Here is a 57,671-nt window from a genome sequence, read left to right as displayed (position 1 = left end):
CTACTGGATTTACTTAGTCAGCATCATCTTATCAAAGCCAATATTGTGATGGGTGAAGTTGATTTTGAGCAATTAATGCTTGCTTGGCTCCAGTTATCGGCATCGGGTAATTCAGCCCTATATAGCATTCAAATTGATGATCTGATCGATGAAGTCAAACCGATAAACATTCCCGGTACTTGGAAACAATACCCCAATTGGTGTCGACGCTTAAGTCGCACTTTAGAACAAATTTCAGCAGATTCAACAGTCAATAACAGGCTCGATGCCATCAATAAAACCAGACGTAGCAAATATATAGATGACAGCGGCAAGCCTGAATGGGCTGTTTACGGCTAATGCGAATAACGAACAGCGTAATCATTAATTCAAACATTTATGGAGCAATGCAAAATGACTAATAATGCCCCTTATTTTAATCATGGAACCGATACCGCATTACTGAGTGGTAATTTTACTGATGTATTTTCATTACTGGGTATGCATAAAGCCGACAATGGCAAATCTTTGATCGTTAGATGCTTCGTCAAAGGTGCAATAGAAGTTGAAGTGATCAGTCTAAAAGATGGTAAAAAAGTCGCTTCATTAACCCAAGTTGATGAGCAGGGTTTATTTGCTGGCACTATGGGACGACGGGTTAAGCCATTTTTATATAGCTTAAAAGTGACTTATCCAATGAGTATTGAAACCATAATCGATCCCTACCAGTTTGGCAGCTTGCTGGATGATGATGACATCTACTTATTTGCTGAAGGAAAGCAGCAAAAAAGCTACCAATTTCTAGGTGCGAACTGGAAGACTATCGCAGGTGTAGAAGGTGTTCATTTTTGTGTCTGGGCGCCGAATGCTCAAAAAGTTGCCGTAGTAGGTGATTTTAATCATTGGGATGGCAGAGCCCATATCATGCGCTTTCATCCTAGTAATGGCATTTGGGAAATATTTATTCCCAATGCTGATGCAGGCCAATTTTATAAATTTAGTGTCACTACACAAGATGGCGCTTTAACTGAAAAAGCCGACCCTTATGCGATTCAAATGCAAGCAGCGCCGGGTAATTCATCGGTTGTTCCACACAAAACTGATTATAAATGGCAAGACAAAAAATGGCTTAAGCAGCGCGCAAAACAGCAACTACATCAATTGCCTATGTCTGTTTATGAAGTTCATCTCGCTTCATGGAAGCGTAAAGGTGAGTGGGGCGATAGTTACCTCAGTTATCAAGACTTAGCTGATGAATTGATTCCATATCTTAAAGAAATGGGCTTTACCCACCTGCAACTGATGCCAATCAGTGAATACCCATTTGATGGCTCTTGGGGTTATCAACCTGTTGGTTTATATGCAGCAACTTACCGCTTTGGTGATCCCGTTGGCTTAAAAGCCTTTATAGATGAATGTCATCAACATGATATTGGAGTTTTATTAGATTGGGTGCCGGCTCATTTCCCTAAAGACCCTCATGGACTGGCTAAGTTTGACGGTAGTTGTTTGTATGAACATCAAGATCCACGTCAAGGGGAGCATCCTGACTGGGACACTTTAATATTTAATTACGGCCGCGGCGAAGTACAAAGCTTTTTACTCAGTAATGCCTGTTATTGGCTTGAAGAGTTTCACTTCGATGGGCTAAGGCTAGATGCCGTGTCTTCCATGCTATATCTCGATTACAGCCGAGAATCTGGTCAATGGCTGCCTAATGAGTATGGCGGACGCGAAAACATTCAAGCCATTGAATTTTTGAAATTGCTCAATGAGCGAATCTATGCCGCCTACCCAGGTGTCACTATGGTGGCAGAAGAATCAACCGCTTGGGGCGGAGTGACTGACACCACTGAAAATGGTGGCTTAGGCTTTGGCTTTAAGTGGAATATGGGCTGGATGAATGACTGCTTGAGTTACCTTAGTCGCGATCCCATTTACCGTAAACATCACCACCATGAAATGACCTTTAGCTTAGTGTATGCCTATACCGAGCAATTTATTTTGTCCTTAAGTCACGATGAAGTGGTGCACGGTAAAGGCTCGTTACTGCATAAAATTCCCGGTGATGATTGGCAAAAGTTTGCCACCTTAAGAAGCTTTTTAGGCTTTATGTGGGGCCATCCAGGTAAAAAACTGCTGTTTATGGGCACAGAGTTTGCCCAACGTGATGAGTGGAATCATAACCAAAGCCTAGATTGGCATTTACTGCAATACGCGCCGCACCAAGGCATGCAAGATTGGGTTAGAGATCTCAATAGCTTATACAGTGAAAGCCCAGCCTTATATGAACTGGACCATCAGCCATCAGGTTTTCAATGGCTGGATTGTGATAATGGTGATGCCAGTATCTTTAGTTTTATTCGCTATGCCAAAGACAGTGGGCAGCATTTAATATTTGTGGTCAATATGACCCCGCAAGTGCATTACGACTTTAGGGTCGGTTTACCTTCTGAAAATGATTATATCGAAGTGCTCAATAGTGATAGCCCGTGTTATGGCGGTAGCGCGGTAAGCAATGACACCATTATTAATACCGATGTTGACTGGCAAGGCATGGCACGCAGTGGTCTGGTGACTGTACCGCCATTGGCGACGATTGTGCTCAGTGTTAAGGCCGCCCACACCAGTTTAGAATCTGAAGAGGATTAACTATGGAATCGGTTAACCCTTTGCTTACAGGAAAGCCTTACCCCTTGGGCGCCAGCGTTGATGATAATGGCGTGAACTTTGCGCTATTTTCAGCTAACGCCACCCAAGTGGTGCTATGTCTTTTTGACGAGTTTGGGCTTAACGAACAACAATTTCCGTTAACCCAAAAAACCAGACAAATTTGGCATGGTTACTTGCCACAAGCGAAAGCGGGTACCTTATATGGTTATCGGGTTTATGGACCCTATCAACCCTTACTTGGGCACCGCTTTAATCATCATAAACTATTGCTAGACCCTTACGCCAAGCAGCTGTTTGGTGAACTTGAAGCTAACGATGCAACTTATGGCTATCAAATTGATAGCCCTGATTCTGATTTATCTTTTTGCAGCAAAGATAACGCCAAATACATGCCCAAATGCTGTGTAGTAGATGACAGAGCACTAAGAAACAGACCGGTTAAAAGGCTTAATATTCCTTTAGAGCAAACCATCATTTATGAAACCCATGTGAAAGGTTTTAGTGTGTTAAATCCTGAAGTAAATGATGATATTAAAGGCACTTATGCTGGCCTTGCAGCCCCCAGCAGTATCCAATATTTAACCCAGTTAGGGGTTAACTGTGTTGAACTACTGCCAGTGCAAAGCTTTTTCAATGAGCCATTTTTAATCGAAAAGAACCTCAGTAATTACTGGGGCTACAACAGCATTGGATTTTTTGCACCCAACGCAGCTTATATGAGTGGCGAGAGTATTACTGAGTTTCGTGACATGGTTGATAGCCTGCACGATGCGGGTATCGAAGTGATCTTAGATGTGGTTTATAACCATACCGCAGAAGGCAGTCGTTTGGGGCCCACCTTAAGCTTTCGCGGCATCGACAACGCCAACTATTATCGATTGGTGTCTAACGAACAGCGTTTGTATATCAATGATACCGGTTGTGGTAACACCTTTAATTCCAACCATCCGCAAGTGTTGCAATTGATTATGGACTCATTGCGATATTGGGTTGAAGTCATGGGAGTCGATGGTTTTAGATTTGATTTAGCCAGTTGCTTAGGCCGTGAAACCTATGGTTTTGATCCAGGATGCGGTTTTTTTGATGCCTTAGCGCAAGATCCCGTGCTGTGTCAGGTGAAACTGATTGCAGAGCCTTGGGATATTGGCCCTGGGGGTTATCAGCTGGGTAATTATCCTATTGCCTTTAGTGAATGGAACGATCGCTACCGAGATACTATGCGCCGTTTTTGGCGCGGCGATCATGGCATGCTCCCTGAATTTGCCAGACGCTTTCATGGTTCAGATGATTTTTTTGAACACCATGGTCGCAGTCCATCGGCGAGTATCAATTTCATTACCAGTCATGATGGTTACACCTTAAAAGACTTAGTCAGTTTTAACCAACGGCATAACTTGGCCAATGGTGAAGGAAACCGTGACGGCCATCATGAAAACCTTAGTGCCAATTACGGCGAAGAAGGCGAAACCAGCAAAGTTGTGATTAACCAAACTCGTCAACGTCAGCAACGAAACTTTCTTGCCACGCTATTGCTGTCTCAAGGGGTACCCATGATCTTGTGTGGTGACGAGATGGGTCACAGTCAGCAAGGCAATAACAATGCTTATTGTCAAGACAATAAGATTAGCTGGATAGACTGGCAAACTATTGATTGGTCATTAGTTGAATTTACCTCGCAATTAATTAACTTACGTCAGCGCTTCCCGATTTTATGTCATAAAGACTTTATTCATGTACCTGATAATAAACGTGATAGTGGCTTTGTTTGGTATGGGCGTGATGGCGAACCTATGTCCAAACGCCAATGGAGTGAACAAAGCTGTCGCAGTTTGGCGGTGGTGATAACTTCCGGTGAATTGGCGCAACAACCCCACGCACTATTACTGCTACTCAATGCTGATGTTGAAAATCAATCATTTACCTTACCGAGTTTAAATTGTTACGGCCCTTGGCAATGCTTGCTGTCAACCCAAAACCTTAATAACGACAATTTAGCGCAAAGTGAATTGATTAAAGAAAGTAAGGCAGTACTCCAAAGTCGAAGCCTGATGTTATTTCATGCCAATTTTCAACTAGTTCAAGATAAGGAATTAATCGATGACAGTCACTAAAAGGAAAACCCGCGAGAAAAAACCGGCCACTAAAGCGGCTAAATCGACACTCAAAAGTGAACCAAAAAGTAATGACCATCTAGATTGCGATCCTTGTGACAGTTTAGATGCCACCTTTAAGCGACAGCTTCAAGGGGTGTTAAGCCGTGATGAAAATGCCACCAATGATATGTATGGGGCGTTAGCGTCAGCGGTTAAAGCCAATTTACTGCAGCAATGGCGAGAAACACGCTTAAAGGATAACCAATATCAGCAAAAACAAGTGGCTTATTTATCGCTGGAATTTTTAATGGGCCGCACTTTAGGTAATGCTTTACTCAGTTTAGATTTAACTGACCAAACTCGTGAAGCACTAAATAGCTACGCAGTAGATTTAGAAACCTTACAAGAAGCCGAGCTTGATGCTGGGTTAGGCAACGGCGGTTTAGGCCGCTTAGCCGCGTGCTTTTTAGATAGTTGCGCTAGTTTAGACCTTGCGGTTGTTGGTTATGGTATTCGCTATGAATACGGCATGTTTAAGCAAAAAGTGGTTGATGGATATCAAATAGAGCAACCGGATCGCTGGTTAAGAGAAGGCAATCCATGGGAAGTGAGATTAGCCAATCACACCATTAGTGTGCCATTTTTTGGCCATACTGAATCCTATGTCGATCTACAAGGTCATCGTCATTATGTGTGGATTGATACTCAAGATGTCAACGCAGTGCCACACGATATGCCAGTACCCGGCTATAAAAACGATCGGATTAATACGTTAAGGCTGTGGAAAGCTGAAGCCACTGATGATTTTGATTTAGCAGAATTTAATGATGGTGATTATACCGAGGCCGTGGCCCGTAAAAATATGGCCGAGCAAATTACCATGGTGCTGTACCCCAATGACGCCAGTGAAAATGGTAAAGAGCTGCGTTTAAGGCAGCAGTATTTTTTATCTTCGGCCAGTTTACAGGACATTTTACTGCGCTATGTGGCGGTTCATGGCAGCGATTTTAGTCGCTTTAGTGAGCTTAATGCCATGCAACTTAATGATACTCACCCCAGTATTTCAGTACCTGAATTAATGCGTTTGCTCATGGATACCTATGGCTTGGATTGGGATCAAGCATGGGACATTACCTCAAGCAGCGTGGCATACACTAATCACACCTTGTTACCAGAAGCGCTAGAGCGCTGGCCTGTGCGCATGCTAAAGCACATGTTGCCACGCATTTTGGACATTATTTATGAAATTAATGCCCGTTACCTCGAAGACGTTGCTCACCATTGGCCTGGGGATAATGACAAATTAGCGGCGATGTCGATTATCGAAGAAGGCCACGAACCCCATGTGAGAATGGCATACCTTGCAATTGTGGCTAGCTTTTCGGTTAATGGCGTCGCAGGTCTGCATACCCAACTATTAAAGTCTGGTTTGTTTAATGATTTTTATCAGCTATGGCCACACAAATTCAATAATAAAACCAACGGTGTGACGCCAAGGCGCTGGCTGGCCCATTGTAATCCGCGCTTGGCACAGCTAATTACTCGCCGTTTAGGTGATAGTTGGGTGACCGATTTAACCCAGCTAACAGCCCTTAATGCCTTTACCGATGACCAAGCCTTTTTGAAGCAGTGGCAGAGCGTCAAATTTGATAACAAGGTAGATTTAGCCAAATTAGTGGCAGCTGAGTGTGAGGTTGAGTTTGACCCTAAGATGATGTTTGACGTACAGGTTAAGCGCATTCATGAATACAAACGCCAGTTACTGAATATATTGCATGTTATTCATTTATATCAACGCATTGTGGCGGGTGATACCCAAGGGATGCAGCCCCGTTGTGTGCTGATTGGCGGCAAAGCGGCGCCTGGTTATGCCATGGCCAAGCAAATCATCAAACTCGCCAATAATGTGGCCCATATGGTGAACTCAGATCCTGTGGTAACGCCATATTTACGTTTTGCTTTTTTGCCAAACTATAACGTCAGCGCCATGGAAAAAATTTGCCCGGCCACAGATTTATCTGAGCAAATCTCCACTGCTGGTAAAGAAGCATCGGGCACCGGCAATATGAAATTTATGATGAATGGCGCTCTCACCATAGGCACCCTCGATGGTGCAAACGTTGAAATGCTTGAAGAAGTAGGTGATGACAACTTCTTCTTATTTGGTCTTAATGCTGACGAGGTTAGTCAGCTTAAATCTCACTACAACCCCCATCAATATATTCAACAGTCACCCGCACTCAAACATGTGTTAGAGATGCTTAAAAGTGGCCATTTCAATTTAGTGGAACCGGGTATTTTTGACAGCATTATTGCTGCCATTGAAGACCCATATGATCAATGGATGATCGCCGCCGATTTTGATGCATATCGCGTAGCACAAGAAAACGTCGCTGCTGCCTATGCCAATCAAGAACACTGGACTCAAATGAGTATTAGAAATACTGCATCCAGCGGACGTTTTTCTAGTGACAACACTATTAGTGCGTATCGTGACGACATTTGGTTTGCCAAATAATCACGCCATTATATTTTCAGCAAGTTGCTGAGTTTAAAGTTAGGAGTCTTAATATATGTCAAATGCTCGTTATATTAGTAATCTTACCCGTGATACCTATGCATTAATTCTAGCTGGTGGTCGAGGCTCTCGCTTACATGAGTTAACCGATTGGCGTGCTAAACCGGCGTTATATTTCGGAGGTAAGTTCCGCATTATTGATTTTCCATTATCAAACTGCATTAACTCAGGGATCCGCCGTGTTGGGGTAGTCACCCAATACAAATCTCACTCGTTAATTCGGCATGTTAGCCGTGGTTGGGGCCACTTTAAGAAAGAGCTGGGCGAGTCAGTGGAAATCTTGCCAGCATCACAGCAAACTTCAGGCAACTGGTATGAAGGCACTGCTGATGCGGTATTTCAAAATATCGATATTATTCGTCATGAGTTACCTAAATACGTGATGGTGTTATCTGGGGACCACGTTTATCGAATGGATTATGCCGGTTTACTGGCCGCTCATGCGGAATCTGGCGCTGATATGACAGTGTGCTGTTTAGAAACGCCCATTCCTGAAGCCGCTAATGCGTTTGGGGTAATGGAAGTGGATGAAGATATGCGGGTGGTCGGCTTTGAAGAAAAACCTGCCGTGCCTAAATCTATCCCAGGTAATGAAGAGTTTTGTTTAGCATCGATGGGCAATTATGTGTTTAACACTAAGTTTTTATTCGATCAGTTAAAGAAAGATGCCAATAACGAAAACTCAGACCGAGATTTTGGTAAAGATATTATTCCGTCCATTATCGAGCACGCCAATATATTTGCTTTCCCGTTCACCAGTGCAGTACCTGATGAGCCAGCATACTGGCGTGATGTTGGCACCTTGGATTCATTTTTTCAAGCCAATATGGAGTTATTGTCACCCACACCAGCACTAAATTTATATGATGCTAAATGGCCAATTTGGACTTATCAGGAGCAACTTCCACCCGCTAAATTTGTTTTCGATGATGATGATCGCCGTGGTATGGCGGTAGATTCAATCGTTTCTGGTGGTTGTATTATTTCAGGTGCTAAGGTCAAGCGTAGTGTGCTGTTTGATGAAGTGCGGGTGTGTTCATACTCATTAGTGAAAGACTCGGTGTTGTTACCTGATGTAGTGGTACTTAAAAATTGCCGTATTCAAAATGCCATTATTGATCGCGGTTGTATCATTCCTGAAGGTATGGAAATTGGCTTTAATCGTGCCCAAGATATTGCCCGTGGATTTAGGGTGTCAGAAAAAGGCATAACCCTAGTTACTAGAAAAATGCTCGGTTTACCTACGGGTTATGAGTAATTGATTTAGTCGACTTATTCAATTTAGTCGGCTTTTCAATTTAGTTGAGCTGCAGGTTTACCCTTTAGTTAAACTTGGCGGCTCAGCATTTTACATCATGTAACACCGAATAAAAAACCTAATAGCATTTAAAAGGTATTCACTAGTGAAAAAAGTATTAATGATCGCAGCTGAGAACGACGCGATATCTGGCGCGAAAGTCGGTGGTATGGCTGATGTTATTCGCGACTTGCCTCCAGCATTAGCAAGCGAAGATATTATTGTGGATGTGGCTATGCCTAATTATGGCTATATTGCACAAACTTATAATGCTAATAACATCGGCACTGTAGCGGTAAAATTTGGTGCTAATATTGAAATCGTCAGCGTGGCGCTGATGCCAAGACCCAGAACCAGTGTTGACGGCAATACAAACCTTAACAGCCAAGTATACTTATTTGAGCATCATTTATTTAATAGCGAGGGTAATCAAGTTTATTGTGCAGGCAGTAATGATAGGCCCTTTGCTGATGACGCCACTAAGTTTGCCTTATTTAATTTAGCGGTAGCCCAAGCTTATATTGATGGTTTAATCCCCGAAGTTGATGTGATGCATATGCATGACTGGCACGCCGGAATGCTGGTGATGTTACGGGCATTTGACCCACAATATGCCATGTTAAAGCAATGCCAATGTGTATTCTCAATTCATAATTTAGCCCTGCAGGGCATAAGACCAATACGTGATGATGTCTCATCATTTGCTGCATGGTTTCCTGAGCTAACGCACCTTTTAACAGATGAGCAAAAAGCTCATTTAAGCGATCCACGATATCCTAACTGTGTAAACCCAATGAAAATGGGTATTGAGCTCAGTGACAAGGTGCATTTAGTATCGCCGACCTATGCTCATGAGGTGTTAATGGCATCCGATCATCAAAATGGTTTTTTTGGTGGTGAAGGCTTAGAAGCGTCCATGTTAGATAAACATAATCGTGGTGACATTGTAGGAATACTCAATGGCTGCGTTTATGAGAATGATAACAGTGGTGTTAATGATAGTGATGTTAATAGTGCTGAAAGTGAATTGACCACTGCAAAACCTGATAAGAAAACCGCTAACAAATCGATTAATCAGCTATTAGTGAAATCACAAGATGCAGTCATTAAATGGTTAGGTAAAACAGACTCTGCTCGCAGTGTCGATCAAATAGCTTTAGCGCGTTTACAACAATGGCAAATGCAACAAATCAACCAAGCGAGCTCGATTGACTTCTTAATGACATCAGTAGGGCGGTTAACAGATCAAAAGGTGTTGCTGTTACGTCAACCCTATCCCGTTGTGGCAAACAGTACTGGCCAAAGCCTATTAGACGCTATGCTGATTGAGTTAAAACGATTAAAACCCCAAGGGGTGTTTATGCTACTGGGGAGTGGCGATCATGTCATAGCCAAAGAGTTTCAACAGGTCGCATCAAGGCACAGTAACTTTGTGTTTATTAATGGCTATGATCAGCAATTATCCGATGAACTTTATCAGTTAGGTGATTTGTTTGTCATGCCAAGTAGCTTTGAGCCTTGTGGTATCAGCCAATTATTAGCCATGAAGCAAGGTCAGGTGTGTATTGCCCATGGGGTAGGTGGTTTACGCGATACCATTAAAGATCAGCAAACCGGTTGGTTATTTGAAGGTCATAATTTAGCTCATCAAGCGGAACAATTTATTCAGGTGTTAATTAACGCCTTAAGCTTGAGTAATGAGCAACCTGAGCAATATCGTCAAATGGAGATTGCTGCCAGTCAAGAACGCTTTAGCTGGCAACAGGTGGCTAAGCAATATCGCCAGCAGTTATACAGTTGAATACCTTTTTACTACTAAGTTAAAGGTTAAGTAAAGCGGCAGTGTGATGATTGTGAGATTTAACTCAACCCTTAGCTTAGTTAAGTTTTAGCTGAGTTAACTTTCGTAAGCTTCAGCTTAACCCTTAACAGAGCTATTACTATGGTTGAATTAATATGCTTGTTTTAGAGCTTTTCTAATATAGGCAGAATCTTACTGACCTTATCAAAGCATTCTTGATACTCAGCATCGGCATTAGAATCTGCCACTACACCGCCACCGGCCCAGCAATAAATCTTATCTTCTTCAGTCAGCAAGGTTCTAATGGTAATGCTGCTATCCATAGTGCCATCTTGACTGATATAACCAATACTGCCGCAATAAATACTGCGTCTTGATGGCTCTAATTCTTCGATAATTTGCATGGCTCTAATTTTGGGCGCGCCAGTGATAGAACCACCCGGAAAGGCTGCCTTGATAATATCGATGGCAGACAAATTAGCCGCGAGGGTAGCTTCAATGGTGCTGACTAAATGATGCACCGCAGGGAAGCTCTCAATATCAAATAACTTGGGCACATTAACTGTGCCCGCAGTGGCGACTTTACTGATGTCATTACGCAGCAAATCCACAATCATCACGTTTTCAGCGCGATCTTTTACTGAGTGCTGTAACTGCTGGGCTTTTTGTTTATCAATTTCAGCATCTGCTGAGCGAGGCAAGGTGCCCTTAATAGGCTTAGTAGAAATCTTATCACCAGAAAGTTGAATAAATCGCTCTGGCGAAATTGACATTATGCAGTGATTTTCCAACCTCAAGAAGGCTGAAAAAGGGGCTTTATTGGCTGTAGATAACGCGCAATAAGCTTGCCACTCATTGCCATGATAGTTAGCTGAAAACCGCTGAGTTAAATTTATTTGATAGCAATCGCCAGAATGCAAATATTGTTGCACCCGATTAAATTTTTCTTGGTATTGCTGGCTTGTATTTTGATTTTCCCAAGGGGAGGTTAGTTTGAATTTTGGCTGCGTGGATTTGTTTTTGGTTATTTTTTTAGTTGCGACCTCAATTTTATTCAATGCAGTATCAAGGGCAATTTGGCCTTGATAATGTAAACCAAACCAGCATTGCTGTTGATAGCAATAGATTAAGCAAAAGTCATAAAAACCCACGCTCATTTCAGGCAAGTGAATATCTTGCATAGCGCTGTCTGGCAGTTTTTCTATCACTCTACCCAAGTCATAACTAAAGCTACCTAATGCGCCGCCGCTAAAAGGGAACTTGCATGGCTGTTTTGTCGGGTAAAGTGTTTGCTGCAGCTGAGCTAGATTATCAAAAACAGCTTGCTGACTATCAAAGCTCGCTAGTAACGGGCTTAACGCTTCATCGACAATAGTGAGTTTACTGAGGTTATTTTGATATGTTAAACAAGCAATTGGACTAATAGCAATAATGTCATATTTAGCATCAGTATGGGCTGCGTTGGCCGAATCTAACAGCATAGCCCAAGGCTTGTGGCAGAAATGTTCAAACAAGGTGTGCGTACTAATATTCCAATCCAGTTGCTGAATTGCCAGCGATTGCTTGCCCCGAGAATGCATGTTGTAACCTATTTAAAATGTGATGTAGCCCAAAAACGTTGGAAAGAGTATCATATTGTCCCTGAAAGGATTAATAGCTAATTGAAGGCAATTTTAAAATTGCATTCATATAAAAATAAAACAAGTTATGCCGCAATGGCTGCTGGAGCGCCCCTATATGTCTACAAACTCATCTGCTAATGTCGTGATCAAGCAAGCTGACTTTATTGAAAGCATTGCTGATTCTCTGCAGTATATTTCGTACTACCATCCTAAAGATTTCGTTGATGCAATGGCTAAGGCCTACGATCGTGAAGAAAGCGAGGCTGCAAAAGATGCCATCGCACAGATTTTGATTAACTCACGTATGTCAGCAGAAGGTAAACGTCCTTTATGCCAAGACACAGGTATTGTGACCAGTTTTGTCAAAATTGGTATGGCAGTGCAGTGGGACAAAACCGATATGACGGTTCAGGAAATGGTAGATGAAGGTGTACGCCAAGCTTACCTGAATCCCGATAACCCTTTACGTGCATCAATCGTTGCCGATCCTGCAGGTTCCCGCAAAAACACTCGCGATAACACGCCATCTGTAGTTCATATTGATATGGTGCCAGGTAATCATATTGAAGTCATGATCGCAGCAAAAGGCGGCGGATCAGAAAACAAATCAAAAATGGTGATGTTAAACCCGTCAGATGATATTGCTGCGTGGGTTGAAAAAACCTTACCGACTATGGGCGCAGGTTGGTGTCCGCCAGGTATGTTAGGCATAGGTATTGGTGGCACAGCTGAAAAAGCCGCGGTACTTGCCAAAGAGTCGTTAATGGACCCGGTTGATATCCATGAGCTAATGGAGCGCGGCGCTGAAACCACTGAAGAGAAGCTTCGTTTAGATATCTTTGAACGTGCCAACAATACGGGTATTGGCGCGCAAGGCTTAGGCGGCTTGACCACGGTACTTGATATTAAAATTAAATCAGTGCCGACTCACGCAGCGTCAAAACCTGTGGTAATGATCCCTAACTGCGCAGCAACACGTCACGTGCATTTCCATTTAGATGGCACTGGCCCTGCTGACTTAGTGCCGCCATCATTAGCTGATTGGCCTGAAATTACCCGTGAAGCAGGTGAGAATACTCATCGTGTTAATTTAGACACAGTCACTCAAGCTGAAATCGAAACCTGGAAAAGCGGCGATACCTTATTACTTAACGGTAAAATGCTAACAGGTCGTGATGCGGCTCATAAGCGCATTCAAACCTTGATTGAATCAGGTGAAGGTTTACCTGATGGCGTCGACTTTACTGGTAAATTTATTTACTACGTAGGGCCTGTTGATCCAGTAGGCGATGAAGTTGTGGGCCCTGCAGGCCCAACAACCGCAACCCGTATGGATAAGTTCACTGATCTTATGTTAGATAAAACGGGCTTAATGGGCATGATTGGTAAGTCTGAACGTGGGCCACAAACCGTTGAATCAATCAAAAAACACAAAGCCGTTTATTTAATGGCTGTCGGCGGCGCTGCTTACTTAGTATCTAAAGCGATTAAGAAATCTCGTGTGGTGGCTTTTGAAGACTTAGGTATGGAAGCTATCTATGAATTTGATGTTCAAGATATGCCGGTTACCGTGGCTGTGGATACTCAAGGCGTTAATGCCCATGAAACAGGTCCGGCAATTTGGAAAGTTAATATTGCTAATGCCAAAACCAAATAAGCGTTAATTTTAATTTCACGTTATGGTTTTTGTGGTTAATTTCGTCAAATAGCGCAAATAATCTCGCTCAGGTTTGGATTGTGTCAAAATCCTATTGCCTGAGCGTTTTTGTTTGGGTAGTGTGCTATCAGTACTTATTATTGGTATTTTTGAAACAGTGTACTTTCAGTCTGTAAACTGTTTGATAACAGCATTTCATCGATTAATCATTTTGCTGTGATGTAGCACTAAAAAATAACACAGACATTGGTAACACAACAAAAATTAAAAAGAGAACTTCATCAAATGAAAAAATCGTCAATTTTACTCGCTATTGCAACTGCAGGCTTTGCCTTGTCAGTACAAGCAGCAGAGCCTGCTAAAACCCCCTTTAATGTTCAACAACTTGTAAAGTTGAATAAGCTTCATTCTGCCGCTGTATCAAATGATGGCAGCAAGTTAGTGTATGCCGTTAAGTTAATTGATGAGCAGGGCGACAGCAGCTCTGATTTATACTTACTGGATCTGAGTGATAAAAATGCTAAGCCAGTTCAAATTACCTCACATAAAGGCACTGAACATGACGTAACTTTTAGTGTTGATGGTAAATCAATTTACTTCTTAGCAGCGCGTAACGGTTCTAGTCAGTTATTTAACTTAGCCTTAACTGGTGGCGAAGCGATGCAAGTGACTGACTTACCATTGGATATCAATGGCTATAAGTTATCAAATGACGGCAAACAAGTTGTCATGAACATGCGCGTATTTCCTGACTGTAAAGACTTAGCTTGTACGGTTGATCGTATTGAGGCTGAAGAAAACAAAAAGACCACGGGTCGTGAATACAAACAACTCATGGTTCGCCATTGGGATACATGGGAAGATCACGCCCGTAACCATTTGTTTGTCGGTCAGCTAAATGGCAAGCCAGTAACAGATGTTGTTGATGTTACCCAAGGTTTAGATACTGAAACCCCGCCAAAGCCTTTTTCAGGCATGGAAGAGGTGACCTTTACCGCAGATGGTAAACACATTGTTTATAGCGCCAAAGCCCCAAGCAAAGATCAAGCATGGACGACCAACTATGATCTATGGAAAGTGTCTGTTGCTGGTGGCACGGCTGAAAACCTAACGCCAGATAATAAAGCATGGGATGCACAACCGACTTATTCTAAAGATGGTCGTCAACTGGCTTATCTTGCGATGAGTAAGCCTGGATTTGAAGCTGACCGTTACCGCATTATGTTGCGTGACACAGTTACTGGCGCAGAAAAAGAAGTGGCACCGTTATGGGATCGCAGCCCAAGCTCACTGACCTTCAGTGATGATGGCCGCACGCTTTATGTCACGGCGCAAGATGTTGGTCAAGTGACCATCTTTGAAGTTAACACTCAGTTTGGTGATGTTCGTCCGATATACAATGATGGCAGTAACAACCTTGTCGCAGTGACAGAGTCAGGGCTTATTTTCAGCAACAAATCATTAGTTGAGCCGGGCGACTTATATAAAATTAGCCTTGAAGGTGAAAACCTCACCCGTTTAACCAATGTTAATGAAGACAAATTAGCTGAAATTCAATTTGGTGAGTTCCAGCAATTTAACTTCAAAGGTTGGAATAACGAGACAGTACACGGTTACTGGATTAAACCTGCTAATTATGAAGCCGGTAAGAAATACCCAATCGCATACTTAGTTCACGGTGGCCCGCAAGGTTCATTTGGTAACTCATTCAGTGGTCGCTGGAATGCACAACTTTGGGCTGGCGCAGGTTATGGTGTGGTTATGGTCGACTTCCATGGCTCAACCGGTTATGGACAAGCCTTTACTGATTCAATCACCCAAGATTGGGGTGGTAAACCGCTTGAAGACTTGCAAAAAGGCCTAGCAGCGGTTGGTCAGCAACAAAAATGGCTAGATACCGATAATGCCTGTGCATTAGGTGGCTCATATGGCGGCTACATGATGAACTGGATCCAAGGTAACTGGAGCGATGGCTTTAAGTGTCTTGTAAACCACGCTGGTTTATTTGATATGCGTAGCATGTACCACGTAACAGAAGAGCTTTGGTTTCCTGAGTATGAATTTGGTGGTACATACACTGAAAATAAAGAACTATATGAGAAGTTCAATCCAGTAAACTATGTTGAAAACTGGAACACACCAATGTTAGTGATCCACGGTGAGAAAGACTACCGCGTGCCTTATGGGCAAGGACTAGCGGCATTTACATACATGCAGCGCAATAACATCCCATCAGAGCTATTAATGTTCCCTGATGAGAACCATTGGATCTTAAATCAAGATAACCTACAGCAGTGGTACAAAAACGTACTAGGTTGGATGGATCGCTGGACTGAAAACAAATAGTTTTACGGTTAGGCGAACAAAAAAGAGATGCTATTTAGCATCTCTTTTTTTATGGGCTGAAAAATTAATTACTCTGAAATGGGTAATTTTTCAGCTAGATAGTTTCGAGGCTTGTTTTATCGACTATATTGAGTTCTGTAGATGGGCACTTTTGAGCCGTTTTAGTAATACATACAAGGTAAGTTAATCTTCTGCGTGAACCCGTCATTTTTCGATGACCATTTTTATGACAGATCCTAGTACGTTTACTCATAGTGTTTACCCATAGTGATTTCAATCTACTTACTGTCGTTAATAACGCCGATTAAGTAACTAACATTCAATAATGAGGTTTATTGTAACAGTACAAAGCTTGATGATGAATTTTTATAGCGCTTTTTTACTCGATTATGTCATTAAATTTCATTTATGTCGTAAGTGGTGTTTGTAGACATTGAATTTTGTTAATTGGCTCCGAAAAGCTATTGTCGTAAAAGTAAATTAAGGTCAGATTAGGTTTATTATTAACTAGCTCATATTTGTAAGAAAATACATTTGTAAAATGCATAAAAAGCAGTAGAGTTGCGCGATTATTTTTTTGACCACAAAACCATTGATATAGAGGGTAAGCTCGTGGATTTAATGCTTTACGTTAAGTTTTTCTTAGGATTGATAGCAATTATCAACCCTGTGGGCTTATTGCCTGTGTTTGTGACCTTAACCAGTCACCAAACTGAGGTAGAACGTAACCATACAGGTAAAGTGGCAAACTTTGCCGTGGTGATTATTTTGTTAACCACGATTTTTATTGGAGAGCATATTTTAAATATGTTCAGTATCTCTTTATCAGCCTTTAGAATTGCCGGTGGCAGTTTGATTGCGATCATCGCGATGTCTATGCTGCAGGGTAAATTGAGCCAAGTGAAACGTAACCAAGAAGAAGACCGTGAAGCATCAGGCATGGAGTCGGTTGCTGTGGTACCACTGGCATTGCCATTAATGGCTGGTCCTGGCGCCATTAGTTCAGTTATTGTATTTTCTTCTACTAATAACTCATTGGTGGACATGATAGGTATGTCCATTACGGTGATTATTTTTGGTTTAATGAGTTTTGGTTTGTTCAGAATGGCACCGATTATTTTTAAGTTGCTAGGTACAACAGGCATTAACGTCATCACGCGTTTAATGGGGCTGCTAATGCTTTCAATTGGTATTGAAGTGATAGCTGCCGGTATTAAAGGTTTATTCCCAACGCTAATGAGTTAATAACGTGCTTTATTTAATCAATCGAGCAACGGAATTGCTCGATTTGAACAGCAAACGTTCAAGAGTTTGTAAAACATCGATTTCTGCTTGACCTCAAATACGCATTTGCGTAAAGTACCGCTCGTTCTACAACATAAGGTTTTTCATAATTACCTTATATTCAATAGTGTTAACTTATAGCAGTATAGATAAATAGAACCGTGCCACTCACACGTTAAAATGAATGCAACAAATTAGGTGACGTGTCCGAGTGGCTGAAGGAGCACGCCTGGAAAGTGTGTAAAGGGCAACCTTTCGAGAGTTCGAATCTCTCCGTCACCGCCAAATTCTCCAAGCTATTTTTATTTAAATCAACAAGTTATTATTTATACCTCTAAGCTATTATTTAAACCTCTAAGCTATTAATTAAATCCTCAAGTTATTCTTTAATTTAAAAAATTGATTTGTTTTAGCAAACTCAGTATAAAAACTAGGATTTTATTAATGCTTAGTATTTTTATACTGACATCAGCAATTAATCATCACTATAAAATTATCCCTCATAAAGACTTTGTCAGCCTTAACACTGTTCTATCATCTACATTTAGTGTCGTCGATATGAATTTGACAAGTCAAAGCGTGACTTATTTGAGTCTTGTACCTTTTGAGTCTGTTGCTATTTTGTTATATCAGTTCAATGATTTAGCTAAACTAATTTTCCTTTCGATTTTGTTTTTAGCGGCGTTAAATTAATTTAGGTATCTAATTAAAGGGGATTTTTATATGTTCGCACAAATTTTTATCGTTTTTGTAGGCTTAGCCAGTTTGATTTTAGGTATACAAGATGGCGATTATTTATGGGCTTTTTGTGGGCTGATTATGTTTACAGCTTCGGTTGTAACACTCTATTACCTTAAAACGGGTAAGGTATTTGGCGACGATAAAAACAACCAATAAATGATTCACTTGAACGATTAAAGCAAATACTTTTAAGGATAATAATGATGAAATGGCTATTTATTTGTCTATTTACTTGCCTATTGGCGCTGACAAGTGTGTTACCCGTCGGGGCAAATGATACTGTCATTCAGCGCGCTTATGAGTCTAAAAGCGGCGATGTTCAAGTTAACGGCAGTGGTCGTGTGGTTCATATTCTTGCTGATGATAATCAAGGCTCAAGGCATCAAAAATTCATTCTAAAACTCAATAGTGGCTTAACCTTGCTGGTAGCCCACAATATTGATTTAGCCCCGAGAGTTTCAAATTTGCGAGTTGGTGACCTTGTTGAGTTTTATGGTGAATATGAATGGAGCAAAAAAGGCGGGGTGATCCATTGGACCCATGCAGATCCTGCAGGGCGACACGCCGAAGGCTGGTTAAAGCATGATGGTACTACCTATAAATAATTAATGTTTTTTTAGTTTTATTAGATCAACAAGGAAGTTTTAAATGAATATTAGTATCACCAACAGAAATCTACTACTGCGCATCTTAATCAAAGGTGTTTTACTTTGGGGGATCTCAACTGCGATTTTATTCCAGTTGATTATGCACTTAACAGGAGAAGAACACTTTTTTGATGGCATAGTGCTATCTTTAATTACTTTTCCTATTGGTGGTATTTTTTATGGTTATTTAACTTGGCGATTGCAGCATAAATCAAAAAAATAGCTTTATATATTATAACGGCCATATAGGTCGTTCATTTAGTGGAGTAAAGCTTGAACATTACTAGAGATAGCGTACTAACGCTGGCGACATTTTTCTCACTGGTTATCGTATTTTATGTTGTAGGCTACTGGTTAATTTTTAGGATGGGTCAAGCAACACCGCTAATGCTCTCTGTTGGCGCTGCCACTATCTTAACGTGTATTATTCGTAAGCGGAGCCTTTCAGGTCTTGGTTGGCACTGGGGGCAGTGGAAATACCAATGGCTAAGTTATCTTGTTCCTTTTGCCATCGCGTTAATGGCATACCTGTTGGTTTGGTTATTAGGTGTCGCAGACTTTTATGATGCTGATTTCTTGTTTACACAAAAACAAAAGTACAATTTAGTTCATTGGAACGACGCCAGTATATTTTTATTTCATTTTATATTAGTTGCGACAATCAGTTTTTTTGTGTCTTTACCTTCGATATTAGGCGAGGAGATTGGCTGGCGTGGTGTACTTGTGCCTGAGCTGTCTAAGTTTATGTCTTTCACTGGTGTTGCCCTCGTGAGTGGATTGGTTTGGTCCGTATGGCATTGGCCACTGATCATCAAAAGCTTATATGGAAATGATGTCACTCCTTTATATTATCAGCTCATCATTTTCAGTGTTTTTATCATTTCAACTGGGATGATAATGACTTATCTGCGGTTGAAAACAGGTAGTTTGTGGACTGGGGTGATATACCACATGAGTTCAAATATTTTTATTCAAAAAGTATTTACACCGATTACGCTGCAAAAAGCCGATTCGAGTTGGTATATGGATGAATTTGGTGTCATTACTGCGCTGGTAGCAGCTTGTGCTGCGTTTTATTTTTGGCGCAAAGGCAGGGTTGAATTCAATGATTTGAAAACGCTTTAAATTAAAAATGACTAATGCTATCTACGCATTTTAAACATTTATCTCTAGTCGATATTTAAGCGCTTACTCATAGTCAATTTTAGAATCGCTGATATGGCTTAACAATAAGCCATATCACTGGTTGATAAAACAGCCCAATCACTTCAAAAAAGCAGAATTTCAAATGCTTGGCCATTTATGCGCTAAAGTTAACTAGACTTTAAACTTAGTTGCTAATCCGACTAAACCTTAGCAGACATTTTAGCCAGAACGTTTAACTCATAGTGTGTCAGGTCACATCAAGGGCAGCTTTTGCCAGAATAGACAGCAAGTTGCCGCTAAATAAAGTAAAATAACCTTTCATGTACTAATGAAGTTTGTTCTAAATGAGGATTAATGAATAGCAATAACGATAAATATAGTATAGACAATACCGATTACACAGTCGGACAAGATAACATTCAAAAGTGGGGCTTTGACGTCCACAACCCTGTTTTTGGGATCAGCGCCTCCTTAATTGGACTCTTCTTAATCGCCATTCTCTTGGTTGAACCAGAAACATCAAAATCTGTATTAGATGGCATAAAATGGAAAATTATAGGTACTTTTGATGGCCTATTTATGTGGTCTGCCAATCTGTTTGTGTTGTTTTGTTTGGCAATGATCATTTCGCCATTTGGTAAAATTCGCTTAGGTGGTGATGAAGCCAAGGCCGATTACTCAATGTTGTCATGGATAGCCATGCTATTTGCCGCGGGAATGGGCATTGGTTTAATGTTTTGGGGGGTAGCAGAGCCTGTAGCTTATTTCACTGGCTGGTATGAAACACCACTTAATGTCGAGCCAAACACACCTGAAGCTGCGAAGTTAGCACTGGGTGCCACCATGTTCCATTGGGGCTTACATCCATGGGCCATTTACGGTGTAGTATCACTATCACTTGCTTTTTTCGCTTATAATAAAGGCTTACCGCTTTCAATGCGTTCAGTTTTTTACCCAATATTGGGCGATAGAACTTGGGGTTGGCCAGGCCACGTTGTTGACATTTTAGCGGTACTTGCCACTTTATTTGGTCTGGCGACATCCCTCGGCCTTGGGGCTCAACAGGCTGCCAGTGGTTTTCACCATGTATTTGGTATGGATAATGGCTTAATGCTGCAAGTCGGCATTATCGTGATAGTGACGTTAATTGCTGTGGTTTCTGTGGTTCGCGGTATTGACGGTGGTGTAAAAGTTATCAGTAATGTCAATATGTTGTTGGCGCTGGCATTAATGTTATTTGTTATATTAGTGAGTTTTGCGGTTTCTATGGGTACCATTCCCATGACCGTAATGGGCTACATTGAAAATATCATTCCTTTAAGTAACCCAATGGGTCGTGATGACGAAGCTTGGATGCATGGTTGGACCGTGTTTTATTGGTCTTGGTGGATATCATGGTCTCCTTTTGTAGGTATGTTTATAGCGCGTATTTCCCGTGGCCGTACCATCCGTGAATTTATGATGGCTGTATTGATTGTACCTACAGTGGTGACAACTTTGTGGATGTCAGTATTCGGTGGCGTTGCGATTGATCAAGTGGTCAACAAGATTGGTACCTTAGGTGAGAAAGGCTTAACAGAAGTGCCTTTAGCGATGTTTGAGATGTTTGATGCATTGCCAATGGGCAATATATTATCGTTATTGGCCGTTGTATTGGTACTCGTATTCTTTGTAACCTCATCAGATTCTGGTTCACTGGTGATTGATAGCATCACATCAGGCGGTAAAGTCGATGCACCCGTTCCTCAGCGTGTATTCTGGGCCTTTATTGAAGGTGCGATTGCTGCGGGTCTACTTTGGGTTGGTGGCACCCAAGCCATTGAAGCATTGCAGGCTGGTGCGATTTCAACGGCTTTACCATTTACCATTATTTTATTGGTGATGTGTGTCAGTTTGATTATGGGTCTGCGAACTGAAAAAAGGCCTGGGTTAAGGAGCTAACCTAAACCTAAATCAAAACCAAAGCCCAGTTTCACTTGTCATTATTCAAGTGAAACTGGGCTTATTCGATCTATACCCATAGCTTTTTTATCGGTGTGTCTGGGCTAAAGTGGTACTGAATTTGAGCTTGCAGTAATTCAGCGGTTGCGATGGCATCGGTTAATGCATCGTGTGGTGGATAGGTGGGTAGATTGTATCGGCTACGACTATTAGCAAGTCGAATTGATGCTGGGCGAGTGTTTCTCAGCCAATCTAAAAAGCTTCGGGGTTTTGCCTGTTGAATATTAGCTTCGAGCTGCATGGTATCAACTACAGGGAATACAATCCCTTCGTTTATTAAACTGCGAAGTGCGGCGTCAAAAAAATCTCGTTCTATTCTGCGATAATGCACTACCACAATTTTGCCTGCCAACTCATCTAATAGTTGTTCTAAAATTCGGAGTAAATCAGGTGCGCCTTTTAAGTCTGAATGGGTAATACCATGGATGATGATGGAGTCTTCTTTGAGTTTATCTTCTGGTGAGATAAACCAATGTTTCGCCTTTCGACAGGCGATGCGATCTAAGGTAAACGGCACCAAACCTATACTAATAATGCTGTTTTGGTTGGCATCTAAGCCAGTTGTTTCGAAATCTACAGCGACAAATTCAATATCTTTCAGTTTGATTTCTTCGTGGTAAGTGCTGGCATTATAGAATTTTTTTAATCTGCTATCTTTACTTTCTTTGGCTTTGATTTGCAAAAAAGCTTTCCAGTTTAAAATTTCTTGGTTTGTAAAAAGTCGCATTAATTATCCTTGCATGCTGCTAGCACTGTAGCGGAACTTTAAAAAGTTTTGCGCACTACTTAGTACCAAAAAAGCATCTTTTAAATTACGTCTTTCAAAATCAGACATGTTTTCAGGTTCAATATTATTATCAGGTTCTTGATCCGATTGAATATCTAATGCTTGATGGCGAATGCGAACTAAAGAGATAAACTCCATTGCATGCTGTAAATCTTTACCTTTTGACGGCGGTAAAATTCCGGCTTCGATAATGTCTTCTAAGCGATCAAATGAATTTTGCGATTGTGAGCCAATGGCGAGGGCGTGGACACGGATAAGATCAGCTAATGGCGCGGTGCCACGGCGCTTTAAATTAATTGAGTTGTTATGGCGACCGTCTTTTTCCATGACAAAGTCTTTAAAAAAGCCCAGTGGTGGGGTGCGATTAATGGCGTTTCTTGCAAGGCAGGCTAAAAAGCGATTATTCTTTTTTGCTTTTCTGAGTATAAAGGCGTTGAGCTGTTCAGCCCATTTGGGTCTACCGTATACCCCATATAGATCAAAAAAGATTGAGCAGTTTAATAGTGCTTGAGGCTTTGGATTATCAATCCAGTCGGCAAAACACTCTTCCCATTGGGATTGGGTTTTTCGATACTCTGGATTTGTTGCCATTATGTCACCGGTGCAATAAGTGTAGCCACAGGCAGCTAAACCATCACATACATAGGTGGCTAATTGCTTAAAGTATTCACCATGAAGTGATTCTTGATATTGATTATCTAAAATAATCGCATTATCTTGATCCGTTACAATAAGTTGCTCATCACGAGCCATAGAGCCTAATGCTAAAAAACAATAGGGCACGGGTGGCGGTCCTAATCTTTCTTCAGCCAACTGCAGTAAACGCTGCTTAAAACTTCTACCAATTTCAGACATGGCGCGACCCACCATGTGTGAGTTTGCATCTTCGTTGACCATACGCACAAAACAATCTTTAAGCTGATGTGACAAGATAATTAAGTCATCAATACTGTTTTGCTGAAAAATACTGCTAACAATCAATAAGCTGTTTTGGGATTCATAGCGAATAATGTCACTGACTTCAATTAAACCAATAGGTTGTTTGTTTTTTAATATCGGTAAGTGATGAACGTTATACCTGAGCATCAGCAGCATGGCTTCAAAAATATAGGCGTTATGATCTAAAGAGATAAGCTCGGTGGACATGACCTCTGCAACTTGGGTTTCTACATCTAACCCTTGGGCGAGCACCTTTGCACATAGATCTCGCTCAGTGATGATTCCCACAAAGCTATTACCACCTTCATCGGCAAGATTGGGGTCGTTAATAATGGCCGCTGATACATGCTCTTCAGACATGGTTTTAGCCACGTTTTGAATGGTGGTAGTAATGGGTAGCATCACAGGTTCGCGACTCAGTAGCGTTTTAACCTTCGAAGTAGTGAGTGAGTTAGCATCGTCGCTATTGTCCTCAACCGCTTGCTGTAAACGAATGCTACCTTCGACCTCAACAAAGTCAGCAAAGGCGTCATAGCGCTCGCAAAAGTCTTCAAAAATACTTTCAGGAATACAGTAGAGTAGGGAGTCTTTGAGGGATTTTGCAGGTAAGCGTACTTTATTATTGGTCAGTAGCCCCATTTGGCCGAATAAGCCTCCTTGATCAAGGCGGTTATACAGTTCCCCTGAACGTCGGTAAACCTCCACGACACCACTGCGGATCATATAAAGTTCGTGTATTTTATCATTAAAATCAATGATCATACTGTTAGCACGACTATAGGATATCTCGACACTTTGTGATACTTCGATTAATGCCTCTTCTGGCAATTGATCAAAAGGTGGGTACTGGCGGATGAAGTTACGAATTTCAAGTAGCTCGACTTCCATTATTCGCTCGATATTAGGGGGATTTGAATAGATGTTAACTAGTATATGGCATATATAGGTGATCTGCAGCTTGGTGGGTCGCAGACTGGTATTAATATCTAAATATTTTCATCGTTTTAAAATAATAGCAGCGAAATATCGTTAATCTTTAACCATTCAATCAAGTCTGTTGTAAAAGCTTAGTCATGGTCATACAGTCGATTTTATGTCTTTGCTCATTAGCGGCTAAAAACCACCTCTAGGTCTTTTTAATGGTGGGTAAAATAGATGCCGCGCCCTCGTAGAAGCCAAATTAGCCTAGAACTATTACCAACGAGATAACCCTTATTATCATTGCTGTAGCCGTGTGGTTCGCCGTGCATTCTTTTAGAGTAAAGAGTATGTGGTGATGATAAATACACAGGTAACAACTATGACCACAGACGTGGCTGGGTTGAATCACTCATTCTTTAACTGACAGATGTGTTTGCCATTGATGTGGCGGCTTATGCGGTGATGTCTAATCATCTGCATGTGGTGTTACACATTGATATTGAAACAGTAAATAACTGGAGTGACCGCGATGTGGTGATGTAATGGCATAAGTTGTTTAAAGGCGATGGGTTAACCCAAAAATTTGCTAAAGGTCAGCTCATTGAACCTCACGAGGTAGTAAGGTAAAAGCACAGCATCGCTATTTACCGTAGCCGCTTATGTGACATCTCTTGGTTTATGCGCTGCTTGAATGAACCGATAGCCAGACAAGCCAATCAAGAGGATAACTGCTCGGGTCGATTTTGGGAGGGCAGGTTTAAATCTCAAGCGCTTTTAGATGAAGCGGCAGTTTTAGCCAGTATGGCCTATGTGGACTTAAACCCCATACGCGCCAATATGGCCGCCACACCAGAGCAATCAGACTACACCAGTATCCAACAACGAGTAAAAGCGGCAATAAAAGGTGAGCAGCCTAAAACCTTGTTGCCATTTATTGGTAATGAACGTGCTAACCAACCCAAAGGCATTGCATTTTCATTAAAAGATTACCTTGAGTTAGTGGATGATACAGGGCGCTTTATTCGTGATGATAAACGCGGCGCAATCAGTCAAAGCAGAGCGAAGTTACTCACCAGGCTTAATATTCCACAACAAAACTGGCTTAAAATCACCACCGAATTTGGTCAGCTATTTCATGGCCCAGTGGGCTCACTGCAAGAGCTAACACAATACTGTGAGCATTTACAAAAACGGCGACGGCACTTTGCTACAAGCTGCCAGCATTTTCAGTAAGCAGGCACGTTAAATAGGTTTAATATAACTAATATCACCAAAGTTAAACACTCAAAACCATCATCCTTGCATGGTTGCAAAGTGACGGCTTAAAAACGGTAAATTAAGCCGAAAACACTCAAATATCATCATTATCAACCTTCAAAGCCCACAACCAAACGCTGCGGGCTACTTAATCAAGCATGTTCACTTGTACAAAGTTGAAAAGGTCGTTATGTTATTGATTTACATTGGCTGTCTAGTTTGTTTCGTTTTATTTTTTTTTAGTAAAGATGGCTGGCGCATAAAGTTATTCTGTCAGCTACTAACAAGCTGCTAAATCCAGGTTCACCAAGGTTGTCACGCCATTGCTGAGCAAATAGCCCGCCAGCATATGGTCCACTTATTAGCAGGGCGTTATGCGTTTGTAGAAATGATAGGTAATTATTATGAATGATTTAGTAAACTCATTACAAGATATCGGTTTTAAAGCCAAAGTCAGAAAAGGAAAAGTTTTGGTTACACTTGACGGGCTGTCCAATCCAGTTTCAATAGTGAAAGATATTGCCGCCGATGAATACAAGGTGAAAACGAATGACTCGATTCAAGCGATAATGGCTTTTATTTTACTATTTTTTGGCCTATTCGGTGTTTTAGCGGACAATGATTTAAAATTTACAAACGCTGCACTTATTTCAATAGCAATGTTCTCTTTCATCACCGTGTTACTTACAGAGTTCAAAGTAAATAATCTGCGCTCTGCGATAGCGGAAATCAATCGTGGAAGATGCGCATAGCAAAGCGTTTAAGAGGGATTCTTGCCGCGTGGCATTTTTGGTATGCGGTGATTTTTGTGGTGAAATTGGTCTGCGGAAAGTTGGTTTAGGCGGCACTCACCCCTTAACGCAGCGTTAACGGCATGACAGAAGAACAAGCCATTGAGTTAATGACTAACGAGGCGTTCCAGCAGCAAGCTGAAGCAGAAGGAAAGTGGCGCAGGGCAACATTAAGCCAAGTGCAACTAACCAGTTACTACTCTGGCTATCGTGAAATTTATGATTTACGTGAAGAACTAAAACAAACACAGGGTGAAGACTTCGATTTAAAGAGCTTCCATGAACAATTTTTAAGTTATGGCAGTGCACCAGTAAAATATATTAAGCAATTAATGGTTAACTAATTATGGCAATAAGCCATCAATGTAAGTTGCTTCATTAAGCAAATCTGCATTAGTAATACCTAAAAAAGGCCTGAATAATCAGGTCTTTTTCATTTTTGTGAGCTAGGTTCAACAACCGTGCAGAAGCTTTACACTCCACATATAGTATTTTGATCATGACAGTGCTAATCTAAATGGTAATAGTTACCATTTAGATTAAGTCGTCATGAAAAAGATCCTCCTCATTGACCAGCAGCTAAAAAAAAGCTTGCCCTTATGTCAGCAATTACAACTTTTAGGCTATGTTATTACCATTGTTGATAACGGCTTTAATGCCTTAGTTGCAATGGAAAGTAATCAGTTTGAAGTGATTTTACTGGACTCTTCAGTAACACAAATGGATGCTTTTTGGTTACTCATGGGTAAGCATTGTCAAACACCCGTGATTGTTATTACCAACAATGCCAGTGTCGATGAACGTATTGCTGCATTTGAACTGGGCGCTGATGATTATTTACCTGAGCCTATTAATGTGAAAGAACTTTTACTGCGTGTGAATGTGCTTAATCGACGCACAACAAAGCAAACTCACGATTCAATGACTCATATTGCCAATATTGATTTTGCTGTTATCGAATCACAGTTAACCAGTGGACAAATAGAGCAAACTACCGAAAAACAACATATTGAACAAAGCGCCAATGTGGAGTTTGATGATGATAATAACGCGGTAATATTTAATGGTCAGCAATTAAATCTTACTCAAACAGAGTATCGTTTGTTCAAATATTTGTTTCAGCGTAAAGGAGAAATCGTCACTAAATCAGAATTGCAAATGCGTGTGTTGCATAAAGAGTTAGGCGAGTTTGACCGTAACCTTGATATGCACATCAGTAATACCCGTAGAAAAATGGCCAAAGAAAGTCTACCAAGAGAACTCATCAATACGGTTAGAGGTAAGGGCTATTGCTTTAGTCCATTATTTAGCTAATCTCATTTAACGTATCCGTTAACACCTAGCTAATGTGATCTTACAGGGGCTTTTTATTGTATTGGTATTAATAACCCTCATCAGCAGAAAATTAAGTCACCATATTGAATAGATGTAGAGCAGATGCTGTGGATTTGATTTTATTGCGTAACGGCTTTTGATAAGATGCAGGGATAACGTCGATTATAACCTTACATAAAGGAAGTCCTATGCGTATTAGCGCGAATTTTGATGGCGGCAACATTGAGACCATTAGTTTAGACAAGCACGATGACATTCAACTCGCCATTAGACCTGATGAAGGTGGAGAGTTTTACCAATGGTTTAACTTCCGTATGGAAGGTCAAATTGGTCAAACTTACACATTGAATATCGTTAACGCAGGCAGTGCCTCTTACCCGAAAGGTTGGGAAAATTATCAAGCCGTTGCTAGTTACGATCGCCAGCATTGGTTCCGCTTACCGACAACATATCAAGATGGTAAATTATCAATCCAAGTTGATTTAGATTGCGATGCCATTCAAATTGCTTACTTTGCGCCTTACAGTTACGAACGTCACTTAGATCTGATTAGTTCAGTACAACTTCACCCATCAGTTAAACTAGAAAATTTAGGTTTAACCCTTGATGGTCGTGATATGAGCCTGCTAACTATTGGTGATAACGATCCTTCAAAGAAAAATATTTGGATTACCGCAAGGCAGCACCCTGGTGAAACCATGGCTGAATGGTTAATTGAAGGCCTGCTAAACCAATTATTAGACAGTGATTGTCCAACCTCGAAACTGCTATTGGATAAAGCTAATTTCTATATCGTGCCAAACATGAATCCTGACGGAAGCGTCAGAGGCCATTTACGTACGAATGCTGTTGGAACTAACTTAAATCGTGAGTGGGAGTCGCCTAGTTTAGAGCGAAGCCCTGAGGTTTATTATGTTACCAATAAGATGAAAGAGACTGGTGTAGATTTATTCTATGATGTTCATGGTGATGAAGGCTTACCTTACGTGTTTGTTGCTGGCTGTGAAGGCGCACCAAATTACACTCCACATATGGCCAAGTTACAAGAACAGTTCCTTGCAGCGTTAAGTATGGCAAGTGCTGATTTCCAAACTAAATATGGTTATGACAAAGATGAGCCAGGAAAAGCGAACTTAACCGTTGGTTCTAACTGGGTCGGCAACACATTCAAATGTCTAGCGAATACCTTAGAAATGCCATTTAAAGACAATGACAACTTAGCCGATCCTGTGGTTGGTTGGTCACCGGCGCGCTGTGAATATTTAGGTGAAGCATCACTAGTTGCGATGTTGGCTGTGGTTGATAATTTAACAGAATAGGCAGTTTTATGGCGTTAATCGAATGTCCTGTGTGTCAAAAGCGAATTTCGAGCAAAGCAAAACAGTGCCAATACTGTAAGGCTTCTGCTGATGGCGATAGTGATTCAAAAAGAACAATTTCACACATTCAGAAGTCTAATAAATTAATGAATCAAATGATGTTGTTTCTAACGCTATTTATTGCAGGTGCAGTATATGGTTTTTGGGGCGGCGAAGTTGCCACTGGAACGGATGCATATATTGCAGGTAGTTGTTTTGCTTTTGGCTTTGTTGGCTACATTATTACTCGAGTCAGAAGTCTAATACATAAGCGGAAAAGTGTATGAATGATATTAATAAAGTCATAGATGAAATGCCTGATGAGGTTTATCAACGTTTACGCGCAGCGGCAGAAACGGGTAAATGGGAAGATGGCACAGTGCTATCTAGCGAGCAAAAAGAGTCAACGTTACAGGTAGTGATGTTGTATCAAGCGCGTAAGTTAACTCAAACTGATCATTTTACAATTGCTGCTGGTGGCGAGATAAACGAGCTGTCTAAATCACAGTTAAAAAAACAATTTCGCGGTGAAGCTATCGCAGAATTTAAAGAGCCAGAACTATAAACTGATTTTTAGTTATCTCTAGTGAATTTATTTCAGCAAAAAAAAGCCGCATCAAAGATGCGGCTTTTTATTGTCTAAAGTACATTACATATTTATTTTCAGAAATTTATTCAGTTAGCTCACCCAGTAAGTTTTGCTGCATTGCGATTTTTACTTCATTTGAAGTTAAATTTTTTGATAGTAAATAATGTAATTTAGCCAATGCTGCTTCAATGGTCATATCTGAGCCGCTAATCACTCCAGCTTTGGCTAATGCATTACCCGTCGCATAACCCCCCATGTTCACCTTTCCTTGAAAACACTGGGTTAGATTAACAATTACAATGCCACGTTCATCAGCTTGTTTAAGGGTATCTAATAAGGCTTTATCTTGAGGCGCATTCCCAACACCAAAGGTCAGTAAGATAAGTGCTTTTACTGGCTGCATTAAGATGTTGTTAAAAATCTCAGTTGAAATACCTGGGTATAAGGTGATCACGCCTACAGGTTGCGGGCTGATGTTAATCACCTCTAAGGGCTTAGTGGTGGGCTCGGTGATCTTACCTGCACGTAAATTAATTTTGATCCCAGCTTCTAACAATATAGGAAAGTTAGGTGACGCGAAAGCATCAAAACCATCAGCATGGGCTTTGGTTGAGCGGTTGCCCCTGAACAACTTATTATTAAAGAATAAACACACTTCAGCGACGGGATAATTCGCCGCAATATACAGTGAATTAAGCAGGTTAGTTTGCCCATCTGAGCGCAGCTGAGCTAATGGGATTTGCGAACCGGTTACGATAACAGGCTTGGATAGCCCTTGTAACATGAATGACAAGGCAGAAGCCGTGTATGCCATGGTGTCAGTGCCATGCAAGATCACAAAGCCGTCGTAGTTATGGTAATTGGCTTTGATGTCATTGGCGATGCGCTGCCAATCAGGTGGTGCCATGTTTGAAGAATCAATCAATGGTGAATATTCATTAATGACAAAGGTTGGCATTTCTTCATGGTAAAATTCTGGCATGGACTTTACACAATCAGTTAAAAATCCTGCCACAGGTGCAAAGCCATCATCGGTTTTGCGCATACCAATCGTACCGCCAGTATAGGCAACGTATATGGAGCGTTTTGTCATTGTAATGAATTCTCAACCACTTAAATTATATAATCTGCAAATTATACGGCTTGAGCTGAATAAAACCCAATAAAAAAGCCCGAATAACGGGCTTTTTTGAAGATAATTCAATTTGATCTTATTCTGACTTCATGCCTAACAAGATTAAACAATCACAATAGCTTAGTAATCGCAGAGTTCGCAATACATGTATAGGCCATTGGGATCATCAAACTGAGTCATTTGTTCAACAACAGTGCGCCATTGACCCATAAATTGTTCAACCATAGGTGACTGTGTGGTTGCTACAGGTAAATATGTTGCAGCAGATGCGAGCATTTTTTGCATGAAGATTTGCTCGGTTGTGAGCTCTTGCTCGATGACTTTAGTATCAAACTTTACCATTTCAGCCATTTCAGCCGCTTTAGCAATGGCGCTATCCATATCGCCAAGTTCGTCAACCAACCCCAGTTCAACGGCGCGGGTGCCAGACCAAACACGGCCTTGGGCAATGCGGTCAACTTGTTCTAACGACATGTTTCGTTCAGTGGCAACTAACGAGATAAATTCATGATAGCCGTGTTCAATATGGCGTTGTATGACAGCAGAAATATTTGGGTCTAACTCACGGGTCGCCGAAATACCAGCCCATTGCGAGGTCGACACACCATCTGAGTTAATGCCCCAATTGGACAAGACTTTTTCAAAGGTGGCAAACATGCCAAAGATCCCGATAGAACCAGTGAGGGTAGTTGGAGTGGCATAAATGTAATCAGCACTTGCTGAAATCCAATAACCGCCAGATGCCGCTAGGCTACCCATACTGACCACTACGGGTTTACCAGCCTGTTTAAGGGCAATGACTTCTTGTCTAATTTTTTCAGAAGCAAATGCACTCCCACCTGGGGTGTCGACACGTAGCACGACTGCTTTAACTTTGTTATCAAAGCGGGCTTTCTTTAATAGTGCTGAAGTGCTCTCGCCACCAATTTGTCCCGCTTGTTGTTTGCCATTGAGGATATTACCTTTGGCGACCACAATGCCGACAGATTCTTGTTCTATCAGTGAAGGAATTGGCTGTACTAAATTAAAATATTTAGAAAAAGAGATTTGCTTGTATGAGTCGCCATTGGCTTCTTGACCTACGGTTTTAAGCATGGCGAGTCTAAATGACTCATCTGAGACTAATTCATCAACCCAATTCATTTTTATCGCTAATTGAGCTGAGTCACCGTTAACACTATCAAGTTCCGCTAGGTAGGTTTGTGGGCTTAATACGATATTCTCGGTCGCAATTTGACGGTTAGTGGCAATGGTTGTTTCAAAGTTTTGCCATAAGTCAGTAAGCAGGGCGTTGCTGGCTTCTTTTGCCGGCGCTGACATATCATCACGGATAAAGGGTTCGACCGCTGATTTGAAAGTGCCGACTCTAAATACATGGGTGCTGATGTTCATTTTCTCAAGTGCGGTTTTAAAGAACATACGATAGCTGCTAAGGCCTTCAAGTGACACGCCACCTTTATGGTTGAGATAAATGGTATTCGCATAACTTGCCAGGAAGTATTGATTTTGCTCGTATGAATTGCCAACAGCAACCACGGTTTTACCCGCTTCTTTAAACTTGTTTAAGGCATCACCAATGGCGGTCATTTTACTGATCCCACCACTACGTAAATTGCCCATTTTCAATACGATGCTATTAATACGTTTGTCATGAGTGGCATTTTCAATGACGTAAAGAATGTCGGCTAAAAGTATTTCTGCTTCCGGATCATCAGTGTTACTTTGTTTAAATATCGCTTCAATCGGGTCAACATGACGTTTTTGATCCACAATGCTGCCAGATAGGTTTAAGACTAAGGCAGATTGATCTTCAATGGTGATTTCTTCTTCAGATGTCATAGCCATAATGATCATGGCAATGATGCCGAAGAAAATGATATTGAGGATTAATTTACGAATACCGTTGATGGTTTTCCAAGTAAATCCAAAGAATCTCTTAATTAATGAGGGTTTAGCGGACATTAGCCACTCCTGTAACATTCTAATAGTGTAATGCTAACTGATCTTGAGTGATTTTGGGAAATTGAATTGTAACGGTTTTTAACAATAGCTACGCTAAATGATTGAGCTTATGATTATGTCGTTGTATGCTAGTTTAAATCACTTGTTTAAAAAGGATGTTTGAATGTCGTTTCCACATTTATTAGAACCCTTAGATCTAGGCTTCACCAAGTTAAAAAACCGTGTATTGATGGGTTCAATGCATACGGGTCTAGAAGAAGAAAAGGGCGGATTTGAGAAACTAGCTGCATTTTATAAAGAACGTGCAGCAGGTGGCTGTGGCTTAATTGTCACCGGTGGCATAGCGCCAAATTTCAGAGGTCGGCTAGCGCCTCATGCATGCCAATTAAGTTTTCCTTGGCAAGTAAGCAAACATAAAATTGTTACCGATGCAGTCCATGAAGCGGATGGCAAAATCTGTATGCAAATTCTACATGCAGGCCGTTATAGCTACCATCCATTTTCATTAGCGCCAAGCAAAATAAAATCACCTATTACCCCTTTTACGCCGTCAGCAATGTCATCAAGACAAGTGCGTAATACCATTAAAGATTATGCATCTAGCGCTGCGCTTGCAAAAAAAGCGGGCTATGACGGTGTTGAAGTAATGGGCTCAGAAGGCTATTTAATTAATCAGTTTATCAGTTCGCGTACCAATAAACGTACCGACGAGTGGGGCGGTGACTTTACTCAGCGTGCTAAATTCCCCGTTGAAATTGTTAATGCTATTCGTGCCAAAGTCGGTAGCGATTTTATCATAATATTCAGGCTTTCTATGCTTGATTTAGTCGACAATGGCTCAAGCTGGGATGAAGTAGTGCAACTGGCTAAATGGCTAGAAAGTGCTGGTGTGAGCATCATCAATACCGGCATCGGTTGGCATGAAGCACGTGTACCTACCATTGCCACCAGTGTGCCGCGCGGCGCTTTTGCATGGGTGACTGAAAAACTCAAATCAGAAGTTAATGTGCCATTAATTGCGACTAACCGTATTAATACCCCTGAAATTGGTGAATCAATTATCGCATCGGGTCAGGCTGACATGGTATCAATGGCGCGGCCTTTCTTAGCCGATGCTGAATTTGTTAATAAAGCGGCAGCTGATCAAAGTGAATTAATCAATACCTGTATTGGTTGTAACCAAGCGTGTTTAGATCATACCTTCTCAATGAAACGTGCTACCTGTTTAGTTAATCCACGTGCATGTTATGAAACTGAGATTAATTTTACCCCAACCACAGGTAAAAAACGTCTTGCGGTTATGGGCGCAGGCCCTGCTGGAATGGCGTTTTCTGTATATGCCGCTTCACGTGGCCATGAAGTAGTATTGTTTGAAGCTAAAGACGAAGTGGGCGGCCAATTTAACTTAGCGCGTAAAATTCCAGGTAAAGAAGAGTTTCACGAAACCATTCGTTATTTCAAAAATCAAATGAAGCTGCATAATGTCGAATTACGATTAAACACCCGTTTAGATGCAGCAGTATTAGCCACTGAAAAGTTTGATGAAGTGATTATTGCCTCTGGGGTTGTCCCACGGGCGTTATCCTTACCGGGATTTGATGATCCTAAAGTGGTTGATTATCAGCAAGTGCTAAAAGGTGAAGTAGAGATTGGTGATAAAGTTGCGTTAATCGGTGCTGGCGGTATTGGTTTTGATATGGCGCATTTCCTGTGCGAGAAGGAATCATCAACATTACAGCCTGAAAAGTGGTTAAAGCAATGGGGTATTGATAAAAGCTATCAACATGCTGGCGGTTTAACTGACGAATCAGAGCATAACCCAAGTCGCGATGTGTATTTACTGCAACGTAAAACCACTAAAATGGGTAAAGGTTTAGGTAAAACAACCGGCTGGATCCATCGTAGTGTTTTAAAGCAGCATCAAGTGAATATGAAAACCGGTGTTAGCTATGAAAAGTTTGACCAACAAGGGTTACATATTAAAGTCGGTGAGCAGTCAGAAATTCTTGCGGTTGATAATGTAGTCTTATGTGCAGGGCAAGAGTCTAACCGCACATTAGTCGATGAGATGAAAGCGTCAGGGTTACCAGTTCACCTTATTGGTGGTGTTGATGTTGCCGCTGAATTAGATGCTAAACGCGCTATTAGACAAGGCGCTGAGCTGGCCATGGCGATTTAAGCTTAAGGTGAGTATTAATTAAAAAACCTAGCAATTTGCTAGGTTTTTTTGTTTACTGATAATATTCACTATTTGTATTAAATATAATTACTAAGTTTACTTATTGAGGTTTGTTTCAATGCAGAGCTCAGTGTTTAAGGATTATCCTATGTCAAAAAACGTTGTTATTACGGGTGCAAACCGCGGTATTGGTTTAGCACTAGCAAAACTATTCAAGCAGCAAGGTTATAAAGTGTTTGGATTATGCCGTCATACTTCTGATGAGCTCGACGATTTGGGTATTAACGTGATAACTCAAATTGATGTGGCTACCGATGAGGGGATTCATAATATGAAAACCTCACTTGCTGGTGTGTTAATTGACGTACTGGTGTGCAATGCGGGTATTTTACGTGATGAGCAGTTAGCTCATCTGAACATAGATACGATTCGCCAGCAGTTTGAAGTAAACGCACTGGCTCCGTTGCGTATTGTTGCTGCGCTACAATCACAACTAAATGTTGGTGGTAAAGTTGCGATGATAACCTCAAGAATGGGCTCTATCGAAGATAATACCTCAGGTGGTCGTTATGGTTACCGTATGTCAAAGGCTGCTTTAAATGCTGCATCAATGTCGTTAAGTCATGACTTAGCATCAAAAGAGGTTGCGGTCGGTATATATCACCCAGGTTATGTACAAACAGATATGGTAAATCATGGCGGTGATATATCAGCAACTGAATCAGCTGCGCGTATTGTAGGTTTAATAACGCAACTTGATATGAGTCAAACTGGCGTATTTAAACATTCAAACGGTCAAGTGTTGCCTTGGTAAGATTAAAGGCAAAACGTCAAAACTGATTATTAAAAAGCCCATTGCTGATCACAAGCGATATAAAATATAGCATTGTGAATGCATTATGTGGAAGCTATTAGAAATTCAGCAATGTTGATTAAAATGGCCACACCCATAGCAGCATAGGTATGCTCACTGACACCACAATAAGTTCAAGTAATAAACCCAGTCGCCAATAATCCCCAAAGCGAAACCCACCAGGACCGAGGATCAGGGTATTGTTTTGATGACCTATTGGCGTTAAAAACGCGCATGATGCCCCAATCGCTATGGCCATTAAGAATGTATCAGGGTTAACCCCAAGTTGGGCTGCAGTACTGATCCCGATCGGGCACATGACTGCTGCAGTGGCGACATTATTCATCAAATCAGATAAAAACATGGTCACAATTAACACCAAAAATAATGCGCCAATGGCATGGCTCTGGGCAATATTATCCAGTAAAAATTGGGCAATTAAATCTGCGGTGCCAGTTGTGTACATAGCATTAGCAACAGGCAGTAAAGCCGCAAGTAAAACAATCACAGGCCAGTCGATTGAAGTATAAATAGAGCGGATTGGTACTAAGCCAAATAAAGTAAAGGCAAGGGCGCCTGCTACAAATGCTACCGCTGCTGGCAGTATTCCGAACGCTACAGTAATGAGGGTAATTATCATGATCAGTGACGCAGTTAGTGCATGTCCTTTTTTGGGGACGCGAATATCACGCGCCGCCAAAGGTAAGCAGCCGTACTGAGATGCAAAACCTGATACAGATTCAGGATCACCTTGAAGTAATAATACGTCACCGGCTTTTATCGGGGTAGATCGTAAACGTTTTACTGAGCGGTGGCCTTGGCGAGAAATGGCGAGTAAATTGATACCATAGCGGTTACGTAATTCAATATCGGATACCGAGCGATTAACTATTGTGGTGCCTGGCATTACGACTAGCTCCTGCATGATAATTTCTGCAGGCTTACTTGTGTCATTATCATCTTTAGCAGATTCTGGTGTTGATTCGTCGCCTTTTTTTTGCAGTTTAGTTTCAACCACTGCTACAGTTTGCGCTTCTTCTGTAATAGCGCTTTCTGGTTCAAGTTCTAGCCCTAGGCTAGAAAGTGCTTTAGGGATAGATTCCGGTTCGACTTCTATGATCAGGATATCACCAGTTTGTAGCACTCTATTTGGATTTGGGGCCGTGAGGTGTACCTCGCGACGGATCATGCTGATAATTTGAGCATCGGCCTCATCAAGCAATTTATCTACTTCTCGCAGATTCATTTTTTCAGCAATACTGCCAGCCACAATATTAACTTCACAGAAGTAATTACCGGTATCAAAACTGCCAGATGAAGATTGTTTGCGACTGGGTACGATATGCCAGCCAAATAAACCGACAAACACGATTCCAGCCAGAGCAATACAAACACCTACTGGCGAAAAGTCAAACATGGTAAAACTACCTAATCCGCTGGATTCACGAAATCCAGAAACGACGATATTTGTTGGCGTACCAATTAAAGTTGTCATCCCGCCTAAAATTGAACCAAATGCCAGTGGCATTAATACTTTCCCTGCAGGTAAGTCATATTTAGCAGCCATTTGAATCGCAATAGGCATTAGTAATGCAAGGGCGCCTACATTATTCATAAACCCTGATAGCAAGGCCGCCAAACTGATCAGCGCCAGTATACTCAAGGTTGGTCCCGCTTGAGCTGGTAATAAGTACTTTGCCAATATATCGACAGCACCGGAGCGTTGCAGGCCATAGCCTAATACCAGCACACCGGCCACAGTGATGACTGCTGGGTGACTGAAACTTGTAAAAGCTTCACTGCTTGGGACTAGACCTGTGAATACACAAACAAGCAAGGCAGACATAGCGACTAAGTCATGACGCCAGCGCCCCCATAAAAAAAGCGCCATAGTAACGAATAAGATTATGACAATGATAATTTGATTTGGTGACATGGTATTTGGTCTTTAGAGGATGGTTGTTGAAATGATTATTTAGACCTATCGGCTATTGAAGTCACACTACCTCGTCAATAGATTTAAATTGCGGTAAACGTGGGTCTCGCTGTTTTCTGCGGTCATAACGAACGATAGCCGATTTGTTTTTGCGGCGCTCAACATAAGATCGTTGCTCAACTATGTAATGACCATCAACTAAAACAGTATCGGCAACCTTGGGGATGCTTTTTCTCACAGTCATGTACAACCTACAGATTTATATTCAGATTATCTAAAGCATAGGTGACACATTGTAGTTCTGCTAAGTAAGTCGCTAATTATTTAATGTTTAAAGGAGGGGTACCAATGTATAGATTGCTAATCTTGCTGAGGTTTGCCAATATTTTTTGACCACTAGAGCTTTGAAAATTCACATCTAATTAGGTGACCGCATTAAGCATAACACTCCAGTCTAAATACATTAGTTTAAGGCAATAAAGAGTAGATTTTTCAATGGTTAAATCTTGGGTGATAAAGTTGTTAATAAAAAGTTGTTGAATATCGTATCGTTAAGACGTTATGGTAATGGTCAGTATAACCATAACTGTTGATGGGTTGATATTTTGATAGTCAATTTGTTCACTAAAAAAACAGCTAGCATAACTTTATTCTTTCTAGCTGTACCTGCTGTTTAAGTTCGCTAACAGTCGAAAAATCAATGCTTTTGATAGAAAAAAATAACTTAATGTTTGTCTAAACATAATAAATAACCATGAGGCTCTACATGAAATACATAACTCAATCTCTCTTGTTCATCATGGCGCTATTTTTATCATTTAATGGCGCTGCCACGGAACAAAAGTTCGACATAGACAAAGACTTACTACTTTTAAACTTTGATCTTAAAACGGATGTTGATGATGTTCATACCATTGCAGCATTCGATTTATTACTGCAATCAAAGGAATATGAAAACTTGAATTACTACGCTATTAGCGGCACTTACGGCATACAAGCAGGCGCCTATGTACCGGCAAATAACCTATTCGATATGGTGTTCAAGCAAAACTGGACAGATGCACATAACGACAGACAAAACTCTATCTATAGAAGCATCAAAAAGATAAACAAAACATTATCTTTAGGTGGCAATGTTTGGATGGTAGAGGCAGGGCAAAGTGATTTTACTCAAGAAATATTAGTAGCACTTAGTGAATTCAATATCTCATTTTCCAAAGATCAAATAATCGTAGTGCAACACGCCGATTGGAATGAACAAGAAACTAGCGTGGATGCATTAAATTACGTTAAGCAAAACACCACTTACATAAGAATTGCTGACGGTAACAAAGAAGGAAACGGTACCCCAGGATTTAACAATCAATCCTACTCAAGTAAAAATCTTGAAGATACCAAGCTTTTGTCAGCAAAAGTTTGGAAACAGGCCAATGAAATATGTACAAAATATAATGGTATTAATGGGCGCTACGATAACAAGGCGATTTCAGCTGGCGGTACTGACTTTTCTGATTTAGTTGAAGTCACTTATATATTAGATATTCAAGACACACCAACGGTAGCGGCGTTTTTTACTAAGTATAACAAAACGCTTTTAGAGAAATAGCCATGAAAATTACCCATTCCCCCCTTTCTTTGGTGGCCTTGTTTGTTTCACTATTTGTTTCACTATTTGTTGTACTTAACGCAACAGCCACAACCACTTGGCAGCAAATAGCAACGTCGAACTCTTTCTCTGCACGCCACGAAGCGGGCTTTATCAAATTTGAAGATAAGGGTTATTTAATTGGTGGCAGAGGAATAAAAGCCGTTGATGAGTTTGACCCTAATTTGTTAATGTGGCGCCCTTTACAAGAATCCCCCATAGAGCTACATCACTTTCAACCAAGTGTATGGAAAAACAAAATTGTTATTGCAGGGGCGTTAACTGGAGCTTATCCCGCTGAGACGCCAGTTGAAAATATTTATTATTTTTACCCCAATGAAAACAAATGGGAAAAAGGTCCTGCTATTCCACCAGCAAGGTTAAGAGGTAGTGCCGTTGCTGTTGTTAAAAACGATTCCCTTTACCTTATTGGCGGTATTACTAACGGTCACCTAGATGGCAATGTTAACTGGGTTGATCGCTATGACTTTATGACCAATACCTGGACTATTCTAAATGATGCCCCACACGCGCGAGACCATGCTCAAGCTGCGCTAATAAATAATCATATTTATGTTGCAGGGGGACGAAGAACTCTAGGCAAGCACAATCAAGTCTTTGAGTTAGTTGAAGGCAAACTTGATGTATTTAATATCGAGACTAATCAATGGCAAGTAGTGCGAAACGAATTACCAATCCCACGAGCTGGCATTGCAATATTCGCTCATCAAAATAAATTGATAGTAGTCGGGGGAGAAAGTGCCGATCCCAATAAAGCTCATGAAGAAGTTCACTTATTTGATAGCCAATCAAAACAATGGCTTAAAAAGCCTTCTTTAATTCAAGGAAGACACGGGAGTGGTGTTATCGAAGCAAATGGCTACCTATGGATTGCCTCAGGTTCTGGTATGCAGGGTGGATCACCCGAATTAAATTCAGTTGAACTCATTAAGCTCGATGCTATTTTTAATAATGATAAATAGCTTAATAATGACAATGCAATATACCTAAAATTGATAAGTTAATCTGAATCACAGATAAGAATATATGTGTCTCTGGTTATATTAATACCTGAAAATTTAACAAGTTGGTGAAGGGGCTATTGGATCAGATAAATAGGTAGCCGGCTGAGTACTTTTTTATGAAAGTGCTTAAGTTAAAGTTGGCAATTTATTTACGATAAGGAACAAGCTATGAAAAATAATCTGTCAAAAATGGCAAAAGTATCGGGATTTTACTTAATTATTTCGATATCTATAACTTTTCTGACGTCGTGTGCCTTTGTAAAAAATACAGATTCGAATGAAACTAACGCTTTAAATAATGAATCAAATAGTCATATTCAATCTAGTATTGTTAACTTTGAAAACACCCATAAGACAGCTTACGATGGTAGTGATTTCTACACCTATTTTTACGGCGAAACAATAGGCACCAAGGATACAATTGTGGGTTTGGCAATTATAGAACCTAACAACGAAATTCATCCGCCTCACCAACATGCTGAAGAGGAGTATTTATACATTGTAGAAGGCTCGGGTATTTGGACGTTAAACGGCGTAGAAACACCTGCAAAAACTGGCGATGTATTGTATGTTTCCCCCTGGGACTTACACGGCATATTTAATACTGGCGATGTATCAATGAAGTTTTTTATTACTCGAGCAAGTAGTAAAGGCGTTAATGTCGAAAAACCTTAACCGGTGAAATAATAGTCAGCTTTAATGCAAAAAAAACCAGCAAATCTATTTTTAATAGTATTTTGCTGGTTTTATATTCTACTTAATGGAATTTTAATTAGAACTACAATTATTACTTAGCGTAGTTTTTCTGGTTAATATCCATTTCCGATTTCAAACCCATTGTTAAGCTTACACACATTGTCAGTAAGATAATGGTGAAAGGGAGTCCTGTGGATATAGCGCCCGCTTGAAGGGCTTGTATCGCTTCTGTACCACCAACATACAATAATACCGCTGCAATAGCGCCTTCTGTGGTTGCCCAAAAGATACGTTGTGGCACTGGTGCATCAATCTTACCACCGGATGTAATACTGTCTATGACCAGTGAAGCCGAGTCAGATGAAGTAATAAAGAACACCATGATCAATATGATTGAAAGAATCGAAATTATCGAAGTCATTGGCATTACGTCAAAAGCCTGAAATAACGCTAGCGTGATATCTGTTAGCCCATTGGCACCTAATTCACCGACTTGATTGATGATTTGATCAATAGCATTGCCGCCAAATGTTGCCATCCAAAAAATAGTAATCGCTGTTGGTATCAATAGTACGCCAAGTAGGAATTCTTTTACTGTTCTACCGCGAGAAATACGTGCAATAAACATCCCCACACATGGTGACCAAGATATCCACCACGCCCAGTAAAATACTGTCCAGCCATGCATCCAAGCTTCGTCTTCTCGACCATGTGGATTGCTTAATGGAATAATATTTTCAATATAGCCCATGATAGTAATCGGTAAATAGGTCAGAGTGACGGAAAAAGTCATTATTATGATAAATAACAATAAAGCAAAAGCTGCCAGTAAATTAATATTGCTGAGAACTTTAACGCCGCCGTGCATACCGCGAATCACTGAAAATATGGCTAATGAAGTAACAAATGCAACAATAATAAGTTGAGTTGAAATGCCATTACTGATCCCAAATACATGACTTATACCACTGGCAGCTTGTTGAGCGCCCAAGCCTAGTGATGTTGCTAAACCAAACAGAGTGGCAAGCACTGCCAATATATCAATGATATGACCAAACCAACCCCAAGTTCTATCACCTAAAATAGGGTAGAACGCAGAGCGCATAGACAGGGGTAAGCCTTTATTGAATGTGAAGAAGGCCATTGATAATGCTACTACCGCATATATTGCCCATGGGTGTAGACCCCAATGGAACATGGTAGCACCTAGAGAAGCTTTAATGGCTTCATCAGTAAATGGCTCGACACCACCGGGCGTTTCAAACCAACCAGTATAATGAGCTGCAGGTTCTGCTAAGCCCCAAAACATCAGCCCAATGCCCATTCCTGCTGCAAATAGCATCGCCATCCATGAAAATATGGAATATTCGGGTACTGCGTCATTGCCACCAAGGCGGATTTTTCTAAAGGGAGAAATAATTAAGGCGATACAAAATAGTAAGAAAAAGTTTGCAGACCACATGAAAAGCACATCAAAATTATTGATTATTTTCCATTTAACGCCATCGAGTGCTGCTTTTGCAGTGCTTGCATCGACTGAAAGTAATGCAATTAGAAAAACAGCGATTAAGCCTGCACTGATACCAAAAACAGGATTGTGGATATCAAAACCCCATTTCTGGATATTATCTTGTCCCACTTCGTAGTCAGTATTATTAATACTGTATTTGTCTTTTGATTGACTCATGTGCCCTCAACAACTCATTTTATAGTAACTATTTTTATTAAAGGTTAACAGATTTAGACCCTGAGTGATGAGTGTTTTTATAATAAAAAATACCGCAAGTTACTGATGTTAATGGGTTGTTTGTTATGTTGCCACCTTGGGTTTGCCTGTTTTTTTTAGTAGTGCTGTAATTGTCAATATATCTAAACTGCGGAATAAAGTTCTGAATATTGTGTTTGATGCTTTTTTTATAAGCATTGTGGCTCTTTTTTTAAGTTTGCTTAAAGGTTGGTTTAATAAACTGAAAAATACAAAAATTCAAAAATAGATATAACCTCTATCCACTAGCGATAAATGTTGATGGCATTTATGCTTTGCTAATGGATTAAGGTATCAATGAAGGTAGGGCTAAAATGACAACTACAAGTGAGTCTTCAGAAAAAGCACCCGGCTTTTTAGGAAGAGCATTAGATGGTATTGAGCGAGTGGGTAATAAATTACCAGATCCTGCAATGCTATTCTTAATTTTGATGTTTGCAGTATGGGGAATCTCAGCTTTATTGTCGGGTGTGAATTTTGAGGCGATTGATCCTAGAACAGATAGTCCAATTGTGGTTAATAATTTATTGAGTGCGGAAGCGTTAACTCACTTTCTAACCTCAATGGTAACCACGTTTACAGCATTTGCACCGCTAGGTGTTGTTCTTGTGGCCATGTTAGGTGTAGGTGTTGCTGAGCAATCAGGCTTTATTAATACAGCACTTAAACAAATGCTAAAAATAACCCCGGCAAAGTTTTTAACACCAGCGGTTGTGTTAGTGGGGATTATTTCTCATACCGCAACTGATGCGGGTTATGTGGTCGTTATCCCACTTGCTGGGGTGATATTTTTTACTGTTGGTCGCCATCCATTAGCTGGTATTGCCGCGGCGTTTGCAGGGGTATCAGGCGGTTTTTGCGCCAACTTTATTCCCTCAGGAATTGACCCACTATTACAAAGCTTTACTCAGTCGGCAGCGCAAATTGTCGATCCTGATATTCAAGTCAACCCACTCAATAATTGGTTCTTTGCAGCTTCATCATGTATCCCAATTACCTTAACAATTTGGTATTTAACCGATAAAATTCTTGAGCCAAGACTTAATCGTAGCCATAAAGTAAAGCGTGAAGAAGTTGATTTACCAGCAATGGAAGAGGTTACTTCTAAAGAAATAAATGCATTTAGAGTGGCATCGGCGGTGATGTTGGCCGCGATAGTTGGCTTTTTCTCATTAACTATTCCTGAAACATCAACCTTACGCGATGCTAGTGGTTCGTTAACCAGTTTTAGTGCGCCATTGATGCAATCAATTGTGCCGTTAATCTTTATCTTCTTTGTATTGCCAGGTTTGGTTTATGGCTTTATGACTGGCACCTTTAAAAGTTCAGCCGATGTGGTGCAGGCGATGTCAAAATCAATGAGTGGCATGGCGCACTATATTGTAATGGCGTTTTTCTGTGCCCAGTTTGTCGCTGCATTTTCAGCGTCAAACCTTGGTGCGTTAATTGCGGTAGAAGGCGCAGGCGGCTTAAAAGCCATGAACTTGCCTGCTGAAGTTACCGTTATTGGCATGGTAATTTTAGTTGGTTTCGTTAACCTATTTGTTGGTTCATCGTCGGCTAAATGGGCACTGATTGGGCCGGTACTGGTTCCTATGTTGATGCAGCTCAATATTAGCCCAGATTTATCCCAAGCCGCTTACCGAGTGGGCGATTCAAGCTCTAATATCATTACCCCATTGATGCCATACTTCCCGTTGGTGGTAGTTTACTGTCAACGTTATGTGAAAGGCATAGGCATTGGTACGTTAATTTCTATGATGCTGCCATTTAGCTTGGCATTGTTGTCTATTTGGAGCGCTTGGTTATTGATCTATTGGTCAATTGGTTTCCCATTAGGCCTTGGTGCAAGTTACACCTACGGTTAAGCCCTTAATGATTTAGGCCTACAGTCTACAATCGAATAAACTAAAAAGGACTGCATTTGCAGTCCTTTTGTATATTTGCACAGCGCTTACGCGTGCACACTCGTTGTTTGGGGACTTTGGTGTACTACCGCTACAGGCTGGTGTTGTTCGTCGATCTTTTTAATGCGTTTTAGTTCATTAAATACCATCGGCATCAGTAAAAGACATAAGCTTATATTGGAAAGTGGCACAGCCAGCCAAATACCATTGACCCCAATCATCAACGGCAAAAGCATCAAAAATGGAAGTTGGATCAGCATATTACTTATCGAAATGGTTAAGGATTTACGGCCTTGATTAACGGCCATAAAATACACTGTGGCCACAAAGATAATACCGTCCAAGATTAACGCAAACAGATGTAATCGAATTCCGATTAAAGCTTCAGCCATTAATGCGCCATCGCCATGACTGAACAGCTGCAGCACATTGCTAGGAAACAAGTTTAATACTACAACCAATAACAGTGCGAAAATACAAACGACTTTTGTCGCAAGAATCACCGTTGTTTTGATGTTGGCTATTTGTTTTTTGCCGTAATAATAACTTACCGGTGGCTGCATACCCCCAGCAATCCCTTCTGCTATGAGATAAAACATTGTGGCGATATAGCCGATAATCGCGAAGGCGGCGACATGCACAGCCGAGCCGTAAACCATGAATGAGTAGTTATGTAAGGCAATAATAAAGCTAAAATACATGAACATAAACAAACTGGATAAGCCCAATGCCATTATAGAACCCATAGTCTTAACGTTAATGACATTCAAAGAAAATTGTAATTTAGTATTCGATTTACTCGACATAAAATAACAGCCGCCTAATATCACGACTAAGGTTTGAGAAATCATGGTAGCCAACGCAGCACCATGCAAGCCCATTGGGTAAAGGACAATCAGCAGGTAATCCAATATGATATTTACACAGGCACCTAGCACCATAAGTTGTGTCGCGATAGCCGGGTTTTCATCATTACGAATTAACAGTGGTATTGCAGTAGCCGCGGTTGTAAAAAATGCGCCATAAACAAAAACGTCTATATAGGCCATTGCCATAGATAAGTTCTCACCTTCAGCTTTTTGTAATAACAATAAGTCTTTAGCAAAAAATTGAATGAACAGCGCAGCCATTATGCTAAAGCCAATGAGCAGGGCGATGGCATTATTTAAAATGCGTTTTGATTTTATAGGGTTATTCTCGCCACGGCTGATCGATAATAAGCTGCCTGCACCCATGCCTATCATCATGCCAACACCAATAATACCGCTGATAATTGGCCAAGCGAGGTTGATCCCAGCAAGCCCCTCGAAACCAATGTAATGGCCAACGAAGATACCGTCGATGATTTGATATAAGCCACTGACTAGCATTGCGCTAATCGATGGAATGGCATATTTCCAATAATGTTGCTTCACATTATTAGGGTTAACTTTTTGAGATATGATTAACGACATTTTTTTAAGGCTTGTTGAGAATGAAGCATCATTATCGCACCATATAAGATAGACTAAAGTTGGTTACTATCCGCTAAACGGATAGATTGTTAATGATTCAATTAAGAGTATGAATATGAATTGGTCTATAGAGCAATTACAAGCATTTGTTACTGCCGTGAATTTAGGTTCATTTTCTGCTGCTGCCCGTTCTTTAGGAAAAGCGCAGTCAAGGATAAGCAGTGCTATAGCTAACTTGGAAATTGATTTAGGTTTTAAATTATTTGATAGATCTGGGCGTTTACCTGTGCTGACAGAGCAGGGCGAACAAATGTATATTGAAGCCAATGCCGTTATAGCACAATGTGAGCGTTTAAATGCTAGAGCTATGTCGGTAATGACTGATGATGAATTGTCGCTAACAATCGCTATTGACGAAGCTGTACCTATCTCTATTTTCGAAGATTTCTTTGATAAAACCGCTCACCAATTTCCATTATTAAAACTGACTATCTTAAATGGAACCCGAGACGATATTGCACAGTGGGTTGAAATAGGAAAGGCTGATTTAGGTATTTTGTTCTTGGGTGAACAACTGAGTGACAGTTTAGAGTTCTTTACCATTGATAGTTTTCATCAATCTCTAATTGTTGCACCGAAACATCCGTTAGCGTCAATACCAGTGCCAAATATTTCACAATTAAACATGTATAAACAATTTGTTATTTGTGACTTAGAAACCACAGGTAAACCTATTTCAGCTAATTGTTGGCACGTGGACAGCTATTATTATATTACTTCTCTCGTTGCCCGTGGTTTAGGTTGGGCCTTAGTACCGGAGCATATTGCCCATTCAGATTGGTATACAGGCGAGATAATTGAGTTAAGCTGTTATCACATATCGGATTCACTCACCATTGAAATGGGATTAGTGAAGCGACGGGATAAAGGTGCGGGACACATAATGAACTGGATGTTTGGTGAGGTGGAAAAAATGTTCATCGCAGCTAAAAAAGAAAGAATATAATTCAATTTTTATGTCTATCAAAGATGCTATTACTAAAAGTCAGGTCATGACTTAGCGTTAATTAGTGATATTACTCAGTCACTAATAGATGTCTGCGTTGTTGAACGTAAATATTACTGGGTTCATCTGTGGTGAGATCTAAATCAATATTGCTATCGGGTACGCAGCAACATGGCAGGCATTCATCAGCTTCTAACTCAACAAGTGGCTCAGTGATATAGCTCACCTTACCACTAATGATTTTGGTTTTACAGGCACCACAAAAACCACGTCGACATTCAGAGAAGACGTTGACTTTTTTTATTTCTAATACTTCTAAAAGCGTGTGTTGCTGTTGATTAAACAGCAACACAGGTTCCCCATTTAAGCTAACAATGGGGGCTTTTTTTAAATGTCTATTATAGGTCAAAATCTAAAAACTCATCGCTATCAACAGCTGAATCAATTTGTCCTACTAAGTAAGAAGAGACTTCTACTTCTTGTGGGGCAACTTGTACCGCATCACTTTCAAGCCAGTTTTTCATCCAAGGAAGTGGATTAGTTTGCTCAGCATAAGGCTGTTTTAAATTAACCGCTTTCATGCGCTGGTTAGTAATATATTCAACGTACTGACATAAAATCTGTTCATTTAAGCCAATCATTGAACCGTCTTTAAATAAGTACTGTGCCCACTGCTTTTCTTGTTCTGCAGCTTTATAAAAGATGTCATAGGCTTCTTGCTCACATTCAGCCGCAATTTCACCCATTTCAGGATCGTCTTTTCCACCTTGCATAATATTTAAAATATGCTGAGTACTATTAAGGTGTAATGCTTCATCACGGGCAATCAAACGAATAATTTTTGCATTGCCTTCCATTAAGTTACGTTCAGCAAAAGCAAATGAACATGCAAAGCTAACATAAAAACGAATTGCTTCTAATGCGTTGACTGACATCATGCATAAATACAATGATTTTTTAAGAATACGGCTATTAACGGTAATTTCTTTACCGTTGATGAGGTGCGTGCCTTGTCCGTGTAGATTCATCACTTGGGTTAATTCAATCAAGTCATCATAATATTGAGCGATATCACCGGCCCGTTTTAAGATTTCTTGGTTGACGACGATGTCATCAAAAACTACTGAAGGATCATTAACAATATTACGAATAATATGGGTATATGAACGAGAGTGAATAGTTTCAGAGAAAGACCAAGTTTCAATCCAAGTTTCAAGCTCAGGTAACGACACTAATGGCAATAATGCTACGTTTGGTGAGCGGCCTTGAATTGAATCAAGTAAGGTTTGGTATTTGAGGTTTGAGATAAAAATATGCTTTTCATGCTCAGGTAAACTTTGATAATCGATTTTATCTTTACTTACATCTACTTCTTCCGGACGCCAGAAAAAGGATAATTGTTTTTCAATTAACTTTTCGAACACTTCATATTTTTGTTGATCGTAACGTGCAACGTTAACGGGTTGTCCCATGAACATAGGTTCATACATTGGGTTGTTCGGAGTTTGACAGAAAGTAGAGTAAGCCATTTTTATATCCCAAAAAAGCGGGGAAAACTCCCCGCGTTGATATGCTAATTAGTGATTAAATCTTACAAGCGCCGCTTGCACAACCATCGTCTTCTTTTTCAACGACAGTGATGTCATCAAACTGATCCGATGCACCATCACGGGTGTTGTGATAGTAAAGGGTCTTAACCCCAAGCTTATAAGCGGTGAGCAAATCTTTCAGTAAGGTTTGCATAGGCACTTTTTGATTATCAAATCGTGTCGGGTCGTAATTGGTATTTGATGAGATTGCTTGGTCCACAAACTTCTGCATCAAACCGACTAACTGTAAGTAACCCTCATTATTTGGCATATTCCAAAGTAATTCATACTTATCTTTAAGTTCATCAAAGTCAGGTACAACTTGCTTTAATTGACCATCTTTACTGGCTTTAACACTGATCAGGCCACGTGGTGGTTCAATGCCATTGGTTGCATTAGAAATTTGCGATGATGTTTCAGACGGCATTAATGCCGAAAGAGTGGAGTTACGCAGGCCGTGCTGTTTAATATCGGCACGTAAACCTTCCCAATCCATGTGTAATGGCTCGTCACAAATTTTATCCAAGTCACGTTTATAGGTATCAATGGGTAAAATACCTTGAGCGTACGTTGTTTCATTGAACAAAGGACATGCGCCTTGCTCTTTTGCTAAATTGTTTGATGCTTTCAATAAGTAAAATTGAATTGCTTCAAAGGTTTTATGGGTCAAGTTATTACCTGAGCCATCAGAATATTTCATGCCATTCTTAGCAAGGTAATTAGCGAAGTTAATCACACCTATGCCTAGAGTACGACGATTCATAGAACCAAGTTGCGCTGAAATGATTGGGTAATCTTGATAATCAAGCAAGTTATCTAATGCACGTACTGCTAAGTCAGCTAATGGTTCTAGCTCTGATAAATCTTTGATAGCACCAAGGTTTAATGCTGATAATGTACAAAGGGCAATCTCACCATTTGGATCATCAATATTCTTCAACGGTTTAGTTGGCAAGGCGATTTCTAAACAAAGGTTTGATTGCTTAATTGGCGCAACTTGCGGATCAAATGGGCTGTGAGTATTGCAGTGATCAACATTTTGAATGTAGATTCGGCCTGTTGATGCACGCTCTTGCATCATCAATGAAAATAATTCAACTGCTTTAATCTCTTTACGACGAATGCTTAAGTCAGCTTCATACTGAAGGTATAGACGTTCAAATTCGTCTTGAACAGCGAAGAAAGCGTCGTATAAACCTGGCACATCAGATGGGCTGAATAGGCTGATGTTTTGACCTTTGATTAAACGTTGGTACATCAATTTGTTTAGCTGTACACCGTAATCAAGATGGCGAACACGGTTGTCTTCAACACCACGGTTATTTTTAAGTACCAGTAACGATTCAACTTCTAAATGCCATAACGGGTAGAATAGGGTAGCTGCACCACCACGTACGCCGCCTTGAGAGCACGATTTAACCGCTGTTTGAAAGTATTTGTAAAATGGTAAGCAACCGGTATGGAATGCTTCACCACCGCGAATAGGGCTACCTAATGCACGGATACGACCGGCATTGATCCCAATACCTGCGCGTTGACTAACGTATTTTACAATTGAAGATGCGGTCGCATTGATAGAGTCAAGGCTGTCGTCACATTCAATTAATACACATGAGCTAAATTGACGTGTCGGAGTACGTACACCTGCCATAATTGGGGTTGGTAAAGAAATCTTAAATGTTGAAGCCGCATCATAAAAACGTTTGATGTAATCTAAACGGGTGTCTTTTGGGTAACGCGCAAATAAACAAGCTGCCACTAAAATATACAGGAACTGAGCACTTTCATAAATTTCGTTAGTGACGCGGTTTTGAACTAGGTATTTGCCTTCAAGCTGTTTAACTGCAGCATAAGAAAAGTTCATATCGCGCCAGTGGTCAATATAACCATCTAAAATGGTTAATTCTTCTGACGTGTAATCTTCTAAAATATGCTTATCGTATTTGCCAAGTTCAACCAAGCGAGTGACTTGATCAACTAACTTCGGTGGCTCAAATTGGCCAAAAGCTTTTTTACGTAAATGAAAAACAGCAAGTCTTGCAGCGAGGAATTGATAATCAGGCGCTTCTGGTGAGATTAAGTCTGCTGCTGCTTTAATAATGGTTTCGTGGATTGCTTCAGTTGGAATACCGTCAAAGAATTGTAGATGAGAACGTAATTCAACTTCTGAGACTGAAACGTTTTTCAATCCTTTAGCTGCCCACTCGATAACGCGATGAATTTTGTCTAAATCGATTGTTTCGCGTTCGCCACTGCGTTTTGTGACTGTCATATTGCTGTTCATTAAAAAAGCCTTGATTGTAAAATAGTTTGCGTGATTTAAATTTTGGATCTTTTTTAATCGTCTCGTTTACGATCGCCATTAAATCACAATACGTTCCCTTGTAAGTTGATCATCCATAAGCACTAACAACGTAATATATCCAAGAAATACGAGTGTTATTTGAAGACCCAAAGCAGAAAAAGCCTTGTGTCTTGTTCTGATGTCACACACAAGATATGGTGTTTAATTAAAACTTACATACAAGATAGTGAGGTTTGGGGCGATTTGCAAGCAGCAATTTAGTGAATAAGTTGTGGATATCTTATGTATAGTGGCCAATGTTAGTGAAGGCTAACCTGCTAGGTCAAAATACACGATATTTTGTTGGTTAAGATTAATATTTAGCCGAAAAAAAACGTGAGCTCGATCGCTACAATATTCGGCGATCGATTGTTTTGTTAACAAAATTATTTGCTATTTATATTTAAGATTTGTTAAGGAAAGCCTGATGTAAGTCGGCAACCTTGCTGAACTGAAAATCACTCGGCCATTCATTGGGTTTATCTTGCTCTGACAAATACCCCCATAATGCGATAGCGCCTTTCATCCCAGCATTACGGGCGGCAATTAAATCCCTTTCAGCATCACCTATATATAGGATGTCCTGTGGCAGGCAATTAATTTGCTGGGCAGCAAGTAACATTGGCGCGGTATGTGGTTTGGAGTGCTGGGTGGAGTCACCACTGATAATCGCAGTGAGTTTGTGCTCGATGTTTAAGGCCTTAACCAATGGCCGAGTAAAACGGGCTTGTTTATTAGTAACAACACCATAAGGGATGTCAAGTTGCTCTAATAACAACAGAAAATCATCAAAACCGCTAAATAATGATGCTTTTTCACCATTGACCCGTTGGTAATGCACTAACAAAGCTTGCTGAACTTCGATTTGTAACTCATGGGAAAGCTCAGGTATACCGGCTTTTACAAGCGCCAAACTACCATGGGAGGCAGCAGAGCGTAAGTTATCAATACTTTTACTAGCGATACCGCGCTCTTGCAAACTTAAATTTAATGCATGGACAAGATCTGGGGCTGTATCAGCTAATGTACCGTCTAAATCAAAGAGTATACCTTTAATCTTGTTCATAGTTATCCTAAGCGTGCTGAAGTTATTAGCGATTACTTAATCCGATTATGAATTAAGTGAAGGATTAAAGTAGTAATGTCACTGATTCACTGCAGTATTACTACTTTAATATTGTTCTACTATTTATGGCTGGCTATTAAAGATGACGATGTGATACTAATCAGCTTTTTGGGTGGCGATCATATAATTAACGTCAACTTTATTCGTGTACTTATATACACCCGTTAAAGGATTAAAGCTTATCCCAAGAGCATCACGGCAATGAAGCTCTGTTTGGTCAACCAAATTGATTAACTCAGACGGTTTAATGAACTTACTGTGGTCATGCGTGCCAACTGGCAGCATCTTTAAAACATATTCAGCGCCAACAATTGCTTGAATATATGACATCAGGTTACGGTTAATGGTTGAAAAGAACACATAACCGTTAGGTTTAATCATATCGCAGCATGCTTTAATCACTGATAATGGGTCAGGGACGTGCTCTAACATCTCCATGCATGTGACCACATCATAATAGCCTTGATGTTGCTGTGCATGTTCTTCTGCTGTCATGGTTTGATATTGGATATCGATGCCAGTTTCTAATGCATGCAGTTTAGCCACTTCAATTTGCGCTTCACCCATGTCTAAACCTGTTACATTGGCACCAATTTTAGCCATGCTTTCTGACAAAATACCACCACCACAACCGATATCTAATACTTGCTTACCAAAAATACCACCACTGGTTTGATCGATATAATTAAGGCGTAATGGGTTAAGTTGATGCAAAGGCTTGAAACTGCCATTAGGATCCCACCAAGACTGGGCCATTTGGGCAAATTTTTCTATTTCTTGATGATCTACATTTTGCGGCGTGGTTTGTTCTTGGTTAGACATGTCGAGAACCCATTAATTATTAGTATTTATTGCAGGTATTATAACCATTGGATTGAATAAACATAGTGAGATGAAGCAAGATTTCACTTTGGTTGACGGAATATTGCTCAATGTCTGCCCATAAAAACGACATCAGTTTTTTATGGGGCAATTTATCAAAATGAAATACGCAAATAATGTAATAGAGATTGTTGAATTTAAAGATTTTTTGACAGCTTTTATCCTCGCGTTAATATTTCCTTGTTCTAGGGTCTAGCCTCTTTAAATATCTGTGTTAGAATGCCAAATCACGTTTTTGAGCTACACAATAAAATGGAATAATTATTGTGCGCTAATTTTAGGGGAACGAGCAGTTTATGACTGATCTGGCATCATCAATTTCGCCAATTAACATCGAAGACGAACTAAAGAATTCATATTTAGATTATGCAATGAGTGTAATCGTAGGTCGTGCATTACCTGACGTTCGTGATGGGTTAAAACCTGTTCACCGTCGTGTGTTATTTGCCATGAACGAGTTGAAAAACGACTTCAATAAGCCTTATAAAAAATCAGCTCGTGTTGTTGGTGACGTAATTGGTAAATATCACCCACATGGTGACACGGCCGTGTACGATACGATTGTTCGTATGGCACAACCATTCTCAATGCGTTACACGCTCGTTGACGGCCAAGGTAACTTTGGTTCTGTTGATGGCGATTCAGCAGCGGCGATGCGTTATACCGAAATTCGTATGCGTAAGTTGGCACATTCTTTATTAGCTGACTTAGAAAAAGAAACCGTAGATTTTGTACCTAACTATGATGGTACTGAATTTATCCCAGCGGTTTTACCTACTCGTGTACCAACATTATTAATTAATGGTTCGTCTGGTATTGCGGTTGGTATGGCAACAAATATCCCGCCACATAACATTTCAGAAGTGATTAAAGGCTGTTTAGCATTAATTGAAGAACCTGAGTTATCTATTGAGCAATTAATGGATTACATCCCAGGTCCTGATTTCCCGACAGCAGCCAGCATTAATGGTCGTAAAGGGATCATTGACGCGTATAAGACCGGTCGTGGCCGTGCGATTATGCGCTCAAAAGCTGAAATTGAAGACAATAATGGCCGTGAGCGTATTATTGTTACTGAAATCCCATATCAGGTTAACAAAGCCCGCTTGATCGAAAAGATTGCTGAGCTTGTTAAAGATAAAAAGATTGAAGGTATTACTGGTCTACGTGATGAATCTGATAAAGACGGTATGCGCATCGTTATCGAGATCAAACGTGGCGAAGTCGGTGAAGTTGTTTTAAACAACTTATATGCGCAAACTCAAATGCAATGTTCTTTTGGTATTAACATGGTGGCATTGACCAATGGTCAGCCTAAACTGTTTAACCTGAAAGAAATGCTAGAGTGCTTCATTCTTCACCGTCGTGAAGTGGTGACGCGCCGTACTGTATTTGAATTACGTAAAGCCCGTGAACGTGCTCATATTCTTGAAGCATTGGCTATTGCATTAGCTAACATCGATCCAATTATTGCACTAATTAAAGAATCGCCAACCCCTGCGGAAGCGAAAGTAAAATTAGTGGCACAAGGTTGGGATCTTGGTAACGTTCAAGGCATGCTTGAAAAAGCCGGTGATGATGCTGCTCGACCTGAATGGTTAGAGCCAGAGTATGGTATCCGTGAAGGCAAGTACTTCCTGACTGAGCAACAAGCACAAGCTATTCTTGAGCTACGTTTACATCGCCTAACAGGTTTAGAGCACGAGAAGATTCTTTCAGAATACGAAGAGTTACTTGAGTTCATTGCAAGCTTATTATTCATTCTACGTAGTCCTGAGCGCTTGATGGAAGTGATCAAAGAAGAATTAGAAGAAATGCTTGAGCAATACGGCGACCCACGTCGTACTGTTATTAACCAAAACGAAGTTGATATGAGTCTAGAAGACTTAATCAATGAAGAAGATGTAGTCGTAACACTTTCTCATATGGGTTACGCCAAGTACCAACCGTTAACTGACTATCAAGCTCAGCGCCGCGGTGGTAAAGGTAAAGCTGCTACTAAAGTAAAAGATGAAGATTTCGTCGAAAAACTATTAGTTGCCAATACCCATGATACGATTTTATGTTTCTCTGATTTTGGTAAAATGTATTGGTTGAAAGTTTATCAACTACCACTGGCAAGCCGTACCGCTCGTGGTCGCCCAATCATTAACTTATTACCATTGTCAGATGGTGAGCGTATTACTGCAATTCTACCTGTTCGTGAATATGCAGATGACAAATATATTGTTATGGCTACCGCTCACGGCACCGTGAAGAAAACCGCATTAACGGCTTACAGTAACCCACGTGCGAACGGTATTATTGCCGTTAACCTTAAAGACGACGATCAACTAATTGGTGTTGATATTACTGACGGTAGCAACGACATCATGTTGTTCTCAAACGAAGGTAAAGTGGTTCGCTTTAACGAAAAAGTACGTGATTCAGAAACCGGTGAAGTGAAGAAAGATCCTGAAACTGGTGAAGACATGATTGCGATTCGTCCAATGGGCCGTACAGCAACAGGTGTTCGTGGTATCAAACTTGAAGATGGTCAGAAAGTTGTTTCGATGATCATTCCGAAAGTAGAAGGTGATATTCTAACTGTCACTGAAAACGGTTATGGTAAACGTACTGATTTAGCTGAATATCCAGCTAAGAGCCGTGGCACTAAAGGTGTGGTTTCAATCAAAGTAAGTGAACGTAATGGTGCTGTAGTAGGCGCAGTTCAAGTTACTGAAACTGACGAAATTATGCTAATTAGTGATAAAGGCACCTTGGTTCGTACACCATCTGCTGGCGTGTCGTTGATTGGTCGTAACACCCAAGGCGTAACGATTATCCGCACTGCAGAAGATGAGAAAGTCGTTGGCTTGCAGCGTATCGAAGAAATTCAAATGGATGAATCTGAACTTGATGCTGAAGCAGAAGGTCAAACAGTAGAAGGCGAAGTAGTTGCAACTACTTCTGATGCTGAAAACCCTGCAACAGATACACCTGCACAAGATGACGAATAAGTTATTCTAGTGACAAAAAAGGATGCCAATTGGCATCCTTTTTTATTGCTTGTCATTTATAGATGATAATGACGTCTGAATTAGTTTTGCTGTTTAAATACATCATGCCAAAAAGCAGAACTCAATTTAGCAATAACTCTCGACTCACCATTCAATAGCATTACCATGCCGATATTCAGCTCGGGAGAATAGGAAATTTCAGCAACATAACCCGCTACCCAACCAGCGTGATAAATTAATGGCCGGCCTTCAAACTCATATACCCGCCATCCTTTGCCGTAATAAGCATTATCAAGGTAGGTACGCCAATCTCGGCGGCGAAGCTCCTTGGTTGTTTTAACGCCTGGCGTCGTCACATCATTAATCACAGCGCTTGAAAGTACAGCAGGTTTCTCGCCTAAGTTGGCGATTAACCACTTGGACATATCAGTAATGCTCGCATTGACGCCTGCCGCTGGAGCCAGTTCATAGTAGTTTGGTTTTACTGATACTTTTTTAAAGCCTGATTTAGTCTTAATGTGTGGCTCTGCGCGATTTTTTTCCGCCATAAATGCTGTATAGCCTGTTGAGGCGTTATTCATCTCTAGTGGCTTAAAGATGCGTTTTTCAATGTAGTTCTCGTAGCTTAGGCCACTTTTTTGCTCAATGGCAGATTCGATAAATGAAAAGGCTACATTCTGGTAGCTATAGCAAACGCCAGGCCTGCACATTGGGGTTATTTCTGAAAACTTATTTAGAATTTTATCCTTGCTTACATTGGCATTGACTAAGTTATCGTAGCTATTTGGCATTAAGCCTGTGCTTTGACCGATAATATGGCCTAGGTTAATTTTCTGACTGGCTTTAGGATCAGCTAATACAAAGCTTGGAAGATAAGCATTTATCGGTTGTTGCCAGTCAAGTTTATTTTCCTGGACTAACATACTGGCCAGAGTACCTGCAAAGGTTTTAGATACAGATGCAAGTCGAAACACCGTATTGGCATTTACATTTAAAGCGCTACCTTTGCTGCGTTTACCGTAATAACTGAGCTTTAGAATCTTGTCGCCTTCGACAATAACAAATGCACCGCCCGGGACTTTGTTCTTTTTAAGTTGCTGATGAAATTTTTGCTTAAATTTATCAGATACGCCGTTATAAATTGAAGCATGTGTTGGCTTACTGACAAGGACAGTGCTTATTGCTAAAGAAAGCGTGCCTACGATAAAAGCCGATTTTGAAAACATGTAAATATCCATGACCGCGTTACGGTATTTATTATTCTAGTTAACACTGACACAAGGCCAATCTCCAAAGAGACTATAACCTAATGCTTTAGTATGACTA

At 40.6% G+C, this 57,671-nt stretch carries 42 protein-coding genes, 1 tRNA gene and 2 pseudogenes (1 of these 45 only partly in view); 30 read left to right on the top strand and 15 right to left on the bottom strand.

Features of this window, described 5'->3' with window-relative positions; all coding sequences use genetic code 11:
• The 6 genes from malQ to AB4140_RS13055 all read left to right on the top strand — a co-directional run.
• Positions 1–339, top strand: the 3' end of a protein-coding gene (malQ, locus tag AB4140_RS13080; RefSeq protein ID WP_102531717.1) for a 4-alpha-glucanotransferase. The gene continues 1,848 nt to the left of window position 1, outside the view; the window shows 339 of its 2,187 coding nt (coding positions 1,849–2,187); its start codon lies off the left edge, out of view; the stop codon is at positions 337–339.
• Positions 340–393: 54 nt separating this feature from the next.
• Positions 394–2,631, top strand: a complete 2,238-nt coding sequence (gene glgB / locus AB4140_RS13075) for a 1,4-alpha-glucan branching protein GlgB (RefSeq protein WP_372001234.1) — start codon at positions 394–396, stop codon at positions 2,629–2,631.
• Between the two features lie 2 nt (positions 2,632–2,633).
• Positions 2,634–4,763: a glycogen debranching protein GlgX gene (gene glgX, locus AB4140_RS13070; RefSeq protein ID WP_303412652.1), complete on the top strand. Its 2,130-nt coding sequence runs from the start codon at positions 2,634–2,636 to the stop codon at positions 4,761–4,763.
• Positions 4,750–7,263, top strand: coding sequence for a glycogen/starch/alpha-glucan phosphorylase (locus AB4140_RS13065; protein ID WP_372001232.1), 2,514 nt, complete (start codon positions 4,750–4,752; stop codon positions 7,261–7,263). Before glgX ends, AB4140_RS13065 begins: the two co-directional genes overlap by 14 nt.
• A 55-nt stretch (positions 7,264–7,318) precedes the next feature.
• On the top strand, positions 7,319–8,581 hold the full coding sequence (gene glgC / locus AB4140_RS13060; protein ID WP_102438149.1) for a glucose-1-phosphate adenylyltransferase: 1,263 nt from the start codon (positions 7,319–7,321) through the stop codon (positions 8,579–8,581).
• A 145-nt stretch (positions 8,582–8,726) separates the two neighbouring features.
• Positions 8,727–10,421 (top strand): glycogen synthase, encoded by a 1,695-nt coding sequence (locus AB4140_RS13055; RefSeq protein WP_372001230.1) that lies wholly within the window; start codon positions 8,727–8,729, stop codon positions 10,419–10,421.
• Positions 10,422–10,585: 164 nt separating this feature from the next.
• On the opposite strand, the gene pabB is transcribed toward AB4140_RS13055, so the two are convergent.
• Entirely contained in the window at positions 10,586–12,001 is a 1,416-nt protein-coding gene (gene pabB, locus AB4140_RS13050; protein WP_372001228.1) for an aminodeoxychorismate synthase component I, read from the bottom strand.
• A gap of 157 nt (positions 12,002–12,158) precedes the next feature.
• Here pabB and AB4140_RS13045 point away from each other — a divergent pair, with 157 nt between their 5' ends.
• The 9 genes from AB4140_RS13045 to AB4140_RS13005 all read left to right on the top strand — a co-directional run bounded on the left by AB4140_RS13045 (position 12,159) and on the right by AB4140_RS13005 (position 21,805).
• Complete coding sequence (locus AB4140_RS13045; RefSeq protein ID WP_303462315.1) at positions 12,159–13,700, top strand: fumarate hydratase; 1,542 nt, start codon at positions 12,159–12,161, stop codon at positions 13,698–13,700.
• A 285-nt stretch (positions 13,701–13,985) separates the two neighbouring features.
• Positions 13,986–16,046, top strand: a complete 2,061-nt coding sequence (locus AB4140_RS13040) for a S9 family peptidase (protein ID WP_102438144.1) — start codon at positions 13,986–13,988, stop codon at positions 16,044–16,046.
• A gap of 612 nt (positions 16,047–16,658) precedes the next feature.
• On the top strand, positions 16,659–17,291 hold the full coding sequence (locus AB4140_RS13035) for a YchE family NAAT transporter (protein ID WP_102438165.1): 633 nt from the start codon (positions 16,659–16,661) through the stop codon (positions 17,289–17,291).
• A gap of 236 nt (positions 17,292–17,527) precedes the next feature.
• Positions 17,528–17,615 (top strand) — tRNA-Ser (locus AB4140_RS13030).
• A gap of 438 nt (positions 17,616–18,053) precedes the next feature.
• Complete coding sequence (locus AB4140_RS13025; protein WP_157936124.1) at positions 18,054–18,227, top strand: hypothetical protein; 174 nt, start codon at positions 18,054–18,056, stop codon at positions 18,225–18,227.
• A 47-nt stretch (positions 18,228–18,274) separates the two neighbouring features.
• On the top strand, positions 18,275–18,676 hold the full coding sequence (locus tag AB4140_RS13020) for a DUF3465 domain-containing protein (RefSeq protein ID WP_303462328.1): 402 nt from the start codon (positions 18,275–18,277) through the stop codon (positions 18,674–18,676).
• 43 nt (positions 18,677–18,719) lie between these two features.
• Positions 18,720–18,941, top strand: coding sequence for a hypothetical protein (locus tag AB4140_RS13015; RefSeq protein WP_372001226.1), 222 nt, complete (start codon positions 18,720–18,722; stop codon positions 18,939–18,941).
• A gap of 143 nt (positions 18,942–19,084) precedes the next feature.
• The gene (locus AB4140_RS13010; protein WP_372001224.1) at positions 19,085–19,843 is read left to right on the top strand and encodes a CPBP family intramembrane glutamic endopeptidase; all 759 of its coding nucleotides are present in this window, start codon (positions 19,085–19,087) and stop codon (positions 19,841–19,843) included.
• Positions 19,844–20,218: 375 nt separating this feature from the next.
• The gene (locus AB4140_RS13005; RefSeq protein ID WP_102436208.1) at positions 20,219–21,805 is read left to right on the top strand and encodes a BCCT family transporter; all 1,587 of its coding nucleotides are present in this window, start codon (positions 20,219–20,221) and stop codon (positions 21,803–21,805) included.
• A 70-nt stretch (positions 21,806–21,875) separates the two neighbouring features.
• Here AB4140_RS13005 and AB4140_RS13000 read toward each other — a convergent pair whose 3' ends face one another.
• Together AB4140_RS13000 and AB4140_RS12995 are read right to left on the bottom strand one after the other, a co-directional pair.
• Positions 21,876–22,592: a 3'-5' exonuclease gene (locus AB4140_RS13000; protein ID WP_102436210.1), complete on the bottom strand. Its 717-nt coding sequence runs from the start codon at positions 22,590–22,592 to the stop codon at positions 21,876–21,878.
• A gap of 3 nt (positions 22,593–22,595) precedes the next feature.
• Positions 22,596–24,479 (bottom strand): DUF294 nucleotidyltransferase-like domain-containing protein, encoded by a 1,884-nt coding sequence (locus AB4140_RS12995; protein ID WP_372001221.1) that lies wholly within the window; start codon positions 24,477–24,479, stop codon positions 22,596–22,598.
• Positions 24,480–24,746: 267 nt separating this feature from the next.
• Between AB4140_RS12995 and AB4140_RS12990 the strand changes: the two are divergent.
• The 7 genes and pseudogenes from AB4140_RS12990 to AB4140_RS12960 all read left to right on the top strand — a co-directional run bounded on the left by AB4140_RS12990 (position 24,747) and on the right by AB4140_RS12960 (position 29,818).
• Positions 24,747–25,745, top strand: a pseudogene (locus AB4140_RS12990) (transposase).
• 428 nt (positions 25,746–26,173) lie between these two features.
• Positions 26,174–26,521 (top strand): hypothetical protein, encoded by a 348-nt coding sequence (locus AB4140_RS12985; protein WP_372001219.1) that lies wholly within the window; start codon positions 26,174–26,176, stop codon positions 26,519–26,521.
• Between the two features lie 113 nt (positions 26,522–26,634).
• Positions 26,635–26,904 (top strand): annotated as a pseudogene (locus AB4140_RS12980) (DUF885 family protein); the annotation flags it as partial.
• Positions 26,905–27,109: 205 nt separating this feature from the next.
• Complete coding sequence (locus AB4140_RS12975; protein ID WP_372001217.1) at positions 27,110–27,874, top strand: response regulator transcription factor; 765 nt, start codon at positions 27,110–27,112, stop codon at positions 27,872–27,874.
• A 209-nt stretch (positions 27,875–28,083) separates the two neighbouring features.
• Positions 28,084–29,214, top strand: a complete 1,131-nt coding sequence (locus AB4140_RS12970) for a M14-type cytosolic carboxypeptidase (RefSeq protein WP_102436220.1) — start codon at positions 28,084–28,086, stop codon at positions 29,212–29,214.
• Between the two features lie 8 nt (positions 29,215–29,222).
• On the top strand, positions 29,223–29,540 hold the full coding sequence (locus tag AB4140_RS12965; protein ID WP_076536453.1) for a zinc ribbon domain-containing protein: 318 nt from the start codon (positions 29,223–29,225) through the stop codon (positions 29,538–29,540).
• A complete protein-coding gene (locus tag AB4140_RS12960; RefSeq protein ID WP_102436222.1) occupies positions 29,537–29,818 on the top strand; it encodes a YeaC family protein in 282 nt (93 codons plus the stop codon). The genes AB4140_RS12965 and AB4140_RS12960 overlap by 4 nt, the downstream gene beginning before the upstream one ends.
• Before the next feature lie 106 nt (positions 29,819–29,924).
• Here AB4140_RS12960 and ansA read toward each other — a convergent pair whose 3' ends face one another.
• Positions 29,925–30,935 (bottom strand): asparaginase, encoded by a 1,011-nt coding sequence (gene ansA / locus AB4140_RS12955; RefSeq protein WP_102435808.1) that lies wholly within the window; start codon positions 30,933–30,935, stop codon positions 29,925–29,927.
• Between the two features lie 162 nt (positions 30,936–31,097).
• Complete coding sequence (gene sppA, locus AB4140_RS12950; protein ID WP_372001214.1) at positions 31,098–32,939, bottom strand: signal peptide peptidase SppA; 1,842 nt, start codon at positions 32,937–32,939, stop codon at positions 31,098–31,100.
• A gap of 163 nt (positions 32,940–33,102) precedes the next feature.
• Between sppA and AB4140_RS12945 the strand changes: the two genes are divergently transcribed.
• Both AB4140_RS12945 and AB4140_RS12940 read left to right on the top strand, forming a co-directional pair.
• The gene (locus tag AB4140_RS12945; protein WP_102476844.1) at positions 33,103–35,118 is read left to right on the top strand and encodes an FAD-dependent oxidoreductase; all 2,016 of its coding nucleotides are present in this window, start codon (positions 33,103–33,105) and stop codon (positions 35,116–35,118) included.
• Positions 35,119–35,266: 148 nt separating this feature from the next.
• Complete coding sequence (locus AB4140_RS12940; protein ID WP_102439803.1) at positions 35,267–35,932, top strand: SDR family oxidoreductase; 666 nt, start codon at positions 35,267–35,269, stop codon at positions 35,930–35,932.
• 118 nt (positions 35,933–36,050) lie between these two features.
• Here the strand turns inward: AB4140_RS12940 and AB4140_RS12935 are convergent, their stop codons facing one another.
• Both AB4140_RS12935 and AB4140_RS12930 read right to left on the bottom strand, forming a co-directional pair.
• A complete protein-coding gene (locus AB4140_RS12935) occupies positions 36,051–37,907 on the bottom strand; it encodes an SLC13 family permease (protein ID WP_372001212.1) in 1,857 nt (618 codons plus the stop codon).
• 61 nt (positions 37,908–37,968) lie between these two features.
• Positions 37,969–38,151, bottom strand: coding sequence for a hypothetical protein (locus AB4140_RS12930; protein WP_102439805.1), 183 nt, complete (start codon positions 38,149–38,151; stop codon positions 37,969–37,971).
• A gap of 522 nt (positions 38,152–38,673) precedes the next feature.
• On the opposite strand from AB4140_RS12930, the gene AB4140_RS12925 reads away from it, so the two are divergent.
• From AB4140_RS12925 to AB4140_RS12915, 3 genes are all read left to right on the top strand, one after another.
• A complete protein-coding gene (locus tag AB4140_RS12925) occupies positions 38,674–39,513 on the top strand; it encodes a hypothetical protein (protein ID WP_372001210.1) in 840 nt (279 codons plus the stop codon).
• A 2-nt stretch (positions 39,514–39,515) separates the two neighbouring features.
• Entirely contained in the window at positions 39,516–40,535 is a 1,020-nt protein-coding gene (locus AB4140_RS12920; protein ID WP_372001208.1) for a Kelch repeat-containing protein, read from the top strand.
• Positions 40,536–40,745: 210 nt separating this feature from the next.
• Entirely contained in the window at positions 40,746–41,252 is a 507-nt protein-coding gene (locus AB4140_RS12915) for a cupin domain-containing protein (RefSeq protein WP_372001206.1), read from the top strand.
• 112 nt (positions 41,253–41,364) lie between these two features.
• Here AB4140_RS12915 and AB4140_RS12910 read toward each other — a convergent pair whose 3' ends face one another.
• On the bottom strand, positions 41,365–42,960 hold the full coding sequence (locus AB4140_RS12910) for a BCCT family transporter (RefSeq protein ID WP_102439809.1): 1,596 nt from the start codon (positions 42,958–42,960) through the stop codon (positions 41,365–41,367).
• A gap of 392 nt (positions 42,961–43,352) precedes the next feature.
• Here AB4140_RS12910 and AB4140_RS12905 point away from each other — a divergent pair, with 392 nt between their 5' ends.
• The gene (locus tag AB4140_RS12905; protein WP_372001204.1) at positions 43,353–44,906 is read left to right on the top strand and encodes an AbgT family transporter; all 1,554 of its coding nucleotides are present in this window, start codon (positions 43,353–43,355) and stop codon (positions 44,904–44,906) included.
• Positions 44,907–44,992: 86 nt separating this feature from the next.
• Here the strand turns inward: AB4140_RS12905 and AB4140_RS12900 are convergent, their stop codons facing one another.
• Positions 44,993–46,399, bottom strand: a complete 1,407-nt coding sequence (locus AB4140_RS12900; RefSeq protein ID WP_102439811.1) for an MATE family efflux transporter — start codon at positions 46,397–46,399, stop codon at positions 44,993–44,995.
• Positions 46,400–46,514: 115 nt separating this feature from the next.
• On the opposite strand from AB4140_RS12900, the gene AB4140_RS12895 reads away from it, so the two are divergent.
• The gene (locus tag AB4140_RS12895) at positions 46,515–47,405 is read left to right on the top strand and encodes a LysR family transcriptional regulator (RefSeq protein WP_102439812.1); all 891 of its coding nucleotides are present in this window, start codon (positions 46,515–46,517) and stop codon (positions 47,403–47,405) included.
• A gap of 70 nt (positions 47,406–47,475) precedes the next feature.
• Here AB4140_RS12895 and yfaE read toward each other — a convergent pair whose 3' ends face one another.
• The 5 genes from yfaE to ubiG all read right to left on the bottom strand — a co-directional run bounded on the left by yfaE (position 47,476) and on the right by ubiG (position 53,286).
• On the bottom strand, positions 47,476–47,814 hold the full coding sequence (gene yfaE / locus AB4140_RS12890) for a class I ribonucleotide reductase maintenance protein YfaE (RefSeq protein WP_102476838.1): 339 nt from the start codon (positions 47,812–47,814) through the stop codon (positions 47,476–47,478).
• Positions 47,804–48,934 (bottom strand): class Ia ribonucleoside-diphosphate reductase subunit beta, encoded by a 1,131-nt coding sequence (gene nrdB, locus AB4140_RS12885; protein WP_102439814.1) that lies wholly within the window; start codon positions 48,932–48,934, stop codon positions 47,804–47,806. Before nrdB ends, yfaE begins: the two co-directional genes overlap by 11 nt.
• A gap of 55 nt (positions 48,935–48,989) precedes the next feature.
• Positions 48,990–51,278, bottom strand: a complete 2,289-nt coding sequence (gene nrdA, locus AB4140_RS12880; protein ID WP_372001201.1) for a class 1a ribonucleoside-diphosphate reductase subunit alpha — start codon at positions 51,276–51,278, stop codon at positions 48,990–48,992.
• Between the two features lie 463 nt (positions 51,279–51,741).
• Positions 51,742–52,410: an HAD family hydrolase gene (locus AB4140_RS12875; RefSeq protein ID WP_372001242.1), complete on the bottom strand. Its 669-nt coding sequence runs from the start codon at positions 52,408–52,410 to the stop codon at positions 51,742–51,744.
• A gap of 150 nt (positions 52,411–52,560) precedes the next feature.
• Positions 52,561–53,286: a bifunctional 2-polyprenyl-6-hydroxyphenol methylase/3-demethylubiquinol 3-O-methyltransferase UbiG gene (gene ubiG, locus AB4140_RS12870; RefSeq protein ID WP_102439817.1), complete on the bottom strand. Its 726-nt coding sequence runs from the start codon at positions 53,284–53,286 to the stop codon at positions 52,561–52,563.
• A gap of 356 nt (positions 53,287–53,642) precedes the next feature.
• On the opposite strand from ubiG, the gene gyrA reads away from it, so the two are divergent.
• Positions 53,643–56,345, top strand: a complete 2,703-nt coding sequence (gene gyrA / locus AB4140_RS12865) for a DNA gyrase subunit A (protein WP_102439818.1) — start codon at positions 53,643–53,645, stop codon at positions 56,343–56,345.
• Between the two features lie 80 nt (positions 56,346–56,425).
• On the opposite strand, the gene AB4140_RS12860 is transcribed toward gyrA, so the two are convergent.
• Entirely contained in the window at positions 56,426–57,571 is a 1,146-nt protein-coding gene (locus tag AB4140_RS12860) for a serine hydrolase (RefSeq protein ID WP_102476835.1), read from the bottom strand.
• Positions 57,572–57,671 lie beyond the last annotated feature (100 nt).

Origin of the sequence: Shewanella sp. 10N.286.51.B2 (assembly GCF_041469265.1) — a bacterium.
In the GTDB taxonomy this organism is placed as follows: domain Bacteria; phylum Pseudomonadota; class Gammaproteobacteria; order Enterobacterales; family Shewanellaceae; genus Shewanella.
This window is presented reverse-complemented; position numbering and strand designations above follow the sequence as displayed.

Excerpts from the sequence above, each read along its gene's own strand:
- glgB (WP_372001234.1), top strand. The coding sequence starts at position 394 with ATGACTAATAATGCCCCTTATTTTAATCATGGAACCGATACCGCATTA.
- glgX (WP_303412652.1), top strand. The coding sequence starts at position 2,634 with ATGGAATCGGTTAACCCTTTGCTTACAGGAAAGCCTTACCCCTTGGGC.
- AB4140_RS13065 (WP_372001232.1), top strand. The coding sequence starts at position 4,750 with ATGACAGTCACTAAAAGGAAAACCCGCGAGAAAAAACCGGCCACTAAA.
- glgC (WP_102438149.1), top strand. The coding sequence starts at position 7,319 with ATGTCAAATGCTCGTTATATTAGTAATCTTACCCGTGATACCTATGCA.
- pabB (WP_372001228.1), bottom strand. The coding sequence starts at position 12,001 with ATGCATTCTCGGGGCAAGCAATCGCTGGCAATTCAGCAACTGGATTGG.
- AB4140_RS13045 (WP_303462315.1), top strand. The coding sequence starts at position 12,159 with ATGTCTACAAACTCATCTGCTAATGTCGTGATCAAGCAAGCTGACTTT.
- AB4140_RS13040 (WP_102438144.1), top strand. The coding sequence starts at position 13,986 with ATGAAAAAATCGTCAATTTTACTCGCTATTGCAACTGCAGGCTTTGCC.
- AB4140_RS13025 (WP_157936124.1), top strand. The coding sequence starts at position 18,054 with ATGTTCGCACAAATTTTTATCGTTTTTGTAGGCTTAGCCAGTTTGATT.
- AB4140_RS13020 (WP_303462328.1), top strand. The coding sequence starts at position 18,275 with ATGAAATGGCTATTTATTTGTCTATTTACTTGCCTATTGGCGCTGACA.
- AB4140_RS13015 (WP_372001226.1), top strand. The coding sequence starts at position 18,720 with ATGAATATTAGTATCACCAACAGAAATCTACTACTGCGCATCTTAATC.
- AB4140_RS13010 (WP_372001224.1), top strand. The coding sequence starts at position 19,085 with ATGGGTCAAGCAACACCGCTAATGCTCTCTGTTGGCGCTGCCACTATC.
- AB4140_RS13005 (WP_102436208.1), top strand. The coding sequence starts at position 20,219 with ATGAATAGCAATAACGATAAATATAGTATAGACAATACCGATTACACA.
- AB4140_RS13000 (WP_102436210.1), bottom strand. The coding sequence starts at position 22,592 with ATGCGACTTTTTACAAACCAAGAAATTTTAAACTGGAAAGCTTTTTTG.
- AB4140_RS12995 (WP_372001221.1), bottom strand. The coding sequence starts at position 24,479 with ATGGAAGTCGAGCTACTTGAAATTCGTAACTTCATCCGCCAGTACCCA.
- AB4140_RS12985 (WP_372001219.1), top strand. The coding sequence starts at position 26,174 with ATGAATGATTTAGTAAACTCATTACAAGATATCGGTTTTAAAGCCAAA.
- AB4140_RS12975 (WP_372001217.1), top strand. The coding sequence starts at position 27,110 with ATGAAAAAGATCCTCCTCATTGACCAGCAGCTAAAAAAAAGCTTGCCC.
- AB4140_RS12970 (WP_102436220.1), top strand. The coding sequence starts at position 28,084 with ATGCGTATTAGCGCGAATTTTGATGGCGGCAACATTGAGACCATTAGT.
- AB4140_RS12965 (WP_076536453.1), top strand. The coding sequence starts at position 29,223 with ATGGCGTTAATCGAATGTCCTGTGTGTCAAAAGCGAATTTCGAGCAAA.
- AB4140_RS12960 (WP_102436222.1), top strand. The coding sequence starts at position 29,537 with ATGAATGATATTAATAAAGTCATAGATGAAATGCCTGATGAGGTTTAT.
- ansA (WP_102435808.1), bottom strand. The coding sequence starts at position 30,935 with ATGACAAAACGCTCCATATACGTTGCCTATACTGGCGGTACGATTGGT.
- sppA (WP_372001214.1), bottom strand. The coding sequence starts at position 32,939 with ATGTCCGCTAAACCCTCATTAATTAAGAGATTCTTTGGATTTACTTGG.
- AB4140_RS12945 (WP_102476844.1), top strand. The coding sequence starts at position 33,103 with ATGTCGTTTCCACATTTATTAGAACCCTTAGATCTAGGCTTCACCAAG.
- AB4140_RS12940 (WP_102439803.1), top strand. The coding sequence starts at position 35,267 with ATGTCAAAAAACGTTGTTATTACGGGTGCAAACCGCGGTATTGGTTTA.
- AB4140_RS12935 (WP_372001212.1), bottom strand. The coding sequence starts at position 37,907 with ATGTCACCAAATCAAATTATCATTGTCATAATCTTATTCGTTACTATG.
- AB4140_RS12930 (WP_102439805.1), bottom strand. The coding sequence starts at position 38,151 with ATGACTGTGAGAAAAAGCATCCCCAAGGTTGCCGATACTGTTTTAGTT.
- AB4140_RS12925 (WP_372001210.1), top strand. The coding sequence starts at position 38,674 with ATGAAATACATAACTCAATCTCTCTTGTTCATCATGGCGCTATTTTTA.
- AB4140_RS12920 (WP_372001208.1), top strand. The coding sequence starts at position 39,516 with ATGAAAATTACCCATTCCCCCCTTTCTTTGGTGGCCTTGTTTGTTTCA.
- AB4140_RS12915 (WP_372001206.1), top strand. The coding sequence starts at position 40,746 with ATGAAAAATAATCTGTCAAAAATGGCAAAAGTATCGGGATTTTACTTA.
- AB4140_RS12910 (WP_102439809.1), bottom strand. The coding sequence starts at position 42,960 with ATGAGTCAATCAAAAGACAAATACAGTATTAATAATACTGACTACGAA.
- AB4140_RS12905 (WP_372001204.1), top strand. The coding sequence starts at position 43,353 with ATGACAACTACAAGTGAGTCTTCAGAAAAAGCACCCGGCTTTTTAGGA.
- AB4140_RS12900 (WP_102439811.1), bottom strand. The coding sequence starts at position 46,399 with ATGTCGTTAATCATATCTCAAAAAGTTAACCCTAATAATGTGAAGCAA.
- AB4140_RS12895 (WP_102439812.1), top strand. The coding sequence starts at position 46,515 with ATGAATTGGTCTATAGAGCAATTACAAGCATTTGTTACTGCCGTGAAT.
- nrdB (WP_102439814.1), bottom strand. The coding sequence starts at position 48,934 with ATGGCTTACTCTACTTTCTGTCAAACTCCGAACAACCCAATGTATGAA.
- nrdA (WP_372001201.1), bottom strand. The coding sequence starts at position 51,278 with ATGAACAGCAATATGACAGTCACAAAACGCAGTGGCGAACGCGAAACA.
- ubiG (WP_102439817.1), bottom strand. The coding sequence starts at position 53,286 with ATGTCTAACCAAGAACAAACCACGCCGCAAAATGTAGATCATCAAGAA.
- gyrA (WP_102439818.1), top strand. The coding sequence starts at position 53,643 with ATGACTGATCTGGCATCATCAATTTCGCCAATTAACATCGAAGACGAA.
- AB4140_RS12860 (WP_102476835.1), bottom strand. The coding sequence starts at position 57,571 with ATGTTTTCAAAATCGGCTTTTATCGTAGGCACGCTTTCTTTAGCAATA.